The organism is Paenibacillus sp. J31P316 (genome assembly GCF_056269105.1).
Window position 1 is genome coordinate 862573 of sequence record NZ_JBWDNI010000002.1, and the last position, 57399, is coordinate 919971.

Below are 57399 nucleotides of genomic sequence, written 5' to 3' on the forward strand. Positions count from 1 at the left end.
TCGAGACTGGAATGGACCGGTAGTGAACCGCGCAAAAAAAGCGCTCCGCCGCCAGGACGGAACGCTTTTCTTCTATTAATTACGCATAATGGCAGGCTGCCCAGTGACTCGGCTCCACTTCTCGGAAAGCCGGCACTTCCGCTGCGCACTTCTCCGTCGCGAACGGACAGCGCGTGCGGAACGGACAACCGCTAGGCGGATTGATCGGACTTGGCAGATCGCCGGACAAGACGATTTTCTCTTTGGCGTCCACGACGTCGAGATCCGGAACCGGAATCGCCGACATCAACGCTTTCGTATACGGATGCTTCGGATTGGAATAGAGCTCTTCGCTTTCGGCAAGCTCCACCATTTTACCCAAATACATAACCGCAACGCGGTCCGAGATATGCTTAACCATCGCCAAATCATGCGCGATGAACAAATACGTCAGGCCAAAATCACGCTGCAAATCCTGCAGCAGGTTGACGACTTGCGCTTGAATCGATACGTCGAGCGCGGAGATCGGCTCATCGCAGACGATGAACTTCGGATTGACCGCGAGTGCACGCGCGATCCCGATCCGTTGACGCTGACCGCCGGAAAACTCATGCGGATAGCGGGAAGCATGCTCCGAACGAAGACCTACGCGATCGAGCAGGCGCTCTACCTGCAGCTTGCGGTCCTTGCTTCCGTTTGCCAATCCATGAATATCGAGCGGCTCGGCAATCAGATTCTCGACCGTCCAGCGCGGATTCAGCGATGCATAGGGATCTTGGAAGACCATTTGCATTTCGCGGCGCAGCGCCTTCAGTTTCGAGCCTTTCGCCTTCATAATGTTCGTGCCTTGGAAATTCACGGCTCCTGCCGTCGGCTCATACAGGCGAAGAATCGTACGTCCCGCCGTAGACTTCCCGCAGCCGGACTCGCCGACCATGCCGAGCGTCTCGCCTTGGCGAATGCCGAAGCTGATGTCGTTGACGGCTTTCAGCGTTTGATTGCCGCCGACCTGGAAATATTTCTTGAGGTGATCGACTTCGATCAACACATCGTTGTTGTTTTTGCTAATCATGCGCTAGCACCCTCCTTCTTGCAGGCCGGGTCGTGGAGCCAGCATCTAGCTGCTTGCGTCTCGCTGATCGTATAATCCACGGGATCGTTGTCCACGCATACGCGCATCGCTTCGTCGCAGCGTGCGCAGAAGGCACAACCCTTCGGCGGAGCGGACATATCCGGCGGCGTGCCGACGATCGGAATAAGCGGCTCGCTCTTGCTGTGATCCAGCCGCGGCAAGGAACGCAGCAAGCCACGGGTATATGGATGCTGCGGGTTTTTGAAAATTTCGCGTTTCGTACCGGTTTCCACCACTTTACCGGCGTACATAACGACGACGCGGTCGCACATCTCGGCTACGATACCGAGATCATGCGTGATCAGAATGATGGACGTGCCCGTTTTCTCTTGCAGTTCTTTCATCAGCTGCATGATTTGCGCCTGAATCGTAACGTCGAGCGCTGTCGTCGGCTCATCCGCGATAAGCAGTGCCGGGTTACATGCCAGCGCGATCGCGATCATGACCCGTTGGCGCATGCCGCCGGAGAATTGATGCGGATATTGCTTGACGCGGTCCTTCGCGTTCGGGATGCCGACAAGCGTCAGCAGCTCCGCCGCGCGGTCCGTTGCCTTCGATTTCGTCAGGTTCTGATGCTTGATCAGCACCTCGGAGATTTGGCGGCCGACCGTCAGCGTCGGGTTAAGCGACGTCATCGGATCTTGGAAAATCATGCCGATCTCGTGACCGCGGATGGCTTCCATTTCCTTCTCGGACTTCGAAAGCAAATCCTGGCCCATGAATTCGATGGAGCCTTGCTTATATTCGCCCGGAGGGGTAGGAATCAAGCGAAGAATCGACTGCGCGGTAACGCTCTTGCCGCTGCCGGATTCGCCGACGATTGCTACGGATTCACCGCGCTTCACTTCGAGGTTAACGCCGCGAACAGCCTGTACTTCTCCACCGCGCACATGAAACGAGATATGCAAATCGTTGATGCGTAAAATCGGATCGTTCATAGAGCTCACTCCCAGCGCTGTTATTTTTTCATTTTCGGATCGAATGCGTCCTGCAGACCGTCACCGAAAATATTAAAGGCAAGCATCGTGATACTGAGCAGCGAGGCCGGAATAAACATCATCCACGGATAGATCGTCCACGAAGACAATGCTTCGCCGATCAACGTACCGAGGGAGGATGCCGGCGACTGCACGCCAAGACCCAAGAAGCTGAGGAACGCTTCGGCGAAGATCGCCGACGGTACCGACAAGGTTACCGTTACGATAATCGGTCCGAGCGTATTCGGAATAAGATGCTTAAACAAAATGCGGGAGTTGCTTGCGCCCATCGACTGAGCGGCCAACACGTACTCCTGGTTTTTCAATTGAAGAATCTGCCCCCGTACGATCCACGACATCGTAATCCAACCGGTGATCGACAAGGCGATAATGATGGTCGTCAGTGACGAGCCCATAACGACGCTCAACAGAATAACGACAAGCAGATGCGGAATCGCGTACAGCATCTCGGCGATTTTGTTCATGGCGCCGCCCAGGCGTTTGCCCGCATAGCCCATGATACCGCCGTAAATAATGCCGATGATTAAATCGAACAATGCGGCTGCGAGACCGACCGTCAAGGAAATGCGGACGCCAAGCCATGTTCGAGTAAATAAATCACGGCCCAAGTTATCTGTTCCGAACCAGTGCTTGGCCGAAGGCGCCGCGTACGTATTGTCCAAATTGTTGGTATATGACGTATAAGGCGATAACATCGGGCAAACGATGGAAAGCACGGCAATGACAATCAAAATATACAAACCGGTCATAGCCCAGCGGTTGCTGCGAAGCTGTGCCCAAGTAATTTGCCAAGTTGATCGGCTCTCGGTTGCGATAACCTCGGCCTCTTGATGCTTGTGTTCCAAACGTTCAAACGGAGACGGAGCAGTTTGACTCATGATTTAACTACACCTCCGCTCAATTTGATACGCGGATCAACGAAAATGTACAAGACATCCGTAACGAATCGCGCTGCCATCAGAATGACGGCGTAGAAAATCGTAATGCCCATGATAAGCGTGTAATCTCGGTTCGTGACGCTCTCGACGAAATAAGCACCCAATCCTGGAAGTCCGAAAATTTGTTCCACGACAACGGAACCGGTAATAATGTTCGCCGTCATCGGCCCCAAATAGGTAACGACCGGTAAAATACCGTTACGCAAACCGTGCTGCCACAGAATCGCTCTCGGCGTCAAGCCTTTTGCTTTTGCGGTACGAATATAATCGGAAGTCAATACTTCCAACATGGTAGAACGGGTAAGACGTGCGATAAATGCAATGGGAAGCGTAGACAGTGCAATCGTCGGGAGCACGTAGTCCATCGGGCTTTCCAGTCCTGCAACGTGAAAAATAGGAAATTTAACGGCCAAAAAATATTGGATCATCGATCCAATAACAAAGTTAGGTACCGATATGCCAATAACCGCTAGGAACATGGCCCCATTATCAATAAACTTGCGATGCCGAAGCGCAGCCATCATGCCCAGGTAAATCCCGATGATGACGGATACAACTACTGCCATCGCCCCTACTTTTGCCGACGTGCCGAACGAGCTCGTGATGATGCTGGTTACGGTGCGGTCCGAGCTTTTCATCGAAATACCCAAGTCGAACTGAAACAATTTCTTCATGTAAACCAAATATTGTTCGCCAATCGGTTTATCCAAACCGTAATGCGCCATAATTTGAGCTTTAATTTCCGGTGGAATAGCCTTCTCTTGGGTGAAAGGGTCCCCAGGGACTGCTTTCATTAAGAAGAAGGTTGCGGTGGCTAGAATTAGAAGGGAAAACACGATGTTGATAAGTTTACCACCCAAGTACCGAACCATCCTAAGCACTCTCCAATCATAGAGAAGGGATATATATGGGTGTGCCACATATATCCCGATGTCCCCTGTATTCTTACTGCATATTATTTTTCAATCGTGATGTGCGAGTAATCGATGTTGCCGCTGTAATCAACGACGTAGTTTTTCACGTACGGTTTGATCAGCTGCGTCGACGAGTAGTAGTAAAGCGGCATGATCGCGTTGTTGTCGCCGATCAGGATTTTCTCTGCTTTAGCCATTGCGTCTACGCGTTTTTGTTGATCGTTCGTGCTGTAAGCTTCTTTAACCAGCGCGTCGTACTCTGGGTTTTTGAAGCCGATATCGTTGTTGCCGCCTTTGGACGTGAACATGTCGATGAACGTCATCGGATCATTGTAGTCGGCGCCCCAGCCTGCGCGGGCAACATCGTAGTTCAAGCTTTGACGGTTCTTCAGGAAGACTTTCCATTCTTGAAGCTCCAGCTTCGCGTCGATGCCGAGGTTTTCTTTCCACATGTTCGCGATTGCTTCCGCAACCGTTTTGTGGAGACCTTCGTTGAAGGAGAGCGAGAACTCAGGCATCTTGGTCATGCCTTCTTCGGCAAGGCCTTCGGCAAGCAATTTCTTCGCTTCCGTTACGTCCTCTTTGAAGTAGTCGTCTTTCACTTCGTCGCGGTAATCGCCGTTCACGCCGTGGATACCCGTCGATACGAAACCGAATGCAGGAACTTGTCCGGCTTTCGTTACTTTGTCCACGATGTCTTGACGGTTGATCGCCATCGAAAGCGCCTTGCGGACTTTCGCGTTGTCAAACGGCTTCTTCGTGTTGTTGAAGTTGTAGTAGTACGTGCTTGCAATCCCTTTAATGGAAAGCTCCGTGCTCTTGTCTGCTTTATACTTGTCCAACTGCGCCGGCGGGATGCTGCCCGTAGGAGCGCCTGCCCAGTCAAGTTGGCCGGTTTTGTACATGTTGAACTCGGTGTTCGGATCTTTGATCATCAGGAATTTAACGTCAGTCAATTTGATTGCGTCTTTATCCCAGTAGTTTTCGTTCGGAACGAGCTCGATGGAATCGCCGTGTTTCCACGATTTCATCTTGAACGGACCGTTACCGGTGTAGTCTTTCGCTTCAGCGAATTGCGTATCCTTCAGAACCGGGTAAGCCGTGAAGAAGGCCGCGATGTTCAGGAAGTAAGGCGTTGGGTTTTCAAGTTGAACTTCCAACGTTTTGTCATCGATCGCTTTTACGCCGACTTGGCTAGGATCCGAGATATGATCCGGGTTGTCCGCTTCGATGTTATAGTTTTGAGCATTTTTAATGTAATAGAGCTGGTAAGCGTAAGGCGCCGGAGGATTCAGTTTCGGATCCAACGTGCGTTTCCAAGAATACTCGAAATCTCCTGCTTTGACTGGCTGGCCATTCGACCATTTGGCATTGTCGCGCAGATGGAACGTGTACGTTTTGCCATCTTCCGAAATGTCCCATTTCTCTGCAACCCCTGGAACGATGTTACCTTTGTCGTCCATGCGAGTCAGACCTTCGAACAGGCCGTTAAGTACCGTGAAGGATACTTGGTCTTGCGCCTGTGCAACGTCTAGACTAGGCGGTTCGGATGTAAGGTTCATCCGGAACGTTTGATCATCGCCCGATCCGCTCTTCCCGCAGGCAGATAATACCCCCGTGAGGACCAACATGAGTGAAGCCATTAACAGCATTTTCTTTTTCATTCTTCAGAGCCCGCCTCCTTGTTGCAAATGTATAAATTTTTAAACCTGTAGCCAATCATACAACGACTTTTACAATTTGTAAAACATATTTTGCACACTTGTAAAGATTTTCTATCCCCTTATGTTATATTAGCTTACATTTATGTAACTGAGGGACGTCATCAAGCCTTTGCCTTCTTAATTACCTTATTCAGTATATCCACGAAACAAAAAAACACCGCCGTCCAATTTATGGACAACGGTGTTTCGTTTACTCGTATAACTCGTCTCTTATTGACCGGTTGCAGCGTTGTTGGCTGCACCCGTATTTGTCGGAGCCGGGTCGGCAGCAGGCTCGCCTGCAGCGGCATCATCCGCAAGGGAGTTCGTGATTTTCGCTTTCGACTTCAGATCTTCCAGCCATGCGGTCGATAGATCGGAAACTTTGGTTTGCACCAGTTGATCTTTGATTTCGTCTTTCTTCTCGGCCAGCGTAGCTTGCTTCGCTGCTTGGTGGTCGGTCAATTTGATGATGTGGTAGCCGAATGAGGATTTGACCGGCGCCGTCGTCGTTTCGCCGACTTTAAGGGCCAATGTCGCTTTCTCGAATTCAGGATCCATGGCGCCTTTGCCAAAGAAGCCGAGATCGCCGCCATTGTCTTTGCTGCCCGTATCCGTGGATTTCTCTTTCGCCAACGTCGCGAAGTCCGCTCCGTCTTTGAGCTGTTTCAGAATCGCGTCCGCTTCCTCTTTGGTTGCGACGAGAATATGCGATGCTTTCCATTGCTCAGGCGTATCGTATTGCGCTTTGTTCGTATTGTAATAATCTTCAACGTCCTTGTCCGTGACTTTCGCCTGCGGCTCAAGGATTTTGCGGATTTGCAGCTGCATCGGCGTTTGTGCTTTCAGATCGTCAAGCGTCATGCCGCTTTGCGTAAGCGCATTGTCGAAGTCCGCTTCCGTTGGGAACTGCTTCTTGATTCTTGCGATTTCAGCGTCGACATCGGCATCGGTGACAACGATCTTCGCTTTATCGGCTTCTTGCTTGATCAGTTCTTCTTGGATCAGGTTGTCCATCGTTTGGGCGCCGCCCAGCTTCACCATTTGGTCATACAGCTGTTCTTTGGTGATGGAAACGCCGTTAACGGAACCGATCGCCGTCTTGTCCGAACCGCCGCCGAACGGAGGCTTGATCAGTACGACAATCAGAATAAGCGCCAAGCCAAGCGAAATGTACATCCATGCTTTACCGCCACTTCGAACTGGCTGAGCAGCCGGAGCAACACCAGCAGGTGCAAGCGTTTCTTGGTTCCGCTCACGCTCTTCTTCTTCAATGGCTTGCTCGGAAGCATCCGTATCTTCGAATTCACGATCGATGTCTTCACGGTCTTGCTCAAGCGCCCGGTTCGTTTCTTCTGTATCGGCACCCGCTTGGTCGTCTTGCGTGAGCGATTGCTCGTTGTCAGGCTTCAAATCTTTCTCTTTCTCGTTCAACTTGAAATCTCCCTTCCGGCTTTGGCAGTCATCTTTACTCTTCTGTGTCACTATATCAGATATAGTTTCGCCAAACCTTAAGAAAAGATAAAAGATGAAAAATAAAATAATTTGTCGTTATAACAGCCACGCATGGACGGGAAGCAGCAAAATCGGAGTGAAAACGGCGCTCGCCGCCATCGAAAACCCGCTTAACCCGCCCTGCTCCTCCGAATCCGACATCAGCCGCGCCGACCCTATGCCGTGCGCCGCAGCGCCGATCGCAATCGAAGACGCGGCAATGTCCGTTACGCCGCAAATACGCAGCAGCCATGGCCCCGTTACGCTTCCGAACAGGCCGGTCAAAACGGTCAACGCCGCCGTCAAGCCGGGAGATCCGCCAAGCCAGCCGGACAAGTCGACGGCTACGGCTGCGGTTACCGATTTCGGCAATGCCGAACGAAGGAACTCGCTCGTACCGCCAAAAAACAGTACGCATGCAGCGTTGACAAGCAGACCCGAGGTGCTTCCGACAAGCGCCCCCAGGAGCAAGGAAGGAAGCATGCGCCTTAGGCGCATGGCATGTTTGTACAACGGTACGGCCATTGCGACCGTTGCGGGACCTAGAAAGAAAGAAACCATATCCCCGCCGATCTGATACGTCTCAAACGAGATCGAGCTTAGCCGAAGGCAGAGATAGACAAGCAGCGGCGCGCTGATGAGCGGATGCAGCCAAGAGAGTTTACGATAGATCAGCATGCCGGCCGCATAAGCGGCCAGCGTCAGCGTCGTTCCGAGAAGCGGGTCCGCAAGCAGACTATCCTTCATTGGCCGTTCTCTCCTTCCGCTTGTGAAGCAGCCAGCGGGTCGCGAGTCCCGTCGTCAGCATGATGATCGCCGTTCCCAAGGTGAGACTGGCAGCCGCAGCAAGCCAAGAATCGCCGAGCGCAGGCAGAAACCCGGCAGCTCCCGCAAGCAGGGGAATGAAAAACAGCATCATATGCTTCGTTAGAAATGCGGCGCTTGCCTCCACCCACTCCAGCTTGACGATGCGCAGGAACAAGGCAGCCGTCAGCAGAAGCAGCCCCAATACATGTGACGGAAGCGGCACGCCGGCCATGCTGTGCAGCAGGAAGCCCGCACCGTCGAAACCCATGATGATGCAAAACCCGCGCATCGGCTCAATTCACCTGATTGACGGCATCGCCTTGCAAGAAGGCTCGCAGGTTACCGGCGGCAATTCCCATCAACCGTCCTCTGGCTTCGACCGTCGCCCAGCCGATGTGCGGCGTAATCATGCAATTCGCCGCCGACAACAACGGATTATCCGCAGAAGGCGGCTCGATGCCCAAGACGTCCAAGCCTGCGGCAGCGATCGTCCCCGCTTGCAGCGCGTCGGCCAAATCCTGCTCGACGACATGACCGCCGCGGGCGGTATTGATCAGCATGGCATCCTTCTTCATCATCCCAAGCGTATGTACATTAATGAGGCCTTGCGTATCCGGCGTCAACGGACAATGCAGGGACACGGCATCCGCTTCCCGGAATAGCTCTTCCATCGTAACGAATCGCACCGCTTCCAGCCCAGGAATCGTCTTCACCGTTCTCGAATGGACGATGACCCGCATGCCAAATGCCAATGCGATGCGGGCAACTTGCTGACCAATGCTGCCGAATCCTACTAGGCCAAGCGTCTGGCCGGACAGCTCGCGCAGCGGATGCAGCGAGAACGTAAAATCCGGACCTGCCGCCCAGCGGCCGCCGCGCGCGGCTTCACTATGCGCGCTGACCTGCGAAGCTTGCGCCAACAGAAACGCGAATACGAGCTGCGCAACGGAGGCGTTACTGTAATTAGGCACGTTCGTCACGACGATATCCCGCTTCGCCGCGGCTTCGATGTCGACGATATTATAGCCGGTTGCCAGAACGCCGATATATCGGAGCTCCGGAAGCTCGGCGATCGTCGCTGCCGTGAGCGGCGTCTTGTTCGTCAATACGATTTCGGCGCTGCGCGCGCGGCTAACGATGTACTCTTGGGGAGTCCGGTCATATACCGTCAGTTCCCCCAGCTTTCCGACTTCATCCCAGCTCATGTCGCCGGGGTTCAACGTGTACCCATCCAAAACTACGATTTTCATGCTGTCATTCTGCTCCTCTCGCTCCCAGGTATGGATTCCCAATAAGTCGATCATACACCAAGGCCGCGGCGATCGTAACAAATTCGGAAGAAATTTGCTCCCGAGGTATAGAACACCGCAATGTGGGCATTCTTAAGATATCGGCGTCGCGAGATGCCGTAGACAACCGCGGAGAAGACTTACGTTTCCCCATAAGCTCTTCGTCCGGTTTCTCCTCTCCCATGAAAGGGGCCCATCGAAAGATGGGCCCCGGATTTTTTTGTACCCCTATTTATTAGAGACCAAACGGAATATATCCGATCACACCAAAACAACCTTCATTTCGGAGGTTGTTTTTTTATCGGCGATTTTCAGCGTACGGGCCATTCATGCGATCGGGATTACGCCGCCCAAGAAGATTACATCTTAATCAGCGGGGTAATAAAGGTGGACGAACCACGATTATTGACCGTCCGGGAGGTGCGCCATGAAGATTTTGCCTTACTTCATACGAGTGTTATCCATTCTTGAGGCACTCGCTTTTTTGTTGATGCTGCCGGTCGCTTTCGCCTTTAACGATACTGGCGAACCGACAGTGACGATCCTCGCGATTTACGGCGGGTATGCGCTGATCGGCGTCAGCGTCTTCGTTGCGAATGAGATCATGATTCGGAGGCAGGCGTTCAAGCGACGTTCATTCCGGATCGGGTACAATCTCTTCTGGGCTTGCGCCGGACTGGCGGCAGCAGGCGCGTGGACGATGATTGCAAATTCCTGAACGATTTGCTTCAGATGCCCGGGGCCAATAGGCTCCGGGCTCTTTATTTGTCACGCATAGCCCATCCCCGTTCCGCTAAGCCTAATCGTAGGCCGAAGCTCTAAGTTTGGTCAGAAGCCAAAACGGAGGTTATAAAGTCATGCAGCGAAAATGGACCATGCTCGCGGCTGGTACGCTACTCACGACGATGCTGGCGGGTTGTATGGATAACGCGAACGAACCGGACCATTCGAATGAAATGCAGAGCAAAAACATTACGAGCACGACGAAGAACGGGACCGGCGCGTTATTGAATGTTCGCAGCGATCGCGGTACCTTGCGCAAGCTCGGCAGCAAAGGGCCCAACGTTCACGCGATGAGCAGCGATATCGCCGACCGCATCTCGACGATCGACGGCATGGATCGCGCTTATGTCATGCTGGTCGGGGACAAAGCTTACGTGGCCGTTGTTCGCAAACCCGATCAATCAAACAGAAACAGGAATACAGACAACTTGCTGACAGCTCCGAATAATCAGCGGCCGCAAGCAAACGGGTCGACTTCCGGCTCCGGCAATCGTTCCCCAGGCTCGACGGCCGCCCATCTCGCCAAGACCAAGAATACGTACGGGATGAACGGGCAGCTAGGTACGAGCGGCAACTACGGCATGACCGGCATGTACGGTACCGATGGACCGACCATGTACGGAACCAAGGCATCCAACATCAGGAGCGGCTCGAACAGCTCCGTGCGCGGGATCGACAGTTTGGCGTTGAGTCATCCGTTCGGCATCACCCGGTCATCCAAGAACGTCGGCAAGGCGCTGACGCAATTCTCGAGTCAGATGTTCTCGCCCGCGGACAAGAACGGCACGCATGCCATCCACCCGCTGTCAGTCGCCAGCCCCGTGAAGGGCGATTTGAAAAGTCGAATCGAGCACGAAGTCAAGTCGATGTCTTCCGGGGTCAAAACCGTCTATATTTCGGATGATCCCGCGTTCGCCGACCGCATGAAGGTATATGCCGGTTATATGAAAATCGATCCACGTCTCCATGCTGAATTCAAACGCACTGAATAATTCCCTTCTCAAAACGATGACCTTATTGAATACATCCTTGCACGACCAATAAGAGCCTGGCGATTGCGCCAGGCTCTTATTGGTGTCGGAAATCGAATCGGTCTGCGCATCACCTAACGATTCATGTCCGTGAGTCCTGGACTATGCTCGTTCGGCATATCCGGAAGCTGCGGCACCGGAAAACCAAGCGGTGGCGGCGCGACGGACAACTCGCCGCCGTTGCGGCTGGGCGACTTGCCTTGATAGATCTCGCCGATCCGGGTCTGATCCAATCTGAAGTTGAACTGGATGTTATGGTAGCCCATATCGACGAATTTACGGCATTCCGGATACTTGTTGATATCGTAATTCGGAACGGGAAACAGCTTTCCCCATTCGACGCCGAGCGTCTCCAGCGCTTTCGCAAACGCGTTCTGATGCGCATTGTCGCGGACGATGAGGAAGCCGAGCGTCTCGCGAAGCGCTTTGTTCGCGCTCATCTCGTATATTCTCGTCTTCTGCAGAACGCCGGTGGATTCGAGCACCACGTTGTTGAGCAGATCCGCAATCAGATTGCCGTGGCTGTATACGTAGGATCCGCTCCACGGATTCCCTCCCGCATCGACGGGCAGGGAGCTCTTGGCCCCCATAATGAAATGATGCGGATTGGCATGCTTGATCGCTTCGTCCAGAGGCGCGGCATCGATGCCTGCATTGCCCGGCATCGAATCTCCCGCTTCATTAAGCAGCTGGTTAATGGTGCTTTGGACCAGCTCCACGTGCGCGATTTCTTCCAGAAAGACGCCGCGCAGCAAATCCCGATACTGCTTGGCTTTGCCCCTGAAGTTGGCGCTTTGGAAAGAATATTGCATCATCGTGCGCATCTCGCCGAATTGTCCGCCAAGCGCCTCCTGCAGCACTCTTGCCGCGCCTGGATCCGGCCGATCGACTTCGATTTTATTAATCAATTCTTCTTTGTAGTAGTACAAGCGGGTCCCTCCTCGTAAGCTAAGCTGGTTAACCTCCTTTATCTTTCCTGCCCCGCTAGCTGCTATTCCAAGCAAAATTAGGCAGTCCGGATACCGCTTCTGCCATTCGTCGTCATGGATAAACGTCTCTCCGGCGAGAGACATTAACCTCATTCTGTAGTATTGGACGAGAACCAACCAAAGCTTATGAAGGGGCGCTTCCAGTATGAGTCCGAAGGCAGACAGACTATCGATCGCCGCTCTCGGCGGCGTGCACGAAATCGGCAAAAATATGTATATCGTTCAATATAACGACGACATCATTGTCGTCGATTGCGGTTCCAAGTTTCCGGACGAAAGCTTACCGGGCATAGACGTGATCATCCCGGACATCACGTATCTGCTGGAGAATCAGAAACAGGTCAAGGGACTTATCGTCACGCACGGCCATGAAGACCATATCGGCGCAATCCCTTACGTCATCAAACAATTGAACATGCCGGTCTACGCGACGCGTCTCACGCTTGGACTGATCAGAGGGAAGCTCAAGGAGCATGGGCTGCTCGGCAGCACCAAATTGCACGAGATCGATTCCAATACGACGCTTGCGCTCGGCGCCATTCCGGTTCGCTTCTTCAGTACGAACCACAGTATCCCCGACTGTCTCGGCGTCGCGTTCCATACGCCGCAGGGCGTTGTCGTGCATACGGGCGATTTCAAGTTCGACTTGACGCCGGTGAATGCCCAGTATGCCGATATTCATAAAATGGCCGAGATCGGGCAGAATGGCGTATTGGCGCTGCTCTCGGAGAGCACCAACGCGGAACGTCCGGGCTTCACGCCTTCGGAAAGAAGCGTCGGGGAGCATATCCTTGAAGCTTTCCAGAAAGCGGATAAGAAAATCTTTCTTGCGACGTTCGCATCTAACGTTCACCGCGTCCAGCAGGTCATCGATGCCACGGAGCAAACCGACCGCAAACTCGTTCTGCTTGGGCGAAGCATGGTCAACGTGGTCGATATCGCCTCCTCGCTCGGATACTTGAGACTTCCCGAGGGGATGCTGGTGGAGCCTTCGGATTGCAACCGCTATGCCCCCAGTGAACTTGTTATCCTGTGCACGGGAAGTCAAGGCGAGCCGATGGCCGCGCTTGCCAGGCTGGCAAGCGGCAATCACAGGCAAATTCGCGTCGACGCGGGCGATACGGTCATTCTAGCGGCGTCCCCGATTCCCGGGAACGAGCGCAACGTCGGCCAGATCGTGAACAATTTGTTCGAGCGGCGGGCCAAGGTCATTTACGGCTCGGGGAACGTGACGGGCATGCATGTCTCCGGGCACGCCAGTCAAGAAGAGCTGAAGCTTATGCTGACCTTAATGAAGCCCAAATACTTCATACCGATACATGGCGAATACCGCATGCTTCATCAGCATCGTCTGCTTGCGGAAGCGGTAGGCGTTGAGCCCGACAAGATCTTCCTCGTTAATAACGGGGATGTCGTGGACTTCACAGGCTCCGCCGCGCGCCAAGATCGCAAAATCCCAAGCGGAAACACCCTTGTCGACGGCCTGGGCATCGGGGATGTCGGGCAAATCGTTCTGCGCGACCGCAAAGTGCTGTCCGAGGACGGGATCGTCATCCTTGTCGTCTCGATCGCCAAGTCCGATGCGAAGATCGTATCCGGGCCGGACGTCATCTCCCGCGGCTTCGTCTATGTGAGGGAATCCGAAGGCCTCATGGAGGAAGTCCAACGCATAGCGCTGTCCACCATTGCGAAGCTGCAAGAAGCTAACATCAATCAGTGGGGCGAATATAAACAAGCACTTCGGGATGCGCTAGGTAAATTTCTGTTCACACATACGAAGAGAAGACCCATGATTATTCCGATCATCATTCAAGTTTAACGAACGAACGCGAATGGCTTGGGCTTCCAGCGGGATCATGGAAGGAGAACTTACTAAACGGTGAAAGCGAAGAAAAAGTTGGATTTGGCAGCGTTATCCTCCATTCCGCTCATCATGACGCTCGCGAATTCCATGCTGATCCCGATTCTCCCCTTAATGCAGCGGGAGCTGAAGATATCCGAGATGCAAACGAGCTTAATCATTACGGTGTATGCTGCGGTATCCATCGTATGCATCCCCATTGCCGGTTATCTATCGGATCGATTCGGCCGCAAGCGCGTCATCGTCATCGGTCTTTCCATTGTTGCAGTCGGCGGAGTCGTGTCGGGATTGGCTGCCTGGCTAATGAACTCGCATGGCTATGGCGTTATATTACTGGGCCGGTTTATTCAAGGCATCGGAGCGGCCGGCGCATTCCCGGTCGTACTTCCGCTAGTCGGGGACATGTTCGACAGCAAGGAAGAAGTCAGCAGCGGCCTCGGCATGATCGAGACCTCCAATACGTTCGGCAAGGTGCTAAGTCCCGTATTAGGTTCGGCGCTGGCCTTGGTCGTGTGGTTTTTGCCGCTCGCCGTCATCCCAATCATCTCAGCCGTATCCATCGTTGCGGTCCTCATCTTCGTGAAGGTCCCCCCCGCCCAAAGCTCGGACAAATCCGGGGACACGAAAGGCTTTCGCGCTTTCGTTCACGAGGTGGCTACTTTACTGACGGAGAAAGGAAGATGGCTGTACGCCATCTTCGCGATCGGCTGCCTGGCCATGTTTATCATGTTCGGGTTTCTGTACGACCTGTCATCCGTTCTGGAGGATCGGTACCATATACATGGCATCAATAAGGGCCTTCTGTTGGCCATACCGCTGAGCGCCATTTGTTTATCTTCCTATATCGCAGGCAAGATCGTCGGGGAGAATAAGCGAAGAATGAAAATGTTCAGCGTCGTCGGTTTGTTCCTGCTAACCGCCGCCATGCTGACTTGCGGGTTGGTCGATTCCAATCGCCTCTGGTTCCTGATCACGTTCATGTTCGTCAGCGGGGTGGGAATCGGCGCAGTACTCCCCAGCTTGGACGCCTTGATTACGGAAGGCATCGATAAGAAAGAACGGGGAACGATTACCGCTTTGTACAGCAGCGCACGGTTTATCGGCGTCGCGCTTGGGCCGCTGATCGCTTCGGTCATGATGAAGCATGAATCGGGATTGTTTTATCTGTTCGCGGGGTGTGCGCTGCTTTGTTCCTTGCTTGCGCTTCTTGCAATCAAGCCTAGCAAAGAACCAGCACAAGACAATAAAAAAATGCCGGCGGCAAAATAACTTTACAACTACACGCCAATCACCGAGATCATCCGGTGAGTGGCGTGTTTTGTTAGTTAACCTTTTGTGTTGTCACGTCTTTCTTGCCGGCTCTCGCAGTCGATCCGTCACCTTAGACAGGAATAGGCCCGCTTCCCGCAGAATAGGTAAACATTTCCTAGAGGAGTGGTGCGAATGATCGTCGTTGTCAGGCACGGACAAACGGATTGGAACAAGGAAGGAAGGCTGCAAGGTCGTAACGGACTTCCTTTGAATGCCGAAGGATTAGCACAGGCGGAGAATCTACGCGACCAACTCGGCTCCATCGCGTTCCACGCTGTCTATTCCTCGCCGCAGGAGCGCGCTTTCCAAACGGCAGCTATCGTTACCGGCACTGCGCCCGTCATCGATCGCAGACTCGATGTGTTTGATCTGGGCGAAGCGGACGGATTACGCCGGGAAGAAGCCGCTTTGCTGGGAGCGATTCCGGATCCCGGCGTGTATGCAGGGGTCGAGGACGGCCGCGCGTTCATCGGGAGGGTATTCGCATTCATGCGCGAGCTCGAGGAGAAGCACGGCGGCGCTGAGGTCAATATCCTGCTGTCCGGGCATCGATGCACCACGGGATGCATCGGGGCTTATTTCGAAGGCATTCCGGAGGACGGTAATCCGTTGCGTTATTCCTCTGGGAACGGCCAATTCAAGATCTACCGATTCGATGAGAAGCCGTAGACGCAAACAGGCTGCCAGGGTAAAATCCCATGTTGCCTGTCCTTGTATCTCACCTGCACCTACGAATTACACATCGGTACCGTGCCGCTATCCAATCAGCTTCGCGCGGTACAGCACGGATAGAAGACGGTAAAAGTCGTAGCTCCCGCCGTTCGGCGTATCGATAAGATGCTTCTTTACGGCAGCGGCCACGGCCTCCTTCGCCCAAGCTGGAATCTCCTTCACTTCATGCAGCGCCTCCAGCCGCGCTGACTGCGCTTGCAGCGCCTGCATGGCTGCGTTTTGGCTGACCAGCTCGGCCTTGAGCGTCTCGTTATCGGTCGACAGTCGCGCCACAGCCGATTGAAGCGCGGCGAACGCTGCCTTTTCCTCTGCTGTCATGGGCTCCTCCTCCTCTTTCCACACATCGTAAACCGTTAAGTGATTCGTATTTATGATGCTAATGAGTTTGTTCGCATAATCCGGATCTGTCGCATAGCCGCTTGCCTGCAGCATGCGCGCTTGTTCGATCGGCGACAGCGCGCTCCTGACCGCCAGATAGCGGCTCCGCGCGTACAATAGATCCTGATCTTTATAGAAGTCATAGATGCTGTCGTATGCCCGGAAAGCCGCTACGACGCTAACGCGCATTCCGTTAATCACTTCCCAGGTCGTCTTGTTGACGACCGTCCCTTTCCAGAAACCGTTCGGCACCCCTCCGCTCGCCTTATAGCCGCCCAGGTTGTTCCACGCCGGAATATTCCCTCCGGTCTCCAGCCAGCTCTGCGCGAGCCGAACGGACGGATAGATCGGGGAGCCTTCGGCGTAGAGCTGTTGCGCGAGTTCACCGAGCAATGCGAAGAACGATTGTTTGTCCATCTTTTACACCTCCCTCGGCATGATTCGATTGAGAAGAACAAGCAGGACTTGTCACATCTATATGCTGGAACGGGCGAGACGGAAACCGCAGACGCCCTGGTCCTCCCAAGTCAGGACGAACGCCTATTCCGGATGCTGCATACCATGTAGCATCACATTGGAGTGTGTTTCCGAAGGGGAGGATTTCGAGTGGAATTACAGTTGGTTCCGCTGCATTGGGTATACCTCGCTTTTATCGTGCTTATTCTTGGCGTGCTGATTAAAAGGCGGGATACGACGCTCGTCTGCGTCGTCGGTATCTTCGCTCTCGGCTTAATCGCGACCGACAGCCTAAGCGGCTCGGTCAGCGGGATATTCAACAGCTTTATCTATGCGACGCAGGAACTCATCGGCACGATCTTCATCATTTCCATCATCGTCGCGATGAGCCGCATTCTCATTCGCACGGGCATCAACGAAATCATGGTCGAGCCGCTGACGCGGTTCATGCGCACGCCGGCCCTCGCTTTCTGGGGCATTGGCCTGATCATGATGGTGACTTCGTGGTTCTTCTGGCCGTCGCCTGGCGTCGCCCTCATCGGCGCCGTCCTGCTGCCCGTGGCTGTCCGCGTCGGACTACCTGCGTTGGGAGCGGCGATGGCGATGAATTTATTCGGCCATGGCATCGCTTTGTCCGGCGATTATATCATTCAAGGCGCTCCCAAGCTGACCGCCGACGCCGCCGGACTGCCGGTAGCCAGCGTCATGGAGGCCAGCATCCCGCTCGTCATCGTGATGGGCCTTGTCACGACCGTTACCGCTTTCTGGATGATGCGCAGCGATATCAAGAAAGGAACATGGCGCGACGGCCTCGTTGCCGGACCGGCCCTTGCCGCTTCTTCCGAGGAGGACCGGATCGCTCTCCCGCTCCGCTGGAAGCAAACGCTCGCCGTGCTCATCCCGCTTCTCTTCATCGTCGATGTCATCGGCATGTTCGTGCTGGACTTGCAAGGAGGCGATGCCACGGCGCTTGTCGGCGGCACGGCCATCTTCATTCTCCTGCTCGTGACGATGCTCGCGCATCGCGGCAAAGGTCTGGAACAGACGACGGAATATTTAATCGAAGGCTTTCAATTCGGTTTCAAAGTATTCGGTCCCGTCATCCCGATCGCCGCTTTCTTCTACTTGGGCGATTCCGCGTTCACGACGTTGTTCGGCAATACGCTGCCGGAAGGCTCGCAAGGGATCGTCAACGATCTCGGGGTTGCGCTTGCCAATCATGTTCCGCTTAACCAAGCGGTCGCCTCGGTCACCTTGACCGTAACTGGCGCGATCACCGGTCTTGACGGATCCGGTTTTTCGGGTATCTCGCTCGCCGGTTCCATCGCCCACCTCTTCGCCACTGCAATCGGGAGCGGCGCAGCGACGCTTACCGCTCTGGGCCAAGTCGCTGCGATTTGGGTCGGCGGCGGCACGCTGATCCCGTGGGCGCTCATCCCCGCAGCCGCGATCTGCGGCGTCAGCCCCTTCGAGCTAGCGCGCCGCAACTTAAAGCCCGTAATGATTGGGCTTGCGGCTACAACGATCGTTGCGATGTTTCTTGTGTAGCAGGATGTAGGCAGCATATAAGCTGCATTTGGCAGCATCCCTAGAGCAACAGCAAAACCCGGGAAGCATCGCGCTGAACCCGGGTTTTGTTTTGCCATCGAAAACTATGCTTCTTCTCCATGCATGCATCTAAAACAGTTTCGCGAAAATCAACATTATACATTGACAAATAGTTATTTTTGTGATATAATATTTAAATTTTTATTTGACTGCTTATTTTCTCTTCGTTTATGATAGGTGCGAATCTAAATTGCGGAGGGATATCATGATCATCGCTGCTGGCCTCGTTATGCTCGAAATCCATGCTGTCATCATGGGAAACCCGAATGTCATTCACCCGACCCTGTCGTGGAATGAGAATCGCGTCGTGCTTGTTGATACGGGCTACCCGGGACAGCTTCCACTCATTCAAGCGGCCATGAGCGCCGCCGGTCAACCACTCGAATCGATCACCGATGTCATCATCACCCACCAGGATATCGACCATATTGGCAGTCTTCCCGTGTTGCTGGATCAAGTGCACCCACGCCCTGCCGTATGGTCATCGGAGCTCGAACAGCCTTATATTCAGGGAGATCGGCTGCTCATCAAAGTAACCCCGGAAGGCGTCGACCGCGCCTTGGCTTCGCTGCCTTCACAAGTATCCGAGGACATGCGGCGCGCATTCCGGCATACGCTGCTGAACCCGCCTCACGCTCCGGTCGACCGATTGATCGGTTTTGGACAAGCCGGAACACCGATCGACGGCCTAACCATACTGGATACGCCAGGTCACACGCCAGGGCATATCAGCCTCTATCATCAAGCGAGCAAAACATTGATTGCCGGCGATGCGCTGCTCGTGCAGGATGGCCGTCTCCAACTGGCGAACGAAAGCAACAACTACGACCATGCGCAAGCGCGTCAGTCGCTGCGGGCGTTTAGCGAGTTAGACATCAGCGGTATCATCTGCTATCACGGCGGCTATTATCAAGGTAATGTACGAGCCCGCATTCTTGAGTTGTTGGAGGAAGCCGAATAGCTGTCGGACGAGTCCCGTTTGCGAAGCGGCAAGCGCGAAGTGGAACGTTGAAAATTAAAACGTGTTGAAATGAACAAAAGGCGCCGTTAGCTGGCGCCCTTGCATTTATTCGCTATAACGGTCCATCCAGGCCTTTTGCCATTCTTGGTAAGCCATCGATTGAAGCTCTTCTAACGTTTTTCCCTCCAGGGACCAATAGCCGCCATCCGACGTATCGCCATGCGGAAATGAAGTCCCCCCGATAGGTTTACGATCGACGACGTAGACATACACGTCCACTTTCCCTTTCGCTAGCGGATGGTGCTCGACGATGAACTTTTCGACGTCGACGGTTTTCCCCAGATAGTCGCCAGGATCGACCGGCTGCAAGCCCCAATGGATCATATAAGGCAGCGCGATTAATTTCTGCTTCGTCAACTCGTAACGTTCAGCGCGCCCTTCATACGATATGACGTGGTACCCCTTATTCTCGAGAAAACGTTTATTGGCGACTTGGTCTTGTGCTATAGCACTGCTTTTCGCGCAGCCGACTACGAAAGCCAGCAGCAGAATCGCCGTCAAAATCTTCATGCCCATCCCCCCGGACGAATCGTTTTCCTTTTCGACGATTGCCGGTCGGAATATGTTTCAGCATACATAGAGGCGTAAGTCGCCATATGCTTGCATTCCTGATTATTCCACGCAAATAGCGCCACTGCGGATTCATCAAATGAATCCGCAGTGGCGTTTTGTCGGTTCCTATCGATAGCGATGCATTATTCCTTCTGACAAGCCTCGCAAACGCCGAACACTTCAAACCGGTGATTCATGATTTTGAAATTCCCCGGCAGATCGAGCTTCTGCTCCATCGGACAATATTCGAACGTCAGCGTCTTCTCGCAATTGACGCAAATCAAATGGTGATGGTGATGGTCGAGGCAGCTGGCGCGGAATTTCAATCCGCCCTCCATGAAATAAAACTGCTCCAATGCTCCCATCTCGCTTAGCAGCCGAAGGTTCCTGTATACCGTATCGAAGCTCACGCCAGGATAGGCGACCGCCATTTGATCGTAGACATCCTTAGGAGATAAGTAGCCTTCCGACTTGGAAAAGATCTCGGCCATCTCCCTGCGCTGCTCGGTGATCCGCCAACCGTTGGCAGTCATGACACCGATCATTTGCTTCACCGAATCATGACCATGTGAATCAGCCATCTCACTCGCCCTTCCCGTAGACATTATCGTTTGAACGGCACAGCCGTTGATTATCAATCCATACGTTCACTTCATACGTTCGAGCAAGCACGCAGCGTCTATCGACTGAATGTCAGCTCCAGAAAAGTTAAGCCTATCTTCTCTAGTTTAGCATATTTCGGCGAAGATTCATCATGAATGAAGCAAAACTTCCATAAGATGAATCAAGAAACCTTTCAAGAAACGAGTAAATCTCCCTAAGTTGTCCTTATTCAGCCGACGATTTCATCGAAGTTGACGACAAGCTTCAACAATTAAAATTTGCCATTGACAAGGATGTCCTCCAACGTTTCGCCTCCACCCGAGAGGTTTTTTTTGTTGTCCTACCTTAGGCTTCTATTGAAAGGTGCGGTGAAGCGCTTGAAAAGTAAAGCTTCGATACGGCTTTGCCGTACCTGCCGACATATACCCGCTAAATGCTGCTGCAATCCTAATACAAAGAAGCCTCTTCGCAACCATCGGCCTAAGCCGAAACCGGCGCCACCGATTATTGGAGTGACGGGCCCGACAGGTCCAACTGGCGCAATCGGACCTGTTGGGCTGACAGGAAGTCCAGGGATTCTGGGCCTCCGAGGATCCCCCGGTATCCAAGGCGTGCCTGGCATGCGCGGACCTGATGGCTCGACTGGCGCAACCGGAGCAACCGGACCTCAAGGCGTGCCTGGACCTATGGGAGCTGCGGGGGTTACGGGAATCGGCGTTACTGGTGCCACCGGGGCTACGGGCGCTGTTGGAACGACAGGCCCAACTGGACCTGGTTTAGGGATAACAGGAGCGACTGGAATTACGGGCGAAATAGGAAGAACCGGGGTTACAGGCGCTACTGGCGTTACCGGTACTACCGGCATTACCGGAGTCACCGGTATTACTGGATCTACTGGTGCTTCAGGAGCTACGGGAGCTACCGGTAATACTGGTGCTATTGGGGCAATTGGCATTACGGGCTTTACAGGTGCCACTGGAGTTACTGGAGCTACGGGGGCTACCGGGAGTACCGGGACTACTGGGGCTACTGGCGTCACCGGAGCTACTGGACTAACAGGCACTACTGGAGCCACTGGTTCGATTGGCGCTATCGGAGCCACCGGCGTTACTGGCCCGACTGGGGCTACTGGGGCTACTGGAGCCACTGGAATTACCGGAGCTACTGGAGCTACTAGCGTCACTGGCCCGACTGGCGCTACTGGCGTTACCGGCGTTACTGGGCCGACTGGGGCTACCGGAGCCACTGGATCTACAGGTACTACAGGTAACACTGGCGATACAGGCGCTACCGGCCCCAGCGTGCTGGCCGATGGATTTTCCGCAACAAGAGCACCGACCACGACAGCTGCCGGCACGCAGCTGGCCAACTGGACCGTAACCGATCCGTATTACACCGGTACGGGATTTAACGCGACCACCGGGACATACACCATTCCGGTCACCGGACGATATGCGATTAAAGCGACGCTCACGTACACGACGACTGCCTCGCTCAGCGTTCAAATCGGAGGAGGAGTGAATCCAAGCTTTGTCATACGGAGAACAAGCGCCCCCATTACAGACCTGGTATCCGGACTTTTTCCGATCCTGGACGTGAACATCCTGCTTCTTTTGACTCTGCGCGTCATTCTCGGAAGCGCCACCGTCACATTGGCCGGGGATGTCTTGCTGAACGCAGGCGACACCATCGCCATTTTCTACGTCAACAACGGCTTGACCGTGAACATCAACCTCGGCGGAGCCGCTGCATCCGCAACGGTATGGTCGATGCATCGGCTGACCTGAGCAGCGTTGAGCATCGTTAACGAAACCAAAAAGGATAGCGTTCCTTGTCAACATCCATCGACAGGAACGCTATCCTTTTATCCTGGCACGCATTTCTGCATGCTCGAGCTGTAACTGTCTTGCATGCCTAACCGCTAGTCCAAACCATAAAAACGTCTCGCATTGCCCAGCAGCTGTTCTTCCGCAGCCTGAAGCTGGAGCCCTTTTAACGCCGCAATCTCCTCGGCGACCTGGCGCACCATACCCGGAGCAGTCGGCATGCCCGCGAACGGTCCTTCGAACAACCAAGGTCCGTCGGTTTCGGTCATCATCAGCTCGATGGGATACTGCCTTACAAGCGCCCGAATCTCCTCTTCATAGCACACGTCCGGCGTGACGGAGATCCGGTACCCGTTCGCCGCCATTCGCCGAATCGTCTCCTCCGAGCCCTTGAACCAATGAAAATGAGCCCGCTTGATGCCATAGCGTTCTAACAAGTCACAGGCTTTGTCACCGTCCTCGTATACCGCATGCAGCACGATCGGCGCATCCAATTTGGACGCCAGCTTCACGAACCGTTCAAGCAATTCCATGTAAGGCGCTTCGTCAAAAGGTTTGCCAGCCGCCTCCGCTTCCGACCTCGTATAGTAGGGAAGCCCGACCTCCCCGATCGCAAAAGCCTCCCCTGCGGCAGCCCGCTCCTCGATCCAATGCAGCAGCGCATCCAATTCGGCTTCGGATGGAATCTCCTGCTCGGGATGAAAACCATAGGCAGGATGGACGCGGCCCGGAAAGCGCCGAGCCAGCTCCCGATTCGCGCGAGAAGACTTCGAATGCATCGAAACGGCAATGACCGCAGCCAGACCATCTTGTTCCAAAGCCGCCACGAGAAGCGCGTCCCGCTCCTGTTCGTCGTACAAATCCAAATGAATATGCGCATCGATCCATCGTCCGCGCGCCGCGTCCTTCATCTCTCCAGCTCCTTCACGGTCAAGCGACCCTGCGTCGCTCATGACGATCACAACGTTGAGGCAGGCCGCAGCATCTCATACAGCTCCTGCTTGAGATGAATAAAGGCGGGGTCCCCCCAAAGCGTCTCCGATCGGGGTCTTGCAAAAGGAACTCGCATCTCGCGTACGATAGCCGCCGGAGCGGACGAGAGAACGAGTATCCGGTCCGACAGCAGCAGCGCTTCTTCGATACTGTGCGTGACGAACAGAACGGATCGGCGGTTGCTTTCCCACAAGGAGAGCAGCCAGGCTTGCATATGCTGCCGCGTCAACGCATCCAGCGCGCTGAACGGCTCGTCGAGGCACATCAGCTTCTGCGGAGAAAGCAGCGCTCGCAGGAAGGAAACTCGCTGCTGCATGCCTCCCGAGAGCACATCCGGATAGCTGTCCGCGACCCCGTCCAGTCCGACGCGGGCAAGCCATTCGCGGGCAAGCTCGCGCGCTTCCTTTTGCCCGATGCCTGCAATCGTCAGCGACAACACGATATTGCCTTCGATCGTCAACCAGGGCATTAATGACGCCTGCTGCGGCATATAGGCAATATGTCCGCGGGATCCGACCGTGCTGATGCCATGAATCGCAATATCCCCCGAGGTCGGCAATTCAAGACCGCCGATTAAGTGAAACAGCGTCGTCTTGCCGCTGCCTGACGGGCCGATCAACGTCACGAATTCGCCTTCGTCGACATGGAACGAGATATCGTCAAGCACTCTTTTCTCAGGCGATTTACGGTCAACCTTGAAAATCTTCGTCAAATGGGTAACTTCCAATACGGCACTCATGAATGCTTTCCATCCCTTCTTGCAGACGCCGATCCACGCACGAGCATCCGCTCCGCCAGCGCGATGACGCCGAACAATGCCAAGCTGAGCAGCACGATGACCGAAATCGCCGCAAACACCTTCGTGGTCTCGAAGCCATGCTGGGCGAGCAGGATGAAGTAGCCGAGACCGCTGTCCGAGCCGATCGATTCCGCGTAGATCGCACTGATGACGCTATAGGAAGCCGCGATTTTCAGACCGGAGAACAGATGAGGCATCGAGCCGGGAAGCTCCATTCGCCAAAACAGCTGGCTCTGCGAGGCGCCGATCATACGCATGTAACTGTACAGACCGCCGTCGCTCTTCGAAAGTCCCGTCATCATGGCGACAGCTACGGGGAAGAACGTCACGAGCGTAATCAGGATGACGCGCGGCAGCATGCCAAAGCCGAACCAGAGGACGAGCAGCGGACCGAGCGCCATGATCGGGACGTTCTGGCTCAGCACGAGCAGCGGGTAAAACCCCGATTTCACCCACGGAATAATGTGAAGCAGAGCCGCAATCAAGAACCCGAGAGCTGCGCCGACGCCAAAGCCGATCAGCGTCATGGCAAGCGTGGAGCGCATATGATGCGCAAGCTGCGGCGCCGAATCGTACGCTTGCTTCGCGATGGCTGACGGAGAAGGCAAGATATACGAATCGGTATGCAAGAGCCACACCGCCGCCTGCCATAGCAGCAGGAAAGCTGCCAATACGATGACCGGCGGAAGCAGGCGCGTTCGTTTACTGCCCATCCGGATATTTCTCGAGCAGAACGTCCATCGACGCCGTACCTGCCGGAACATAGTAGACTTTGATTTGCGAGATGATCGACGGACAGCCCATTTCGGCCATCGCCGTATTCATGTCCTGAACGACGCCGAGCAGCAGGTTGAGATCCCCCTCCATCGTCGTTTCCAACGGAGCCACGCGATAAGGGACGCCGGCCGCCTTAATGATTTCGATAGCCCGGTCGACATAAGGAATCACGCTCTCCCCGTTCGGCGTACGAGGAATGATTTGAATGCTTACGAGTGCGTTTGCCATCCTGATCAGTTCTCCTTCTTCGGTAAAAAGTCGTTGGTAAACGCTTTGTCCGCGTCCAGCTGCTTATCGAGCAGCTTATGATCGAACATCCAGCCGGCGTAGTCGGTCCATACCGAGAGCTTTTGCTCGCCCCATCGCGGCGCGTCGTCCTGATAACGCGGGCTGAGCCATTTTTGGCTGGCGCGGACGAGGTCGGCGTTCAAGTCGGGGACGGCTTTGATCAAAATTTCGGCCGCTTCGTCCGGATGGTCGATCGCGAATTGATACCCCTCGGATGCCGCAGCCATGAACGCTTCTACCGTATCTTTGTGCTCGGCGATCATTTTTTCGTTCGTCGCCAATACCGGCGTGTAATAATCGAGTTTCTTGCTGTAATCGGTCAAGTAGACCATATTGATTTTTTGCCCTTTCAGCTCCGCCTCGACCCCCGTCCATCCGTAGAAAATCCACGCGAAGTCGATGCTTTTCTTCGTAGCGGTGAAGAAATCGGCATCGCCGATGTTGACGATTTTGACCTTCTTGGCATCGCCTTTATCTTCCTGCATGAGCGAATCAATGACCGCAGGCTCGGCAGGCGAGCCCCAACCGCCGTAAGTTTTGCCTTCGAAAGCTTTAGGCGACGTAATATTCTTCTCCGCCGGCGAAGCGAAGCCGGACGTGTTATGCTGGATGACCGCCGCGAGCGAGACGAGCGGTACGCCTTGAATTCTCGCCTGCGTCACTCCTTCTTGGTAGCTGACGCCAAAGTCGGCCGCGCCCGATGCGATCATCGTATCCGCTCCCGCTTCACCTGGCTGGATGATGTCGACTTTAAGGCCATGCTTCTCAAAATACCCGTTGTCGCGCGCGACGTACAAACCCGTATGGTTCGTATTCGGCGTCCAGTCCAGCACGACCTTGATTTCCTTCAGCTTATCGCCCGCAGCCGTGCCGTCCGTATCCGCTGCCGAGTTAGAAGCAGCATTTCCGTTCTCGTTATCGTTCTTCGAGCCGCAGCCGGTCAATGCCAGCACTAGAACCAGCAGTACCGCCATGGCAGCCTTCAATCCCAATCGGTGTTTCAATCCGTTCATCCTTGTTTCTCCCCTCGTGCTCCTGATCGAAAACGTATTGTTTGCGAGCCATATCGGCTTGAATCCTGTTGACACGTAGGTTTCCCCGCAGACCACACTTTAACAGCTCGGTCAAACCGTCCGCGCGGTATAACTTCCGCTTTACGAACAAAAAGACACCCTCCTGTCGGAAGATGCCTCTATCAGCTACAACGGCTTGCGAACGCACCTTAAAAAAGGCGCATGCATAGCGGTTACGCGACTCCTACGCTGGCATTATCCAGATCAGGTCAAGGTCGAGATCATAAGGGATCTCCTCTCAGCCGGCCAAGTCCAGCTCCCCGTCAACTATTCAATTCAATCGCAACGTTGTTAATTATAGCAGACATTCCGTGGAATGACAGCCTTTTTAATAAAAAGCCGCACTCCCGGCGATTGGGGAATGCGGGGTTCGCGAGGTGAAATAACAGCAGAATCTGCAGGTTGCCATGAGGCGCAGAGGTCATGATTAGTTGGCAACCGCAATGAAAAGCATGAGTGGCTTATACCTGCCAGCTAATCCTGGCCGGCCAAGAGGCGCCTGGATTAAGGCTTGCGCGGTCGCCGCGAAGCGTGCAAGAACGGCTTGCACCTGCCCGCAAGCTCCGGCCGCTCAAGAAGCGCCTGGATAGAGACTCATGCAGTCGCCGCGAAGAAGCAAGGACGGCTTGCACCTGCCCGCAAGCTCTGCCGCTCAAGAAGCGCCTGGATAGAGACTCGTGCAGTCGCCGCGAAGAAGCAAAGGACGGCTTGCATCGGCCAGTTAATCCTCGCCGGCCAGGAGGCGCTCATAGCCGGCGATTTGCGCGGCCACCGCCTCGCGCAGCGGCAGGCCTTTCATCCAGGCCGCGTACCACTCCGCGGCCCATTGGACCGCCTGGCGCACCTCCAGGCGGGGATGCCAGCCAAGCCGCGCCGCGGCCTTGGCTGTATCGAGCAAGGGCGCCGCAGCCTGCCGGCGCCCCTGCTCGCTCTCGCCGGCGCTGCCGCCCGCCGGCGCGGCCCAAGGGCTGCCGAGGCTAGCGCACAGCGCCTCGGCCAGCCATGCCGACGTCCGCGCATCGGCAGCGCGCGGACCCAGGTTCCACGCCTCGGCGTAGGCTTCGCCGCCGGGCGGGAACAGGCGCTGCGCGAGCGCGAGGCAGCCCGCGAGCGCTTCAAGCACGTGCAGCCATGGCCGCGCCTCGTCCGGCCGGGCTGGCAGCTGCGCGGCGCGCCCCTGCGCTGCGGCGCGCACGCAGTCCGCCGCGAGGCGGCCGGCGCCGAAATCGCCGCCGCCGATCAATCCGCCCGCGCGGACGGTGGCTACCGCGGGGCCCGCGCCGCCGGCGAAATACGCCTGCCGGAACGCGGCCGCAGCCAGCTCCGTGCAGGCCTTGCTCGCGGCGGCAGGCGATTCGCCGCCAAGCGGATCGCTCTCGCGCAAGCCGATGCCCCAAGGACGCGGGGCATAACAGTCGTCCGAGGTCAACGCGACGACGGCGCGAATCGGGCATTCGCGGCTCACGAGCCGCACCGCATCCAGCAGCGCCGCCGTGCCGACGACTTCAACATCGAACAAACGAGCGAGCGACTGCTCCTCCTCCGAGTCACTTGCACTTGCACTTGCACTTGCACTTGCACTTGCACTTGCACTTGCACTTGCACTTGCATTTGCACTTGCATTTGCACTTGCACTTGCACTTGCTCTCGCATCTACACCTACACTCGCCCCTGCACCCGTCAAATGAAACACCATCTCTGGCTTCACCTGCTGCAAAGCGGCCATCAAGCTCCTGCTGTCGCGGATATCCCCGCGAATCCAAGGCACATGGGCTTCGAGCCCGCAAAGCCTATACATCGACAACGCTGTCGGCAATCCGTCGCTATAGCCTGTCACGACGGCGCCAAGCCGCTCCAGCCATAGAGTAAGCCAGCTGCCGACAAAGCCGGTATGTCCCGTTATTAATACCCGCCTTCCCCGCCAAAACATGCCGTCCACCATTGCGGTCGACTTCATCCTCTCCTGTTGGAATGCGAAGCAGTCAGAACTATTGCCTACAACGTATGCGGGAAACTCCCATCCTGTCAGTGCCCTGCAGCGAACTAGGCGCGGGAATTCGTCCAAACTAAACCCCCAGCCATTCTGCTATCTCTTTACGACCGCCTCAATCAGCCCGATGAGCGCAACCTTCCCATCCATAAACAAATAAAAAAACCGGGGGCATTCACCCCCGGCCGTTCCTGAATTTCTGCGTATGAGCTTTCGCCTCGTCGGTGTTCGTGACGCGATTCCGGCTCCATTCGATCAAGATTCGGTCGATATACCGGAAATGCAGCTTCCCGGCGAATACCGACTCCTTCAGCGCGAAGCGGATCAGCTCGTCCGGATAGCGGTCCTGATCGACCCAGGCGCTGATCGTCTCGCATTCCATCGGCGAGAGCGGCCGCCCGAATTCCTGCTCGAACGACGTGAACAGGTCCGACGGACGCGTCCAATCCCCTCCGCCCTGCGCGGGGACCGGAGGCCGCTCCGTCTGAGCCTGCGCCTCCCGTTCGAGCTCCATGGAACGCTTCGCTTCCTCCGCCAGCCATTCGGCGCTGCGAATCATGAAGCCCGTCCAATTGTAGCGCTCGATGCCGATGCCGCTGATCGGATCGACCTCTTCGTCGATGGCGAGCAGCCCTTCCTTCATCAAGCGGCCGAGCAGGCCATGCGCCGCCTTCGGCAGAATGCCGAGCCGGTCCGCCAGCTGCTCCGGCGTCGGAAAATCCACTCCCTCGACCTGACGGTACTGCATCAGCTGGAGCATCAGCATCATTTCCGTATCGGACAGGCCGATGCTGCGATAAGCACGAAGCAGACCGGCGGGGACAGCGACGCTGCCGCCGTTCATTGCAGCCGCCATCCCGCGCGCATACGCCTTCCACATTTCATTTTTCACCGGTCAACCCTCCCATTGCCTTGCCAATCAACCGTTCACCATAACGGTTACGGATACAGCCGGTACAGCATCCGCGGGAACGGAATCGTCTCGCGCACATGATCCAAACCGCAGATCCATGCCACCGTGCGCTCCAATCCCAGCCCGAAGCCGGAATGCGGAACCGTGCCGTATTTGCGCAGATCGAGGTACCACTGGTAGGCTTCCGTCGACAGCTCATGCTCGGAGAAACGTTCCGCGAGCAGCTCCGGATCGTCGATCCGCTGCGAACCGCCGATGATCTCCCCGTAGCCTTCCGGCGCGATCATATCGGCGCACAGCACGACTTCCGGACGGTTCGGATCCGGCTTCATATAGAATGCTTTGAACGACGTCGGGTAATGCGTAATGAACACCGGACGGTCGTATTTCTCGGCGATGGCCGTTTCATGCGGCGCGCCGAAGTCCTCGCCCCATTGAATCTCGTGCCCGTTCTCCTGCAAGAATGCGATCGCCTCGTCGTAGGTAATCCGCGGGAACGACCCTTGGATCGCCTCCAGCTTCGAAATATCGCGGCCGATCGTCTCCAGCTCCTTGCGGCAGTTCTTCAGCACGTTTTGCACGACGAACGATACGAATTGCTCTTGCACGCGCAAATTTTCTTCGTGATCGACGAACGCCATCTCCGGCTCGATCATCCAGAATTCGATCAGATGCCGGCGCGTCTTCGACTTCTCCGCCCGGAACGTCGGCCCGAACGAATACACCTTGCCGAGCGCCATCGCGGCCGCTTCCATGTAGAGCTGCCCGCTTTGGGTGAGATAGGCATCCTCGTCGAAATATTTGGTGTGGAACAGGTTCGTCGTCCCTTCGCACGAGGACGGCGTCAGAATCGGCGGATCCACGAGCGTGAAGTTCCGATCGTCGAAGAACTGCTGAATCGAGCGGATGATTTCCGCCCGGACCACCAGAACGGCCCGCTGCTTCGGCGCGCGCAGCCATAGATGGCGGCGGTCCATCAGGAAGTCGACGCCGTGTTCCTTCGGCGTGATCGGATATTCCTGCGTGATTTGAATAATCTCGACTTCTTCCACCGTCAGCTCGAAGCCGGACTGGCTGCGCGGCTCTTCGCGCACGATGCCCTTCACGTAGAGCGAGCTTTCCTGGGTCAGTTCTTTGGCCGCGTCCCATACGGTTACGGCGACCTCGCTCTTTACGACTACGCCCTGCACGTAGCCCGTGCCGTCGCGCAGCTGCAGGAACTGAATTTTACCGCTGGAGCGCTTGCCGTTCAACCAGCAGCCGATCCATACGGACTGCCCGACGGATGCTTTCAATTGTCCGATCGTCGTTAATGTTCTCATCTTCGATCATCCTCCGTTCATTATGAAGCTTTATTCTATACCTTGCACCAGCCGATTCGTATCGCGGGCGATCAGCAGCTCTTCGTTCGTCGGAACGACCAGCACCTTGACGCGGGAGGCGTCGGTCGTAATCGGCCTCGGCTCCTTGGATCGGATTTCGTTACGCGCGTCATCCAGCTCGATGCCGAGGAAAGACAGATTCTCGCACACCGCCTTGCGCACCGCGACGGAATTCTCGCCTACGCCTGCCGTGAAGACGACGGCGTCCAGTCCGTTCATCCCTGCCGCATAAGCGCCGATGTATTTGCGCAGCCGATACGTATACATATCGAATGCCAGCTTCGCCTGCTTATCTCCCGCATCCATCGCTTCGACGATCTCGCGCATGTCGCTGCCAATGCCGCTGATGGCCAACAGTCCGCTGTGCTTGTTCAGCATGGAGTTGACTTCGTTCAGCGTCAGCTCTTCCTTGTTCATGGTGAACGGCACGATTGCCGGATCCAAGTCTCCGCTTCGCGTGCCCATCATCAAGCCTTCCAGCGGCGTCAGGCCCATGCTGGTATCGAACGATCGGCCGTTCATGATCGCCGTGCAGCTGGCACCGTTGCCGATATGGCAGGTAACCAATTTAAGCGACTCCAGCGGTTTTCCGAGCGTCTTCGCCGCCAGCTTGCTCACGTAATCATGCGACGTGCCGTGAAAACCGTAGCGTCTGATTTTGTGACGGCGGTACAGCACCATCGGAATGGGATACAGGAACGTCTCCTGCGGCATCGATTGATGGAATGCCGTATCGAATACGACGACCTGCGGCACCTCGGGCAAATTGTATTCGACGGCCGTGATGCCCATCATCGCCGGCGGATTATGAAGCGGCGCCAGATCGAACAGCCGGCGGATTTCCTTCTTCACGTCGTCGGTGACGATCGTCGACTGCTTGAAGCTCTCGCCTCCGTGCACGACCCGATGGCCGACGGCGTGAATTTCCTTCATGGATTCCAACACGCCATGCTCCTTGTGCGTGATCATATCGATCAGCTTGCGGACAGCCGTATTATGGTCCAAAATCTCGCTGACCTCGTTCACTTCAGCCTTCCCTGCCGGCTCGTGCACCAGAATCGAAGCATCCATCCCGATCCGCTCCACGCGGCCCTGCGCGAGAACGGACTCGTCTTCCATGTTGTACAGCTGGTATTTCAACGAGGAGCTGCCGGCGTTCATGACGAGAATAATCATACCCGGCCACCGTCCTTATCATACTCGAAGAAGCCGCGGCCGCTCTTGACGCCCAACTGGCCGCCGCGCACCATCTTCTTCAATATGAACGAAGGTCGATACTTCAGCTCCCCGTAATCGCGGAACATGCGCTCGAGCGCAGCCAATACGGAATCGAGTCCGAAGCGGTCCGCCATCTCGAACGGCCCATGCTGAAACGCATAACCGATGCGCATCGCGCTGTCGATGTCGTCCGCCGAAGCAACCCCTTCCTCCAAGACATGAAGCGCCTCGTTAATGAATAAGCAGATCAGCCTCGTCGTCACGAATCCCGGAGATTCGAACACCATGACGCCTTTTTTATGTATCGTCGTCTCCACGAATCGCTTCGTCCGCTCGAAGACCTCGTCGCTCGTCTTCAGTCCCCGGACAATCTCGACGAGATCCGCCTTGTTCACCGGGTAGACGAAGTGCATGCCGATCACGCGCTCGGGATTTGCCGTCACGCTGGCTAACTCCGTCAAGCTGAGTGTCGATGTATTGCTGGCCAGAATCACGTCGGGCGGGCAAATGGCATCCAGCTCTTTGAAAATCGCCAGTTTGTTGTCCAAGTTCTCCGTTATCGTTTCAATGACGAGCTCGCAGTCATGCAGCTCGCTTAAGGTTGCTTTGGGATGGATCCGGTTCATGACAAGCTTCTTCTCCGCCGCCGTGACGGCCCACCGTTCCATTTGTTTATCCAAGCTCTGTTCAATCATGCTGATCGCATGGGAGAGGCGCTCTTCGCTTTGCTCGGCCATATATACATCCAGCCCGCTAGCGGCAAGCATTTCGCATATGCCCTGCCCCATCGTTCCGGCGCCAACAACGCCGACTTTACGCACTGCCGTCAACTTCCACACCTCCAAATTTCATCTTTTATTATACCGTTTTTCCGCACAAATAAGAAGGCGGACCGATCGTCCGCCTTCTTATTGCATGCTATTGCGCGATGGCTTCGTGCCGACCCGCCGTCAACTCCTGCAGCAGCGAACGGAACCTGTCGCCGCTCAGCGTTTCTTCCTGGATCAAGACGTCCAGCGCGGATAAGAATACGCTGCGATTCTCCTCCAGCATCGCCTTGGTATGATGCATCAGCTCGTTCAAAATGCTGCCATTAACTTCCGCCCACTTGTCCGGCGTCATCATGGAGCCGTCGATAATGCCAAGCTCCGTCAAGCCGGACTCGACCATGGAGCGGACGATGTTCATCGCTTGCTCGAAGTCGCCTCGGGATCCGGTGCTGCGCTCGCCGTAGAACATTTCCTCGGCCGCGGCACCGCCTAGCGCGATCATGATTTGGCTATCAAGAAACGGCTTCGTATACAAATATTTATCTTGCTGTGGATTATGTCTTACATAACCTAATGCCCCGCCGCGCGGCAGCAAGGCTACCTGCGATACGCTGCCCGGACGAACAAGCTCTGCCGCGATGGCATGGCCAAGCTCATGCAGCGCGACGCGCTCGCGTTCTTCATGCGTCGCTTCGCGGTCCGTGCGTTCGCCCATCATGACTTTGTCGATCGCCATCGACAGATGACGCTGGCTGATCGATTCGCCTTCCTCGCGCATCGCGTATATGGCCGCTTCGTTCATGACGCTCTCCAGCTGCGCGCCGGAGAAGCCGAACGACTCTTCCGCGATCTTCTCCAGACTGACATCGTCTGCGTCGATCGGTTTGTTGCGCGCGTGGAGACTTAGAATATGCTCGCGGCCCTTCTTATCCGGCAGGTCCACGGAAATATGACGGTCGAACCGGCCCGGTCGCAGCAGAGCGCCGTCGAGCATTTCCTTCCGGTTCGTCGCGCCGATCAGCAGGATGCGGGGCGAATCCGTCGTGTGAATACCGTCCAGTTCCGTAAGCAGCTGATTCAACGTTTGATCGTACTCTCGCTGCTGCCCGCCGTCGCGTTTGCCGCCGATGACGTCAATCTCGTCGATGAAGATGACCGCGCTGTTCTTGCCTTGCTTAGCCGCCTTCTGCCGCGCATCCTTGAACAGCTCCCGGATGCGGCTCGCGCCGACGCCGACGTACATCTCGACGAATTCCGAACCGGAGGCGCCAAGGTAGATCGAATCGGTATAATTGGCCGCCGCTTTTGCCAGCAGCGTCTTCCCTGTTCCCGGAGGTCCCGTCAGCAGAATCCCTTTCAACGGGCGAATGCCGAACTTGGAGATTTGTTCGACATGCACGAGAAAATCAAGCGCTTCGATCAATTCCCGCTTCGCTCGGTCCTGCCCGCCGATCTCCTCGAACGACAATGGCTGCAGCGGACGCGGCTTGCCTTTGCGCTCGCCGCCTACCGTAGCCAAATGCCCGCGGGACTTGGCCATATAGATCAGGCCGCCAACGATGACGGCCAACAGCACGAACGGAATCACATTGATGCCGAGCGCAATCTGCAGAAACAAAATCAAGACCGACAAGAAGCCGATCAGTATTTCTTTCCCGTATCTAAGCATTCGGCCACACCCCAATCGTATTGGACGAGCGAGGCAGCACCACGTATTTAACCGCCTTGTCGTCCTTCAACGTAATGTAGACGTTCGTCTCATCCATCTCCGAGGACGCTTGAATGCCCGAGTATTTGCTCTGCGCATCCTGCATGGCTTTCGGAATATCCGCGTAGCTGCGGTGATCCATCGCCTGAGCAACCTCAAAGAGCATCGATGCCCATACATCCTCCAGCTTGCCGGAGGCTTCGGATTTCACGATATTCAGCTTCAGCTCTTTGGAACCGATGATGTCATCGCCTTTCGTAGCGATCGTATCGTATATATTCCGGAGATTCGCATCCCGGTTAAGCGTCAAATCCAGCGTGACGGAGCTACGGCCGATAACAGGCTTGGCGTCAATAACGCCCGGCGTGCTCGTCGCGATGCGGTCCAAGGGCTTCAGGTCGGCTTCGTTGCGATACATGAACCAGCCGCCAACCAGCAAAGCTGCTGTAACGACGGCGGTCAGCACGATCGGCAAAGGTCGTATTTTCATAGCAAAAAGCTCCCTTCATCCACGGAATATGCTGCACTTTCGTCTATCAACTGCGCTATACGAAAGTATATCATAGACCATGGCTTCCAGGAGCCTGTAATTACAGGGAACAATGGTTGAACCTGCTTGACTTGCTATACGAATCTCCTTGCCGCGGCAGATCTCTCTTATTGGGACGGCAGCTTGTACATGACGATTAGCGAACCGTCGCGGAAGCGGTAGAAGTCATAGAAATGATTCGTCTGCCCCTCTTGCTTGCGGGAATAGAAGATCTCCCAGACCGGTTCTCCTCCGAACAAGCCGAGACGGATATGCGCGATGTCCGCATCAGGCTTCTCCTGCAACAACCGGGCTTTCGCTGCATCCTTGGTCAGACCTTCGCTCGCTTTGATCGTGATGGACGAATCCTTCTTCAACCATACGTATGTATCGGCGCCGTTCTCGTCTTTCCCGCTCACGACCCATACCGGCTCATCCCAGGTGTAGGCATACGAATCATCGACTTCCTTCAAGCCGCTGCGCTGCTTGGCCTCCGACTCGGCAGCCTTCTGATCGCTCCAGACCGGCGATTGCACGTAACGGTAATACATGTTAAAAGAAACCAACAGCAGCGCGACGATGACGATGCCGAGCAGGATCCAACGTCCCGGCGACATCACCGGATCTCTCTTGAATCGATTGACGCGCATCAGCTGGATAACAGCCTTTCAAAGCAGCGCTGCGCCTCCGCCCGGATCTGCGCATCGTCAAGGAATACGCAGGCGCCGTCCTCAACGACCTGTATTCCGTCGACCCATACATGCCGGACATCCCGGCCTGAGCCGGAGTATACGAGATGGGAGACGATCTCTGTCCGCGGATAGAAGTGCGGCTGCTCGGCGTCGATCGCGATGAAGTCGGCCTTCATGCCTTCCTTCAGCTTGCCGATCCGGTCTTCCTGCCAGATGGCGCGCGCGCCATGGACAGTTCCGAGCTTGAGCGCTTCCCATGCCGGGACCGCCGTCGGATCGCCGGAGATGCCTTTATGAATGAGAGCCGCCAGGCGGATCTCGTCGAATAGATCCAGGTTATTGTTGCTTGCCGCGCTGTCGGTTCCGAGCGATACGGTGACGCCCGCTTCAAGCATTGCGGGTACGCGAGCGATACCGCTCGCCAGCTTCAAGTTGCTCGCCGGGTTATGCGACACGCTGACGCCGCGTTCGGCAAGCAGCGCGATCTCCTCGTCCGTCAAATGCACGGCGTGAGCGACCAGCGCAGGGCGCGAGAAGAAACCGAGCTTATCCAGGTGCTCTACGGGCCGGCAGCCGTAATCGCCCACGTTCTGCTGCACTTCCGCCGCCGATTCGGACATATGCGTATGCAGCGGTACGTCCAGCTCATGGGCAGCTTCCACGATGCGCGCGATATAATCAGGCGGGCATGTGTACGGAGCATGCGGGGACAGCATCGTCCGAATGCGTCCGTTGGCACGGCCGTTCCAATCCCGAGCGAACTGTTTCGCTTCCTCTAGCTTGGCTGTTTGAACATCCGGCGGGCACAGGCCGATAACGCCTCGCGTCAATAGACCCCGCATGCCCGATTGTTCGACCACTTCCGCTACGATGTGCATCCGATCGTACATGTCGACGAAGGTCGTCGTGCCGGAACGGAGCATTTCGCTGACGGCCAGCGCCGTTCCCCAGCGCGCGTCTTCGTCCGTGTACTTGCCTTCCATCGGCCACATCTTCTGCTCCAGCCAGACTTGGAGCGCTTCATCGTCGGAATAGCCGCGAAGCAGCGACATCGCCGCATGTCCGTGCGTATTGATGAGTCCGGGCATAAACACAAGACCTTGCCCGTCGATGATGCGCGCGCCTTCCGGAGCCGGTTCCGGCAAGTCTTCGCTCAAATACAGAATGGTATCGCCCTCGACGACCATATGCCCCTTCAATACGGGACGATCATCATCCATGGTGACGAAGGTGCCGCCTTTAATCCAAATCCGATTCATTGTCGCTCTCTTCTCCTTCTTCGTCCAAATAATATGCCAAGCTCATCAGCTGGGACGTGAAATTCGCATAGTGGATGCGCACTTGATCCTGAACGCGCAGAATCGTCGGTGCGAAATTCAAAATGCCGTCGATGCCCGCTTCGACGAATTGGTCCGCTACATGCTGCGCTTCGGTCGCAGGTACGGTGATGATGCCGATGCGGATATGCCGCTCGAGAATCGTTTCCTTCAGCTTATCCATCGGCATCACGGTCAAACCGTTTATGGTCGTGCCGATCATCGAAGGATGAACGTCGAAGACGGCGGTGATTTTCATATTGTCTTTCAAGTACATATTGTAGTTGCACAGAGCGCGGCCCAAATTCCCCGCTCCGACCAGGGCAACGTTAAGCGGCTGGTCGAGCTTGAGGATTTGCCTGATTTTCTCGATCAAATACGTGACGTCGTACCCGATGCCTTTCCGGCCGAAATCCCCGAAATACGCAAGGTCCTTACGAATTTGAGCGGGATTCAGGTCCAGCCTGTTGCCAAGCTCCTGCGATGAAACCGTCTGCACATCCCGCATGCTCAAGTCGTTCAAGACTTGCAAGTACACGGGAAGCCTGCGAACGACCGCTTCGGATATTTTCATCGGTTTCATGCTTCTACTCCTCCTTCGCTTGGTGACAGCCATTCATGCATGCGCGGTACGATTTGGTCCAAATGCATCGTTTCGATCTTAGGCCCCGGCAGGGAGTACAGAAAATATTTGCCATAATACGTTTCGATAACACGAGTATCGTAAATAAGGACGATTCCGCGGTCTTTCCCTGTTCGTACAAGTCTTCCGAAGCCTTGCTTGAATCGAATTACAGCCTGCGGCACGGACAGCTTCATGAATGGATTCTGCTTCTGCTCCTGCAGCAATTCCGATTTCGCCTCGACGAGCGGATGATTCGGCGGCTGGAATGGCAGACGTACGATGGCGAGGCAGGTCAACGCGTCTCCCGGTATATCCACGCCTTCCCAAAAGCTGCTCGTTCCGAGAAGCACGGAAGCCGTCTGCTGTTGGAATCTGCGAGTAAGCTTGCTGCGGTTGCTGCTGTCGATCCCTTGCCCGAGCACGGTAATGGCATGCTGCGCTAATGCTTCTTTGAGTGGATCATATACTTGTTTCAGCATCCTGTATGAGGTGAACAGCACAAGCATTCGGCCTTTGGTTTCGATGGCCGCTTCCGTCAGCGACTTGACGAGCATTTCATTGAATAGCGGATCGCCGGCTGCACCCTTGAGCACCGGGATATTGCGCGGAATGATGACGAGCGCCTGATCGCGATAGTTGAACGGCGAGGGCAGCTGAACCGTCTTCAGCCTTCCGGCTTCCTCTTCGCCAGCCAAGCCGAGCTGCTCGCAGGCATACTGGAAGGACTTCTGTACCGACAACGTCGCGGACGTCATGATGACGCTTCGCTTCGTTTCGAAGAAATACGTTCGCAGCTGATTGCTGACGTCCGCGGGTACCGCGTACAGCTGCACCGATTTGGAACGGGAATTGCTATTGGCTTCAAGCCAATAAACCGTATCGGTCCGATCCGCCTTGATAAACTGACGCAGGTCATCCCTGGCCCGCGCCAGATCCTTGACCGTACCGCTCAAATCGGTGACGAGCGCGGCAATGGCCGGATCGTCGATCTCTTCTTTCACCGCGGCGAACACTTTGTCGAGCGGACGGATGATTTGACTCAAATAGCCGTGAACCGCTTCTTCGATCAATTGCGCTTCCTTCCACAGCTCCGGAAGCTTGCCGCCGCGCAGGCGCAGCACGTATTGTCCCGATTCGCCGCCTTGACTGTCCGCGGAGGCCGCAGCGTTTCGGAACGTGCCGTTACCGCTGCCGCTGGTCGCGAATCCGTATAACAGTTCGAACAACCGCTCCCATTCATCCCGAAGCTCGCCGAAGACCGGAACGACCTCGTCGATCTCTTCGCGCCATTTCTGCGTCTTCTCCAGATTCTCGTGAGCCAATCTGCTGTTCAGCGCAATCAATTGGCCGTTACGGGCATCCTTGCACAATCGGAAGACGGGCTGCTGAATGGAATAATACGACAGCTGCGTTCCCAGATGCTTGCCCGCGACTTCCTCTAGATGATGCGCTTCATCCAAGATTAGATGCTCATAGCCCGGCAGCAGACGATGATCGGCGCGTATATCGGTGAACAGCATGGAGTGATTCGTGATCACGACGTCTGCGATGTTCGCTTCCTGCTTCGCGCGGTGATAGTAGCAGCGTTTAAACCACGGACAGCTGCGATTCAAGCAAGAGTCGGCGTCGCTTGAGACCGCGCTCCAGAAGTCTGAGCCCCGGTTGCCGAAGTTAAGCTCCTCTTGGTCGCCATGCTCCGTCTCGCTAAGCCATACGACCATCTGCGACGCCGTGATCCGATCCTCGGCCGGCGCTTGAAAATCCCTCGTATTCACTTTGCCTTCGAATTTGCGCAGGCACAAATAATTGCCGCGTCCCTTGAAGATCGCGGCTTTGAACGGATAAGGCATGACGGCGAGCAGCAAAGGCAAATCCCTTGAACGGAGCTGCTCCTGCAAATTGATCGTATGCGTGCTTACGACTATCTTCTTATTATGCTGGACACCATAGAAGAGAGCCGGAATGAGATAGCCGAGCGATTTTCCCGTGCCGGTACCGGCTTCGATCAATAGATGCCGCTCTTCGTCGAAGGCGTCGATGACTTCCTGAAACATCATATTCTGCGGTTCCCGCTCTTCGTAGCCGGATACGACGGCAGCGATTTCGGATTTAATATGAGCAAGGAACGACGGGAATGTCCAATCGGACACCGAAGAGGCTTGCTCTTCTTCGCTGCGCGGATGCTGTTCCTCCGTCCAATCGCCTGCTTTCATGGCAAATTGACGGAAATACGTATAGGCATCGACATCAATCGAAGTTTGCATTTCCTTCTTCAGCGCGAATTCGGACATGAACCAGCCCAAATCATCGATATCGTCGCCGAGCAATTGCATCAACCGCTGCAACGTCAGAAGCGGAAGACTCTCCAGCTTGCGGCAGCACGCGGTGAACAGCTCCGCCGTTGCAAGGGCGTCGCTGTCCGCGCGATGATGCTGATCGTGCTCGATGCCGAACAGTTCCGTTACGGCGCCGAGCTGATAGGTCGTCAGTGTCGGATATAAGATGCGCAGCAGATCGATCGTATCCAAACGTCGGCCATCGAAGGCCATATAGCCGCAGCGGTCAAGCGCCGCATTCAGGAAGCCGGCGTCGAAGGCGACGTTATGGGCAACGAGTACGGAATCGCTTAACAACGGTACGATCTCGAGCAGCACTTCTTCCAGCTCCGGCGCGTTCACCACCATCGATTCATCGATGCCGGTCAGCCCCGTAATGAAAGCCGGGATCGGAATGCTCGGCTTCACGAACGAGCTGTATATCCGCGCAACCTTCAGTTCCTCATCCAGAAGGACAAGACCAACCTGTATAATTTCATCGCCGGCACCGTGGCCGGTCGTCTCCAAATCCAGTACGGCATAGTTCATCCGGTACTTATCCTCCCCAATAATGAAGAAACGGCTGCCGCTAGTATACCATGCGGCAACACGTTTCTCCCCGTCTTGCACGTCGATTCGGAAACGAACGATTCGGGAAGACCGCCAGATCCTCCCTATTCGTCCCTAACCGCAGCGCAGGGCGGTGCTCCCATTGCCCGCTACAGCTGCCCGCTCCCAAAATACAGCGATAATTGACCCGCATGCTGCTCGCATGATTTCATATTCGCCAGCGGGTCTGTAAAATTCGGATCGGCCTCATGCGCCCTGGCGAAATACGTCGCCGCTTGCTCCAGGTTCATGCGGACCGCTTGAATGCAGCCTAGCGCGTTCAGTCCGAGCGCTCTCCACTTCGGATGCTCCGTCACTTCCACCAACAGTTGAAAATGCCGCTGCGCCTCTTGCCACTCCTGCAGATGCATGAAGGTCATGCCCAGAAATAATCGTGCCTGGTTATCGTCAGGTGATAGAGAAACGGCGGTTTGGAAATGTTTGGCCGCATCGCGGAACATGAACAACTTGAAATATCCCTGCCCCTTCGACATCGACCGGCACAGATCTTCGGCCGTTTCCCATTCTTCCTTCTCTTCACTTATCGCAGGCGCAGCGTCAACCGGTTTTGCCTGCGGCGCTTTAGGAACCGCTGAAATGATCTTCGGATATCCCACGGCGGCTTGCGCTTGCGAATGCGGCAGAGCTCCGTTCGAAATCCCGGATTTGGGTTTGAAGCTCTGCTGCTGCAAGTCACGGAAATCGGCCATCTGTTCTTCGAATTGCAGCCATTCCTCAATAAATTGATCGCTGAAATGCTTCAATTTGGCTAGCTGCTCGTCGAGTCGTTTGCGTTCGGTGTCGTTGGCATGCGGATAATGAATCATAATGTCATGAAGAATATCTTGCATCGTTGCAAATACATGCTTAAACATGGTGCGCACCCGCCTTCACGCCGTAGTCGTAGAGAATGAAGCGATTTGTTATGCTCATTCTTTGCCCGGGCATCGCTTTTCATACTCCATCCCAACCGTTTCACAGCGCTGGTATTACGGTATGACGGGGCGTTTTACATAATTGTTGCATGCACTTCTTCGTTCATGATCTGAACCGGTTTGTTGGCGGCATCCAAAATAACGACTTTCGGCTTGTAGGTACGCGCTTCCTCCTCGGTCATGACGCCGTAAGCGATAATAATGACGTTATCCCCGGGCTGCACCAGTCTTGCGGCCGCGCCGTTCAAGCAAATGACGCCGGTGCCGCGCGGTCCCGTGATGACGTAAGTTTCCAGCCGCGCGCCGTTATGGTTGTTGACGATTTGGACTTTCTCATTCGGCCAAATATCCGCCATTTCCATCAAATCCTCATCGATGGTAATGCTGCCGACGTAATTCAAGTTCGCTTCAGTGACTGTAGCTCGGTGAAGCTTGGATTTCATCATGGTTCTGAACATTCGAGTCACCTCCGGTCGGTTGAAATAATCGGTTGTCGATCAAGCGCGTGCTGCCGAATTTGACGGCAAGCGCGAGTATAAGCTGGTCACCGCGTTCTGCCAACTTCATGTCAGGGTCCAACGGCTGCAAGGATGGGTAATGCAGCAGTTCCACATAGTCGATATCGGCGAGCGGCGCGGTAAGAATATTGGCGGACGCCGAGGCAATCAGCTTTCCTGCCGTCATCTCCGGCGCTTGAATCAGCTCTCCTGCGTGCTGAAGCGTCTCGGACAGGATAAGTGCCTGCTTGCGCTGCTCCGGGTTCAGATAGACGTTTCGGGAGCTCATCGCAAGACCGTCCGGCTCGCGTACGGTCTCGCAAGGAATAATGTCCACCGGTATGTTAAGGTCATTCACCATTTGCTGAATTACGGCCACTTGCTGCGCGTCTTTCATGCCGAAGTAAGCACGATCAGGTTGAATCAAATTGAAGAGCTTGCTGACCACCGTTCCGACACCGTCAAAATGCCCGGGTCTGGAAGCGCCGCATAGCGATTCCGTCACTTCGCTGATCAGTACTCTCGTCAGCGGTTTGGTCGGGTACATTTCCTTGACGGACGGTGCGAATAGCACAGCAACGCCGTTCTTCTCCGCTAGCGCGGCATCGCGCTCCAGATCGCGCGGATACCGGTCGAAATCCTCGTTCGGTCCGAATTGAAGCGGATTAACGAAGACGGATACGACGGTGAATTCGCACTCGCTGCCTGCACGCCGCATCAAGCTCGCATGCCCTTCATGCAGATAACCCATGGTCGGCACTAAGCCGATGAAACCATTCGGCGATTTGCTTCGCTGACGTGCAAGCGCGGCTTTCAGCTCGCTTATTGTCGTACAAATCATCATGATGAACTGCCTCCTTTGACGTGAGCCGGAGACGTAGAGCCATTCTCTTGCTGCTTCTGTTTCTGCTTCTGGGAAGCGGTTGAAGCATCGGCTTCCTGTCCGCCCCCGTACAGCTTCCGCAATACTTCCTGTTCCATCGGAAACGCATGGGACTGCGATGGAAACGCGCGGGTTTTCACGTCGCTGACGTAAGCGCCGATGGCCGTGCGAATCGTCGTTGCCAAATCCGCATACGTCTTGACGAAGCGCTTCTCATAATACGGCGATGCGTATTGCAATATATCATGATAGACAAGCACTTGACCGTCGCAGCCGCGGCCCGCCCCAATCCCGATCGTCGGGATGCTCAAGGCCGAAGTAATGGCTTCCGCGAGCGGCTCGGTTACAAGCTCCAGCACGATGGCGAACGCACCTGCCGCTTCGAGCGCCTTCGCGTCGTCGATGAGCTGCTGCGCTTCCTTCTCCAGCTTGCCCTGTACCTTATATCCGCCGAGCTGATGCACCGATTGCGGCGTCAGCCCGATATGTCCCATTACGGGTATGCCGGCCCGGACCAACGCAGATACTTCATCCGCGATGTCCGCTCCGCCTTCTAGCTTAACGGCATGCGCGTAGCCTTCCTGCAGCAGTCTCGCCGCATTCCGCAGCGTCGTTTCTTTGCCGAGACGGTACGTCATGAATGGCAAATCAGCGACGATGAACGTGTTTCCGGCTCCGCGGGCGACCGATCTTGTGTGGTAAACCATATCGTCTAACGTAACGGGAATCGTCGTATCGTAGCCTAATACGACATTGCCGAGCGAATCCCCGACGAGAATGATGTCGATTTCAGCTTCCTCCGCCAATTTGGCGGATGGATAATCATAGGCGGTAAGCATCGAGATGGGCTCGCCGTTCTGCTTCATTTTTTTGAGCTTCGTAATGGTCAGCGCTTGTTTCATGGGTTTCGTCCTCCTGACATGGGATGGGCGTCCGCGAGGTTCGTCATGCCTAGTTTAAGCTTTCACGATCGGCGTTCGTCCTATGTGATCAACACAAAAAAACCTTCTAGCCGCCGCTAAAAAGGTTCCGATCAAGGTGAAACGACGCTGCCCACCGGCTGGCGGCGCACGCAGTTTCATTCCGATGAAATACAAGCAAGTATAAAATAAATTATACATTCTCATATTTCCACAAAGGAACATCCTGGCCAAGGTGAACCGGCTGTCGCCTTAATCGCAGCGAAGCGGCTGGTATCACTCCGGAGAAATACAAGATCCGTACGATTACTTATACGTCCTTGTATCATAAAGCGGGCTTCCTTCTGTCTCGGTCCCTGACGGCTCAGAGCAGAATGCGCACTGCCTTTCAAACGACGGTCATCGCCATACCCGTAATCGAGGGTGCGGTTCGCGGACGCGATACCGCCCCGCTAACGAGCATGGTTATTAAGGCGAGTATATCAAAAAAACGGTCTTTCGTCTATGAACGCTTACCCAGGCGGGGGCACCTGATCCGCGGAAAACAATGGAACGACCGTGCCGTCGTCCTTCCTGACGAGCAGCGCTCCCTGTTCATTGAGCCCGATCGGCATTGCTATCGTCTCGGCTCCGCCGATGATGAGACGGGTCGGCTTGTGGAGCGTTACGGACAATGCTTCCCACAACGTTTGGATAGGCGCGAAGCCTTCCCGTTGATAGATCGCGTACAATTGCTGATATTGCGAGAAGAAGCCGGCGATGACTTCGCTTCTGTCCAGCGGCTTGCCCAGCTCGATTTGAAGCGAGGTGGCGATATCAAGCAGCTCCGGCGGATAATCCTCCGCCGTCAGGTTCACGCTGATGCCGACGCCGGCGATCACGTAACGCAGCCGTTCTTCTTCAGCCGTCGATTCCAGCAGGATGCCGCTGATTTTCTTGCCTGCGATCAAGAGATCGTTCGGCCATTTGATCCCGATATCAAGCGGCGCCGCGATCGCGCGAAGCGCACGGCATAAGGCAACGGCCGTCAATAACGTCAGCTGAGGGGCAAAATGAATCGGCATGCCCGGACGAAGCACGAAGCTCATCCAGATGCCCTTGCCGGACGGCGACACCCATTTGCGCCCCATTCGACCGCGGCCGTTCGTTTGCAGCTCCGCAATGACCAGCGTCCCATCGGGAGCGCCGTCTTCTGCCAGGCGCTGCGCAATGTTCTGCGTCGAGTCCACCTCGTCGAAGAGCCGAAGGCCGCTGATCATCGTGACGTTCTTCTCCTGCAGCTTCAATCCGAGCTCCTGCGCTGTCAGCTTGGAAGGACGGCCGACTAATCGGTACCCGAGCCTCCGTGACGCTTCAATGCGATAACCCGCAGCTTCCAGCTTCTTGATCTGCTTCCATACCGCCGTTCGGCTGATTTGCAGCTCTTGGCTAAGCAGCTCGCCAGATAGGTACTCTTCGCTGCCCTGCTGCTCCAGCAGCTCAAGAATGCGCTGATTATTCATGGCCTATACACCTCGATTCGTACGGCTAAACTTCGTTCATCTCCAATAAAACGGCCGCTTTGGCCATGAGCGGACCCTTCTCGTTCGTTACCTGGCCTATTGCAACCGCTTCAAGCAGCTGCTGAAGCAGCTGACCAAGCCATGGTCCCGGCTGCAAATCCGCCATCTTCAACAGTTCTTTGCCTTTGACGGCCAAATCCTTGATTGATCCGGCGGGCATCGATTGTAGCGCATTATATAGGAGCTCTATGTAAGCGTCGACCTTCACAGGCTGTTCATTAGCTTTCGCGCGATCGGTTAGCAAGGAAGGTACCGCAATCGCAATATCGCACCAGCTCTTCGCGGCAGGTTGACCGAACCGTAAAACGGTCAATATCCAGTGGCGATGCTCTTCTGCCGTCAATTCTGGAAAGGAGGGAATCTCACTCTCCCGCATATTCATAAAACGCGGAGCCATCGCCTCATGAACGCCGAGTACGGCTGTCAGACGCTCGCTTCTAGCGGTCGCATATTTGAGCAAGCCGAACAGTTCGACGGCTTGTCCGGCTTGAAGTCCTAGTGCTACGCATGCAGCGGCCCAGCGATCCTCGTTGTCGGACAACCTATTCAGCTGTTGTATCGAATTCGCGAGCTTCTGCTGCAGATGCTCTAACTTATCGCTTGCCTTCTCCAACCGGACTGAATCCGCATAAAGCGTTGCAGCTTCGATCAGTTCAGCAGGCAGCCGATCCTTCGTGCAAGACAGCAACCCGCCTCTGGCTAGCAGCGCAGCAGCCTGATGCGGCCGGCTTCCGCCAATCATTTTGTCGCACTCGAGACCGACCCGCTCCATCGCGATATGAGCCAGCAGGTGCCGATGACGCAAAACGGCGCGCCATGTGGTCGGTACGATACGCAGCTCGTAGGCAGCCGCGAACCGCACAGCCCTTAAGATCCGCAGCGCGTCTTCCCGCAGCCTGTCATCGGCTTCGCCAACGCAGCGAAGCAGTCCGCGCCGCAGATCGTCCTGTCCGCCGAACGGATCGACCAGCGTGCCGTCCGCGCGCATGGCTATGCTATTCATCGTAAAGTCCCTGCGCCGCAAATCTTCCTTCAGGCTGGTCACGAACCGTACCTGCGAAGGCCGCCTGAACTTCTCGTATTCCGATTCCGTTCGGAACGTCGTCACTTCATAGGTTTCCCCTTCGTGCACGACCGTGACCGTCCCATGCTGCAAGCCTGTGGGCACGGTACGCGGGAAGGCCGCGATCACCTGCTCCGGAGTCGCGGCCGTAGCGATATCGACATCCTTAAGCGTCTTCCCGAGCAGCGTATCGCGCACGCAGCCGCCGACGAAGACCGTCTCGAAACCGAGTTCTTCGAGCTTTCGCAACAAAGGGAGCGCCTTTGTCAGCGCTTCGCTCATCGACATCGGCCCTCCCCCCCTATCTATGGCTTTATTCACATACCGGCTCGGGAATATCTGCTTCGATGCCGAGCGTCTTATAATAAATCCGTTCGTATTCGGCCGTGATGAGATCGTTGCAGAACTGGCGCCGTGCCCGATTTAAGCATGCTTCGCGCACTTGCCGGTAGAGAGCCTTATTGCTAAGCAGCTTAATGGCATTATAGGCCATATCGTCCGTATCGCCGATCGTCGACAGGTATCCCGTCTCTCCGTGAGTCACCAGCTCAGGAATTCCTCCTGCCCTAGAGCCGATCGTCGGCACGCCGCAAGCCATCGCTTCGAGCGCGACCAAGCCGAAGCTCTCCTTCTCCGAAGGAAGCAGCATCACGTCCGCGATGGATATCACCTGCGCGACATCGTCCTGCTTGCCTAGGAAATGAACGCGGTCCTGCAGCCCCAGCTGTCGAATGCGCGCCTGCACTTTCGGCAAATCCGGCCCTTCTCCGACGAGCAGCAGCTTGCTCGGTACTTCTTTCGCTACTTTGGCGAAGACGTCGACGACATCCTGAAGCCGTTTCACAGGTCTGAAGTTAGAGATATGCATCAGGATCTTCTCGTCGTTCGTTGCAAAATCGCTGCGAAGCGAGCTGCACTCCCGCGGGAAGTAAACCCGTTTGTCGACGAAGTTATACGTCAGTTCGATCGGCTTCTCGATATCGAGCAGCTCTCTCGTTTCCCGGATCAGATCCTTGGACACCGCCGTTACGGCGTCGCTCTTGTTGATGCCCATCCGAATGAGATCCTTGATCGACTCGTCCTGCGCCAACACCGTGATGTCGGTACCGTGCAGCGTCGTCACCGTGCGAAGATTGCCGCCGACCATCTCCTTGGCCAAGAAAGCGCAGACGGCATGCGGAACCGCGTAATGGACATGGAGGATGTCGAGATTCTGCATCTTGACGACCTGCGCCATCTTGCTGGCTAGCGATAAATCATACGGCGGGTATTTGAACACGTAATAATCGTTGACTTCGACTTCATGATAAAAAATGTTTTTTTGGAATTGACCCAGCCTGAAAGGAACGCTGTGCGTAATAAAATGAATCTCATGCCCTTTCTCCGCAAGAAGCTTGCCGAGTTCCGTAGCTACGACGCCGGAGCCTCCAAGCGTGGGATAGCACGTGATTCCGATTTTCAGTCGTCTAGTCATGCGTTACACCTCCAGTTCGTTCACTACCTATGTCTATGCGGCGATCAGCTGACTCTACGACGCCTCCCGTTTTCGGGCAGCCTTTAAAACAACGTTACCGCATGCGGGCGCCGAATTGCAAATCCTTCCGCGTACGCCCAGCCGCGCGATTGGCCCAGCAGCATGTCCCGTGCCTCGACCCGTTGAACGTAACGGTCCGTAAGCGGCGTTTGCACGCGGTCTTCGCCAGGAGAAGGCGGCGCGAATTGCGATCGGTAAGCTTGCAGCGCCGCAAGCTTCGTCTCGATCTGCTCGCTGATATCCGTAATCAGGCTTACCTCGCCGCTGTCATTGATAAAGTAATAGTAGAGCTGCTCGACCTGTACAGGCGGAATACCCGGCATATAGTTGCGCAGCTTTGCATTGAATACCGCTTCCTCGATCAGCCTGCTGCAAGCAACATGATCCGGGTGGCGATCGTTCCAATACGGCGCGAAGACGATCCGCGGCCGCAAACGGCGAATTTCGCTAACGATCGCCTCCAGCTGATCCTCGGCGCCCGTCAGCCCTCTGTCCGGCAGACGCAGGACGGAGCGGTGGGATAGACCAAGCACCGCGGAAGCTTCGGCGGCTTCCTGCCGCCTCGTTTCCACGGTGCCATTCGAGGACATCTCGGCTTCGGTCAAATCACAGATTGCGATGCGATAGCCTTGCGCCGCATGCTTGGCGATCGTTCCGCCCATGCCGATCTCTACATCGTCGGGATGGGCGCCGAAAGCAAGAAAATCAACGGACTCCGTCATTACACTTCACCCGGTTTATATTTATGTACAAGCTCCCGCCAAGCAAAATCGCCGCGCTGGAGCGCTCTGACGAGCAGCTCGCCCGTCGCCACGTTCGTCGCCACGGGGATACCCTGAACGTCGCACAAACGAAGCAGCGCGATGATATCCGGTTCATGCGGCTGCGCCATTAGCGGATCACGCAGGAAGATGATCAAATCCATTTCATTTTGCGCCACGAGCGCTCCGATCTGCTGATCGCCCCCGAGCGGTCCGGACATGAAACGGTGAATATTCAACTTTGTCTGCTCCATGATCCGGAGCCCGGTTGTGCCCGTGGAGTATAACTGATGACCTTCAAAAACACTTTCATATGCCGTAACAAAATTTACCATTTCGTCTTTTTTTCGATCATGTGCAATAAACGCGATGTTCAACCTCGCCGCACTCCTCTCTTGATCGTCCGCAAGCTCTCTCGATTGGCAGGCTGTTCGGACAGCTAGTCCATCAAATGTTCAAAACCGTAAATAAGTCCGGTATAGGTCATCACTTTCTTGCAGGCCACGCTGACGCCAGGCATATAGCCCGCGCGTTCATAGGAATCATGGCGAATTTTCAAGGTTTGTCCGTACCCGCCAAACACGACCTCCTGCTGGGCGAATACACCCGGCAGCCTTACGCTATGTATACGGAATCCGTTATAATAACCCCCGCGGGCGCCTTCGATGATCTCTTTCTCGTTCGGATTTCCCTGACGCAGCTCTTGACGGGCTTCGGAGATCAGCTCGGCTGTCTTGATCGATGTACCCGACGGCGCATCCAGCTTCTGATCGCCATGATATTCGATGATTTCCACATGCGGCATGTATTTGGCAGCCTGCGCGGCGAATTTCATCATAAGAATAGCCCCGATCGAGAAATTCGGCGCCACCAGGCATCCGATGCCTTTCTGCTTGCACAGCTCGTCCAGCTCGGACATCTGCTCCGGCGTTAAGCCGGTCGTTCCGATAATGGGACGCACGCCATAAGCAATGGAGAGGCTCGTATTGTCGTACGCGGTATGCGGAACGGTAAAGTCGACCAGCACATCCGCGTTCGCTTCCTTCAATGCGGTTTCAAGATCGGCTTGTACCGTTACGCCGCATGGCGCAAGACCGACGAGCGTTCCCGCATCGACCGGTCCTGCGGAAGGGCTGATTGCTGCAGCGAGCGCAAGGCCTTCATCTTGAAGGACCATTTTAACGACCTCTCGGCCCATACGCCCGCTGGCTCCTGTCACTGCAACTCGAATTTGTTCTCCCGCCATCGTTGTCACCTGTTCCTTTTCCGTTTACTGCGCTGGCCGTACGCGCGGAGCGCTCTGCTCTTGCGTTTCAGCTCCATATACAAGCTGCGCGCCGCGGCATGCTCAGGCTCAAGCCTGACGGCTTCCCGCGCATAGGCAGCGCCCTCATCATATCTTCGCAGCGATGCGTAGATCGTGCCCAGCAGCAGCAGTGCCTCCATGTTCAGCGGATCCATACGAGACGCCTCGATTAATATCGATAGCGCTTGATCCGTTTTGAGGGGCGACGACTGCGACAACAGCTGCTCCGCTTCGCTGACCATCGCTTTCGCTCTGACCGTTTGGAGATGATAGTCGTATTCCTCATGTCCCGAGTCCAGCAGCACGGCCTGTTCCGCATAGTGGAGCGCCTTTTGCCATTTTCCACTGCGCGCACAGGTTATCGAGCATTTATAATAGACCGCTCCATTGTCCGGTTCCAGCTCGATTGCTTCCTCGAACCGTTGGATTGCCAGTTCATAATCGCCGCTCAGGATGGCTTCGTAAGCTTTTTTGATACTGCTCTCTATTTCCATCCGCCCATCCTCCTTGTACACAGGTTGATGGTACAGCATATGTAGAAACTCGGCTTACGGTTCGACGTTTTTTCTCGTCCAACGGTTCGCATCCCGGGTATTGAATTTATTCATGACCTGATCATGCGCTTCAGTCAAGTCAATCCCCAAAGAATTGGCGAAACAAATGACGATAAACAGAATATCGCCCAATTCCATCTCGATGGAGTTATCCGCCTCGTCCGTCTTTTTCGGCTTCTCGCCGTAGTGATGATTCACTTCGCGTGCAAGTTCCCCGACCTCTTCGCTCATGCGCGCCAGCATGGAGAGCGGGCTGAAATAGCCTTCTTTGAATTGCGATATGTATGCGTCAACCTCTTTTTGTATGTCCGCGAGCGACTTTTGCGACAAGGTTCCAGCTCCTCTCTGTGCATGAGGTTTCCCTACATATGTTATATCAAACCGTATCTGAAAACAATGCTTTTGACTTTCCGGTTAAAGAGACATACTATGTTGTAGCTCTCATTTACTCCAGCTGCATACGAAAGGAGCTTATCCCGTGAAAATCATTACCCTGCAAACGCTGCGCAATTTAATTCCCGTCATGCTCGGAACCGCGATTTACGCTTTTGGCCTCCACTATTTCCTGCTCCCCAATCAATTAATGGAGGGCGGCGTCACGGGAATCGCCATTCTGCTCAATTACTCCCTTGGCTGGCCGTTGTCGATATCGACGCTCGTGCTGAACCTTCCGCTGTTCTTCATCGGATATCGCATACTCGGCAAATCCCATACGGGCTATACGGTATTCGGCGCAATATCATTGTCGGTCTTCCTCGCCTTGATGGAGAAGCTGATCGCGATCGGCTGGGTCGTACCGTTCCGAACCTCCAATGATTACATATTGGCCGTTCTCTATGCCGGGGTTACGCTGGGTATCGGACTCGGGATCGTATTTCGCTTCGGCGGCACGACCGGCGGGGTCGATATCATCGCGCGCATCGCCTCCAAGCTCAAGGGCTGGAGCATCGGACAAGTCATCCTGACGCTTGATATCGCCATCATCGGCTTGTCGCTGCTCTACATTCCGAAGGAGAAAGTACTCTATACGCTCGTTGCAGTCTTCATCGCCTCGAAGCTGATCGACTTTATCCAAGAAGGCGCGTATGCGGCGAAGGAATTCTCGATCATCACGGAATTCGGCGATGAGATGGGGCTGAAGATTACGAAGGAGATGGACCGAGGGGTAACGATCTTTCCGGCGAAAGGCGCCTTCTCAGGCAAACCCAAACAGGTTGTCTACTGCGTTGTCGCGCGTCAAGAGATCCGAATGCTGAAATTCATCGTACGCAGCATCGATCCCCGTGCATTCGTCATCATCAATGACGTGCATGAGGTGCTAGGAGAAGGCTTTAAAGAAGAATAACCGGCCCGTGGGCCGGTTATTTCTTTTCTAGCATAATTTTTCTCGTTGCCTTAATTTCTGTCATCCATTGAATTTATTCCGGGAGATCGGAATGCCTTTCTCCTGGCCGCCACGGTATTTGCGCCATCCGGCGAATCCGAGAACGCCCATCACGAACGCCGCTATGAACATCTCCGCCAGCTGCATGGTACCTTCCCGTCGTTGCCCGACCGTCATTCCAGGCGGCATCGCTTCCGCAACGGCCGCTTCCCCTTCTTCGCCCGGATCTCTGAACAATGCATTAGCCGATGCATTGACGCTCTCCAGAGCGGCATTTACGGTTTCGTGGCGCAGTTGGCCTGAGCCCGCAGCCTTCACGACTTCGCTCATGTAGGCGAGCCGATCTCTCACGGCCTCCAGCTCACCGGCATCCCGCTGCATTAACGCGGCGACTTCGAGGCGGTCAAGATGCTCGCCATATATTCCGATCGCCGCTTCAGCCGCCATTGCGCTGTCTTCGATCTGCGACTGCCAAACGGTTAGAATCCGCTGCGAATCATCTCGAAGCACGCCTTCGTACTGCAGCCATAACGGGGCTTCAGGCCGATTCACGGCATCGCTCGCAAGCTTCAGCCTGGCCGCTTCCGTATACCAAAGCGTGGTTGTCCCTTTCTCAGGCATCGCTTTCTTAGCGGCTAGCAAGCTGAGATCGAAAGCATGCCATCCCGCAGGCGTCCCCGTCCTGCGAACGGCATCGGTCGACGCCAATTCCTCTATACGCTGCAACAGCAAATAGGCTTCCTGGCGATTGGATTGATTCGCGGCTGCATACAAGGCATCCGACCAGCTGCTCAGCTGTTCCAGTGCGGCGGACTCCGTTGATTCTGCCGCTGCCCCGATTGCCGGCTTCATGATCTTAAAATTCGGCTTGTCGTTCAAGCTGCAGCTTGAAACGAGTACAAGGATTACGACGACGCAGGCCAGCGCGAAAATTGATGATGCCTTCATGCAACATCCCTCCCCTAACATCGTATGGAGGGATGTCCCAACTTAGACCTTGCGCAAGGAGATAAACAGCCAGGTCAGAAGCAGGCTAAGCACGGACAGCCCCATGGTAAAGGACTGTATCGCGGACAAATCGTTCTCGAGCACGTCCGGAAGCCAAGGAAACACGAAGTATGTATAGTCGATCGTATCGTTCACTAACAGCCAGCAAAAAGCGATGAAGGCCATGAATCGACCGAATACCATATACCGCACGAAAAGTACGGCTTCGACGGCCATGCCAAGATGGGAAACCATCAGCATATAATGCTCCCATTGCAAGTGGTCCCCCTGCGCGGCGCCGGCTGTAATCATCGTTACCGCCCAAATACCGTACTTAATTGAAGTAACGACCCCAAGCGCTTCGATAATAGAGCGGATGCCGATACCGAAAAGATTGGGCTTGACGAGGCGGGGAAACAGCAGGAACAGCAATGACAACGTAAAAAACAAACTTGCCGTCGGGCTGTCGGGCACAAAAATAACCTGCCAGGCAGATTGCGTCTCCACGGTATATTCCATCTGCGATCCATACCAGATGTAACCGTATACAGTGCCCAGCGTGTTAATGATGAACAAAAGCCAAATAATCGAACGGTTAGCTAACAAATCACGGTGCCAGGGTAAAGCGGCTGCTTTCAACGATAACCCTCCTTAGGCAGAACCCGATGTACAAAAAACCTGATCGTCTGTTGCGATCAGGTTTTTGTCGTGTGCTGCTATGCTTATTTGGCAGGAGCTTTTTGCTTCGCGAGCCAAGTCGTCAATTGATCGATTTCTTCGGCGGACAACGTATCCTTAAAGGAAGGCATATTGTCTTTGCCGTTCGTTACGATATCGACAAGCTCTTCTTTGCTGAATTTGTCCCCAATGCCGTGGAACGACGGAATGCCTGCTGCCTCGTTGCCTTTGAGATCAGTGCCGTGACATTGAACGCACTTTGCTTTCTCGATAACAGCCGTAGCAGTTGGATCCTTCGCTTCAACAAGCGGAATTTCCGGTGGTGGCGATCCGGCAGGCAAGCCGGCTTTCGCTGCCTCTTCTGCTGCTTCGCGCGCTTTCTCTTCCCGGGTAATATGCTCCGGAACCGAGTTCGTGATTTCCAGCTCGTGCTCGTAATGATCCCACGACTGCTTCGTCAGGTAAAACACGGAGATCAGCGACATGAACATCAGGAGCGTAGCGATCGGACGTCTGTAGAAACGACGTTCTTTGCCCGTATCCAAGAAAGGGGCAAGCAGGAGCGCGCCGAACGCAACGCCTGGGATGCCGACCGTACCGAGTACGACGTAATCCTTGGACACGTATTGCAGTTTAAGGAATTGATACAGGAACAGGAAGTACCAGTCCGGCATCGGAATAAATGACGCATTCGTAGGGTCGGCCGGATACCCGAGCGGAGCCGCTTCGGAAATCGTCAGTACGAGGAACCCGACGAGAACGACGACGCCAACCATCCATTCTTTAAGCAGGAAGTTCGGAATGAATGCTTCCGATTTGCCTGGATATGCAGAATAGTCTGGTGGGGTCACAGGACCTGTAGACGCTTTTTTACGAACCCGGGAGTCACCGACGAATACGACTTTCTCGTTCGTTTTGTGGCCGTGTGCCATTCGCAAAATGCCTCCTTTCCGCTTATAGTGGGCCCGAAATACCTTGTTTCCGGATCATAAAGAAGTGAGCCGCCAGCAGCGCAAGAAGCGCGCCCGGGAGGAAGAAGACGTGAATTGCGAAGAAACGAGTCAACGTCTCCGCGCCTACGATCTCGCCGCCTTGCATCAATTCTTTGATGTATGTACCGATATACGGCACTGATTCAGCGATTTGAATACCGACCTTCGTCGCGAAGTAGGCTTTGTTATCCCACGGAAGCAGGTAGCCCGTGAAGCCGAGACCCAGCATGATGAAGAAGATCAGCATGCCGACAACCCAGTTCATTTCGCGAGGCGCCTTGTAGGAACCCGTGAAGAAAACGCGAAGGGTGTGAAGAAACATCATCACGATAACGAGACTCGCGCCCCAGTGATGCATGCCGCGGACGATGCCGCCGAACGCGACTTTATGCTGAAGAAAGTCAACGCTTTTGTAGGCATTGATGATATCCGGCACAAAGTACATCGTCAGGAACATACCCGACAGGATTTGAATAACTGTGATGAAAAACGTCAATCCGCCGAAGCAGTACACGAATGCGGAGAAGTGATGAGCAGGGTTAACGTGCTCAGGCACCTCGTGATCCGCCACGTCCCTCCACATCGGCGTAATGTCAAGACGTTCGTCAATCCAGTTGTATACACCTTTAAACATCTGATCTACGCCTCCTTATACCCGTGTGTTTGCTTTAATCGGACCGAGGTATACCCAATTATTCTCGATCTTCAAGTCATACTCGTCCAATGGTTTAGGTGCCACGACCAAGTTCTTGCCGTCCTTGGTGTAATGTGCGCCGTGACATGGGCAAACGTATTCCTCGTTTTTCTCCGTGTTCCAGCCGATCGTACAGCCGAGATGTTTGCAAACCGGAGAGAGCGCAAACGCTTTACCCTGGTCGTCCTTGGAGATCCAAGCCGTCAATTCAGGGTCGCTCACGTACCACCCATCCACCTGGTGGATTTTGAATTTGAATTCTTGCGGTTCATTGGTAAGTTTCGATTCCTCGACGACTTTAATCCATGTCCCGGCTGCTTTTTTCTGCAAAATCGGATCAACCGCGAACCGAATCATCGGAAGTGACATGCCCGCTGCCATGAAAGCGCCAGCGCCTCCGAGCGTATACGACAAAAATTGACGCCGGGACATACCGTTCCGTTTCACAGGACCGTGCGTGTTTTCGTGTTGTTCATGGTTACTCATCTTCTGTTCTACCCCCTTTGCTGAGCCATATCTTGTGTTCTGCCGGAGAAGGCAAAACATACGATGAACTAGGACATTACTTATAATAGCCTAGGTGATTTGGAGCGTCAAGAATATGGCAATCAATTTGCTCGACTGTTCAAAATGGGAGATCACATTTGTTATCATTTTGTCACAATTGACCTTGCCTGGGATTTGTTTTTCCCCATCCGCTGTCACCTTATGCAAATCCATGCCAGCTCATTAAGGTGACTGTCACGCTCGGCCGAGCCAAAGCTTGCGCACGGCTTCATTTACGGTTCCCGCTTCGGGCAGCTGGTTGTCCGCATCCGGGCAAACGACAAGATCCGCTCCTGTCTCCTCGGAGGTCGGCAGCGGAACCGCTGAAGCGAGGAATATGTACTTAAACCCCGTCGACCTGAGATTACGGCTCAATTGCTGCACCTGCTGGGCGAATGCATCCGACCATTCTCCGTACTGCAGGGCTGGATAAGTAACGACGCGTCCTTTGAAAGGCACCTCGATCGTAGCCAGAACATCACGCAGCCGCTCCAGCTGTCGTGTCGCTTCATGCGGCATTTCCGCTCCCGTTAATCCCGTCACGGGGAGAATCGCCGTATCGAGATAAGGCTGAAGCTCGGCCCATTGCTCCGCGCTAAGTTCGCTGAATTTCATTCTTCTCTCTTCTCCTCCAACCATTAGCATGTGTATATGTACCCGAATCCATTCTATTAATATACCACAATCGCTGACGCTTATTGAATGAAAAATCGACACACAAAAAGACCAAGACGATCGGGAATGAATCCCGTCGTCCTGGCAGCTGAATCGTCTGTCAGTATGTCGTGCTGCAGTAGCTGCGGTCACGAAACGTGCAGCGACTTCAATTCGTCGGTTAAGCGTTGAAATGTATCCTTGTCGCCTGTGGCCAGCGCCATATCGATCGCGGCGTACAGCTTATCCGTCCGAAACTTTAATACGGCTTCATCAAGCAGCATCTCCGCGGCAAGTCCGAGCATCACTTCATAAGATACTTTCATTTTATCCATAGGATACACCTCCAACTGAGCGTTTCAGAGATCCTATATTCCTTTCCTTACGCCACTTGCTTCCTGATCGTCTTCGTTTCTCCATGCCAATCGTCTTATGTCCATGTCGACGACTCCCGCTGGCGAATAAGTGAAAGCATATAGGTGGGATCTAGGTACGTGTTCTGTTCAACCCGAGATGGAGTGAACTGGTTCTACTAAATTATATTCATCCGTTTACAAGAAGCGCAGTACGTTGGCCCGCATCGAGCGCTGAATGTGCGCTTGCCCAAGCTTGCAGCGCGATCAGCTGTTCAGCACGATCGCTTCGTCGTCCAAGCTGAGCCCGGCTACGATCGTTCGGCCGAGCGGCGTCATCCGGATCACTTGACCATGCTCGGCATGCTCCCCGATTCGAAGCATTCCCAGATGCATCATCATACCGATCAGGCGCTGCTCGAGTATCGTCTCCGATTGGTCGTAGAAGAATGGCTTTACGTAAGGGGTAAGCGTCCCCATGACTGTTTCCGCCTTGACCCATTTAGTCCCCAGCTTATCGATCCAATACACCAGCGAGCGAATATTCGGAATCGGCCCTTTGTAGAGACGAAGCCAAAATTGATACAGCTTGTCCGGCGCCTCCGCCGTTCTTAGCGCTTGACGCTCTTTGCCCGAGGCGGTCAATTCAAGAAGCTCGTTATGCTCGACGATCCAGCCTTTGTAATAACAATAG

The 57399-nt window shown here is 55.0% G+C and carries 58 protein-coding genes (1 of these 58 only partly in view); 9 read left to right on the forward strand and 49 right to left on the reverse strand.

Going from position 1 to position 57399, the window contains the following annotated elements:
- Positions 1 to 79: 79 nt before the first annotated feature.
- The 9 genes from AC0YNU_RS09295 to AC0YNU_RS09335 all read right to left on the reverse strand — a co-directional run bounded on the left by AC0YNU_RS09295 (position 80) and on the right by AC0YNU_RS09335 (position 9215).
- Entirely contained in the window at positions 80 to 1051 is a 972-nt protein-coding gene (locus AC0YNU_RS09295; RefSeq protein WP_475755511.1) for an ABC transporter ATP-binding protein, read from the reverse strand.
- Positions 1048 to 2049: an ABC transporter ATP-binding protein gene (locus tag AC0YNU_RS09300; RefSeq protein ID WP_475755513.1), complete on the reverse strand. Its 1002-nt coding sequence runs from the start codon at positions 2047 to 2049 to the stop codon at positions 1048 to 1050. Before AC0YNU_RS09300 ends, AC0YNU_RS09295 begins: the two co-directional genes overlap by 4 nt.
- A gap of 20 nt (positions 2050 to 2069) precedes the next feature.
- Entirely contained in the window at positions 2070 to 2987 is a 918-nt protein-coding gene (locus tag AC0YNU_RS09305; RefSeq protein WP_475755515.1) for an ABC transporter permease, read from the reverse strand.
- Complete coding sequence (locus AC0YNU_RS09310) at positions 2984 to 3919, reverse strand: ABC transporter permease (protein ID WP_475755517.1); 936 nt, start codon at positions 3917 to 3919, stop codon at positions 2984 to 2986. The genes AC0YNU_RS09305 and AC0YNU_RS09310 overlap by 4 nt, the downstream gene beginning before the upstream one ends.
- An 83-nt stretch (positions 3920 to 4002) precedes the next feature.
- Entirely contained in the window at positions 4003 to 5625 is a 1623-nt protein-coding gene (locus AC0YNU_RS09315) for a peptide ABC transporter substrate-binding protein (protein ID WP_475755519.1), read from the reverse strand.
- Between the two features lie 270 nt (positions 5626 to 5895).
- On the reverse strand, positions 5896 to 7098 hold the full coding sequence (locus AC0YNU_RS09320) for a peptidylprolyl isomerase (RefSeq protein WP_475755521.1): 1203 nt from the start codon (positions 7096 to 7098) through the stop codon (positions 5896 to 5898).
- A 117-nt stretch (positions 7099 to 7215) separates the two neighbouring features.
- Entirely contained in the window at positions 7216 to 7905 is a 690-nt protein-coding gene (locus AC0YNU_RS09325) for an LrgB family protein (RefSeq protein ID WP_475755523.1), read from the reverse strand.
- The gene (locus AC0YNU_RS09330) at positions 7895 to 8254 is read right to left on the reverse strand and encodes a CidA/LrgA family protein (RefSeq protein ID WP_475755525.1); all 360 of its coding nucleotides are present in this window, start codon (positions 8252 to 8254) and stop codon (positions 7895 to 7897) included. The genes AC0YNU_RS09325 and AC0YNU_RS09330 overlap by 11 nt, the downstream gene beginning before the upstream one ends.
- A 4-nt stretch (positions 8255 to 8258) precedes the next feature.
- On the reverse strand, positions 8259 to 9215 hold the full coding sequence (locus tag AC0YNU_RS09335) for a D-2-hydroxyacid dehydrogenase (RefSeq protein WP_475755527.1): 957 nt from the start codon (positions 9213 to 9215) through the stop codon (positions 8259 to 8261).
- Positions 9216 to 9681: 466 nt separating this feature from the next.
- Here AC0YNU_RS09335 and AC0YNU_RS09340 point away from each other — a divergent pair, with 466 nt between their 5' ends.
- Both AC0YNU_RS09340 and AC0YNU_RS09345 read left to right on the forward strand, forming a co-directional pair.
- Positions 9682 to 9972 (forward strand): hypothetical protein, encoded by a 291-nt coding sequence (locus AC0YNU_RS09340; protein WP_475755529.1) that lies wholly within the window; start codon positions 9682 to 9684, stop codon positions 9970 to 9972.
- 139 nt (positions 9973 to 10111) lie between these two features.
- Positions 10112 to 11029 carry a hypothetical protein gene (locus AC0YNU_RS09345; protein ID WP_475755531.1) on the forward strand — a complete coding sequence of 306 codons (918 nt, stop codon included), beginning with the start codon at positions 10112 to 10114 and terminating at the stop codon, positions 11027 to 11029.
- A 113-nt stretch (positions 11030 to 11142) separates the two neighbouring features.
- On the opposite strand, the gene AC0YNU_RS09350 is transcribed toward AC0YNU_RS09345, so the two are convergent.
- Positions 11143 to 11997: a manganese catalase family protein gene (locus AC0YNU_RS09350; RefSeq protein ID WP_475755533.1), complete on the reverse strand. Its 855-nt coding sequence runs from the start codon at positions 11995 to 11997 to the stop codon at positions 11143 to 11145.
- Positions 11998 to 12202: 205 nt separating this feature from the next.
- Here AC0YNU_RS09350 and AC0YNU_RS09355 point away from each other — a divergent pair, with 205 nt between their 5' ends.
- The 3 genes from AC0YNU_RS09355 (at position 12203) to AC0YNU_RS09365 (ending at position 15898) form a co-directional block, all read left to right on the forward strand.
- Complete coding sequence (locus AC0YNU_RS09355; protein WP_475755535.1) at positions 12203 to 13876, forward strand: ribonuclease J; 1674 nt, start codon at positions 12203 to 12205, stop codon at positions 13874 to 13876.
- Between the two features lie 60 nt (positions 13877 to 13936).
- Positions 13937 to 15187, forward strand: a complete 1251-nt coding sequence (locus AC0YNU_RS09360) for an MFS transporter (RefSeq protein ID WP_475755537.1) — start codon at positions 13937 to 13939, stop codon at positions 15185 to 15187.
- Positions 15188 to 15361: 174 nt separating this feature from the next.
- Positions 15362 to 15898 (forward strand): histidine phosphatase family protein, encoded by a 537-nt coding sequence (locus AC0YNU_RS09365; protein WP_475755539.1) that lies wholly within the window; start codon positions 15362 to 15364, stop codon positions 15896 to 15898.
- 87 nt (positions 15899 to 15985) lie between these two features.
- On the opposite strand, the gene AC0YNU_RS09370 is transcribed toward AC0YNU_RS09365, so the two are convergent.
- Positions 15986 to 16756 carry a glycoside hydrolase family 73 protein gene (locus AC0YNU_RS09370; RefSeq protein WP_475755541.1) on the reverse strand — a complete coding sequence of 257 codons (771 nt, stop codon included), beginning with the start codon at positions 16754 to 16756 and terminating at the stop codon, positions 15986 to 15988.
- Between the two features lie 189 nt (positions 16757 to 16945).
- Here AC0YNU_RS09370 and AC0YNU_RS09375 point away from each other — a divergent pair, with 189 nt between their 5' ends.
- Both AC0YNU_RS09375 and AC0YNU_RS09380 read left to right on the forward strand, forming a co-directional pair.
- Positions 16946 to 18343 carry a hypothetical protein gene (locus AC0YNU_RS09375; RefSeq protein ID WP_475755543.1) on the forward strand — a complete coding sequence of 466 codons (1398 nt, stop codon included), beginning with the start codon at positions 16946 to 16948 and terminating at the stop codon, positions 18341 to 18343.
- Positions 18344 to 18608: 265 nt separating this feature from the next.
- Positions 18609 to 19364: an MBL fold metallo-hydrolase gene (locus tag AC0YNU_RS09380; RefSeq protein WP_475755545.1), complete on the forward strand. Its 756-nt coding sequence runs from the start codon at positions 18609 to 18611 to the stop codon at positions 19362 to 19364.
- Between the two features lie 105 nt (positions 19365 to 19469).
- Here AC0YNU_RS09380 and AC0YNU_RS09385 read toward each other — a convergent pair whose 3' ends face one another.
- Positions 19470 to 19934 (reverse strand): hypothetical protein, encoded by a 465-nt coding sequence (locus AC0YNU_RS09385; protein ID WP_475755547.1) that lies wholly within the window; start codon positions 19932 to 19934, stop codon positions 19470 to 19472.
- 185 nt (positions 19935 to 20119) lie between these two features.
- A complete protein-coding gene (locus AC0YNU_RS09390; RefSeq protein ID WP_475755549.1) occupies positions 20120 to 20557 on the reverse strand; it encodes a Fur family transcriptional regulator in 438 nt (145 codons plus the stop codon).
- 1323 nt (positions 20558 to 21880) lie between these two features.
- Here AC0YNU_RS09390 and AC0YNU_RS09395 point away from each other — a divergent pair.
- Complete coding sequence (locus tag AC0YNU_RS09395) at positions 21881 to 22366, forward strand: hypothetical protein (RefSeq protein ID WP_475755551.1); 486 nt, start codon at positions 21881 to 21883, stop codon at positions 22364 to 22366.
- Positions 22367 to 22500: 134 nt separating this feature from the next.
- Here the strand turns inward: AC0YNU_RS09395 and AC0YNU_RS09400 are convergent, their stop codons facing one another.
- The 28 genes from AC0YNU_RS09400 to AC0YNU_RS09535 all read right to left on the reverse strand — a co-directional run bounded on the left by AC0YNU_RS09400 (position 22501) and on the right by AC0YNU_RS09535 (position 50747).
- Positions 22501 to 23316, reverse strand: coding sequence for a TatD family hydrolase (locus tag AC0YNU_RS09400; protein ID WP_475755553.1), 816 nt, complete (start codon positions 23314 to 23316; stop codon positions 22501 to 22503).
- A gap of 47 nt (positions 23317 to 23363) precedes the next feature.
- Positions 23364 to 24137, reverse strand: a complete 774-nt coding sequence (locus AC0YNU_RS09405) for an ABC transporter ATP-binding protein (protein ID WP_475755555.1) — start codon at positions 24135 to 24137, stop codon at positions 23364 to 23366.
- Entirely contained in the window at positions 24134 to 24910 is a 777-nt protein-coding gene (locus tag AC0YNU_RS09410; protein WP_475755557.1) for an ABC transporter permease, read from the reverse strand. The genes AC0YNU_RS09405 and AC0YNU_RS09410 overlap by 4 nt, the downstream gene beginning before the upstream one ends.
- Complete coding sequence (locus tag AC0YNU_RS09415; RefSeq protein ID WP_475755559.1) at positions 24900 to 25202, reverse strand: thiamine-binding protein; 303 nt, start codon at positions 25200 to 25202, stop codon at positions 24900 to 24902. Before AC0YNU_RS09415 ends, AC0YNU_RS09410 begins: the two co-directional genes overlap by 11 nt.
- Positions 25203 to 25207: 5 nt before the next feature.
- A complete protein-coding gene (locus AC0YNU_RS09420; protein ID WP_475755561.1) occupies positions 25208 to 26275 on the reverse strand; it encodes an ABC transporter substrate-binding protein in 1068 nt (355 codons plus the stop codon).
- Between the two features lie 781 nt (positions 26276 to 27056).
- Positions 27057 to 28292 carry an NAD-dependent epimerase/dehydratase family protein gene (locus tag AC0YNU_RS09425; RefSeq protein ID WP_475755563.1) on the reverse strand — a complete coding sequence of 412 codons (1236 nt, stop codon included), beginning with the start codon at positions 28290 to 28292 and terminating at the stop codon, positions 27057 to 27059.
- Between the two features lie 208 nt (positions 28293 to 28500).
- Positions 28501 to 29217: a DnaD domain-containing protein gene (locus AC0YNU_RS09430; RefSeq protein WP_475755565.1), complete on the reverse strand. Its 717-nt coding sequence runs from the start codon at positions 29215 to 29217 to the stop codon at positions 28501 to 28503.
- A gap of 47 nt (positions 29218 to 29264) precedes the next feature.
- Positions 29265 to 30560 carry an asparagine--tRNA ligase gene (asnS, locus tag AC0YNU_RS09435; RefSeq protein ID WP_475755567.1) on the reverse strand — a complete coding sequence of 432 codons (1296 nt, stop codon included), beginning with the start codon at positions 30558 to 30560 and terminating at the stop codon, positions 29265 to 29267.
- A gap of 30 nt (positions 30561 to 30590) precedes the next feature.
- Entirely contained in the window at positions 30591 to 31796 is a 1206-nt protein-coding gene (locus AC0YNU_RS09440) for an acetate/propionate family kinase (protein ID WP_475755569.1), read from the reverse strand.
- Entirely contained in the window at positions 31793 to 32668 is an 876-nt protein-coding gene (locus tag AC0YNU_RS09445) for a 3-hydroxyacyl-CoA dehydrogenase family protein (protein WP_475755571.1), read from the reverse strand. The genes AC0YNU_RS09440 and AC0YNU_RS09445 overlap by 4 nt, the downstream gene beginning before the upstream one ends.
- Before the next feature lie 88 nt (positions 32669 to 32756).
- Positions 32757 to 34277 carry an AAA family ATPase gene (locus AC0YNU_RS09450; RefSeq protein ID WP_475755573.1) on the reverse strand — a complete coding sequence of 507 codons (1521 nt, stop codon included), beginning with the start codon at positions 34275 to 34277 and terminating at the stop codon, positions 32757 to 32759.
- The gene (locus tag AC0YNU_RS09455) at positions 34270 to 34806 is read right to left on the reverse strand and encodes a hypothetical protein (protein ID WP_475755575.1); all 537 of its coding nucleotides are present in this window, start codon (positions 34804 to 34806) and stop codon (positions 34270 to 34272) included. Before AC0YNU_RS09455 ends, AC0YNU_RS09450 begins: the two co-directional genes overlap by 8 nt.
- A 167-nt stretch (positions 34807 to 34973) precedes the next feature.
- The gene (locus AC0YNU_RS09460) at positions 34974 to 35495 is read right to left on the reverse strand and encodes a cell wall elongation regulator TseB-like domain-containing protein (protein WP_475755577.1); all 522 of its coding nucleotides are present in this window, start codon (positions 35493 to 35495) and stop codon (positions 34974 to 34976) included.
- Positions 35495 to 36796 carry an amidohydrolase gene (locus tag AC0YNU_RS09465; protein WP_475755579.1) on the reverse strand — a complete coding sequence of 434 codons (1302 nt, stop codon included), beginning with the start codon at positions 36794 to 36796 and terminating at the stop codon, positions 35495 to 35497. The genes AC0YNU_RS09460 and AC0YNU_RS09465 overlap by 1 nt, the downstream gene beginning before the upstream one ends.
- Positions 36777 to 37436, reverse strand: a complete 660-nt coding sequence (locus AC0YNU_RS09470) for a redox-sensing transcriptional repressor Rex (RefSeq protein ID WP_475755581.1) — start codon at positions 37434 to 37436, stop codon at positions 36777 to 36779. The genes AC0YNU_RS09465 and AC0YNU_RS09470 overlap by 20 nt, the downstream gene beginning before the upstream one ends.
- Complete coding sequence (dinG, locus tag AC0YNU_RS09475) at positions 37433 to 40342, reverse strand: ATP-dependent DNA helicase DinG (protein WP_475755583.1); 2910 nt, start codon at positions 40340 to 40342, stop codon at positions 37433 to 37435. The genes AC0YNU_RS09470 and dinG overlap by 4 nt, the downstream gene beginning before the upstream one ends.
- Positions 40343 to 40512: 170 nt before the next feature.
- Positions 40513 to 41277: a hypothetical protein gene (locus AC0YNU_RS09480; protein WP_475755585.1), complete on the reverse strand. Its 765-nt coding sequence runs from the start codon at positions 41275 to 41277 to the stop codon at positions 40513 to 40515.
- Positions 41278 to 41411: 134 nt separating this feature from the next.
- Positions 41412 to 41795, reverse strand: a complete 384-nt coding sequence (gene panD, locus AC0YNU_RS09485) for an aspartate 1-decarboxylase (protein ID WP_475755587.1) — start codon at positions 41793 to 41795, stop codon at positions 41412 to 41414.
- Entirely contained in the window at positions 41746 to 42678 is a 933-nt protein-coding gene (gene panC, locus AC0YNU_RS09490; protein ID WP_475755589.1) for a pantoate--beta-alanine ligase, read from the reverse strand. Before panC ends, panD begins: the two co-directional genes overlap by 50 nt.
- Entirely contained in the window at positions 42675 to 43619 is a 945-nt protein-coding gene (gene panB, locus AC0YNU_RS09495) for a 3-methyl-2-oxobutanoate hydroxymethyltransferase (protein WP_475755591.1), read from the reverse strand. Before panB ends, panC begins: the two co-directional genes overlap by 4 nt.
- A 530-nt stretch (positions 43620 to 44149) precedes the next feature.
- Entirely contained in the window at positions 44150 to 45139 is a 990-nt protein-coding gene (locus tag AC0YNU_RS09500) for a biotin--[acetyl-CoA-carboxylase] ligase (RefSeq protein ID WP_475755593.1), read from the reverse strand.
- A 25-nt stretch (positions 45140 to 45164) separates the two neighbouring features.
- A complete protein-coding gene (locus AC0YNU_RS09505; RefSeq protein WP_475755595.1) occupies positions 45165 to 46550 on the reverse strand; it encodes a CCA tRNA nucleotidyltransferase in 1386 nt (461 codons plus the stop codon).
- A 25-nt stretch (positions 46551 to 46575) separates the two neighbouring features.
- The gene (gene bshA, locus AC0YNU_RS09510) at positions 46576 to 47736 is read right to left on the reverse strand and encodes an N-acetyl-alpha-D-glucosaminyl L-malate synthase BshA (protein WP_475755597.1); all 1161 of its coding nucleotides are present in this window, start codon (positions 47734 to 47736) and stop codon (positions 46576 to 46578) included.
- An 83-nt stretch (positions 47737 to 47819) separates the two neighbouring features.
- Complete coding sequence (gene bshB1 / locus AC0YNU_RS09515; protein ID WP_475755599.1) at positions 47820 to 48518, reverse strand: bacillithiol biosynthesis deacetylase BshB1; 699 nt, start codon at positions 48516 to 48518, stop codon at positions 47820 to 47822.
- Positions 48518 to 48934 (reverse strand): methylglyoxal synthase, encoded by a 417-nt coding sequence (mgsA, locus tag AC0YNU_RS09520; RefSeq protein ID WP_475755601.1) that lies wholly within the window; start codon positions 48932 to 48934, stop codon positions 48518 to 48520. Before mgsA ends, bshB1 begins: the two co-directional genes overlap by 1 nt.
- A gap of 62 nt (positions 48935 to 48996) precedes the next feature.
- The gene (gene dapB / locus AC0YNU_RS09525; protein WP_475755603.1) at positions 48997 to 49803 is read right to left on the reverse strand and encodes a 4-hydroxy-tetrahydrodipicolinate reductase; all 807 of its coding nucleotides are present in this window, start codon (positions 49801 to 49803) and stop codon (positions 48997 to 48999) included.
- Between the two features lie 5 nt (positions 49804 to 49808).
- Complete coding sequence (locus AC0YNU_RS09530) at positions 49809 to 50357, reverse strand: tetratricopeptide repeat protein (RefSeq protein ID WP_475755605.1); 549 nt, start codon at positions 50355 to 50357, stop codon at positions 49809 to 49811.
- Between the two features lie 54 nt (positions 50358 to 50411).
- Positions 50412 to 50747: a nucleotide pyrophosphohydrolase gene (locus AC0YNU_RS09535; protein WP_239565731.1), complete on the reverse strand. Its 336-nt coding sequence runs from the start codon at positions 50745 to 50747 to the stop codon at positions 50412 to 50414.
- Between the two features lie 193 nt (positions 50748 to 50940).
- On the opposite strand from AC0YNU_RS09535, the gene AC0YNU_RS09540 reads away from it, so the two are divergent.
- Positions 50941 to 51762: a YitT family protein gene (locus AC0YNU_RS09540; protein ID WP_475756243.1), complete on the forward strand. Its 822-nt coding sequence runs from the start codon at positions 50941 to 50943 to the stop codon at positions 51760 to 51762.
- Positions 51763 to 51822: 60 nt separating this feature from the next.
- Here the strand turns inward: AC0YNU_RS09540 and AC0YNU_RS09545 are convergent, their stop codons facing one another.
- The 8 genes from AC0YNU_RS09545 to AC0YNU_RS09580 all read right to left on the reverse strand — a co-directional run.
- Positions 51823 to 52749: a sporulation protein YpjB gene (locus AC0YNU_RS09545; RefSeq protein ID WP_475755608.1), complete on the reverse strand. Its 927-nt coding sequence runs from the start codon at positions 52747 to 52749 to the stop codon at positions 51823 to 51825.
- 42 nt (positions 52750 to 52791) lie between these two features.
- Positions 52792 to 53427, reverse strand: a complete 636-nt coding sequence (locus AC0YNU_RS09550; protein WP_475755610.1) for a DUF1405 domain-containing protein — start codon at positions 53425 to 53427, stop codon at positions 52792 to 52794.
- 83 nt (positions 53428 to 53510) lie between these two features.
- Entirely contained in the window at positions 53511 to 54398 is an 888-nt protein-coding gene (locus AC0YNU_RS09555; RefSeq protein WP_475755612.1) for a c-type cytochrome, read from the reverse strand.
- Between the two features lie 22 nt (positions 54399 to 54420).
- Positions 54421 to 55092, reverse strand: a complete 672-nt coding sequence (gene qcrB, locus AC0YNU_RS09560) for a menaquinol-cytochrome c reductase cytochrome b subunit (RefSeq protein ID WP_161696556.1) — start codon at positions 55090 to 55092, stop codon at positions 54421 to 54423.
- 15 nt (positions 55093 to 55107) lie between these two features.
- Complete coding sequence (locus tag AC0YNU_RS09565) at positions 55108 to 55638, reverse strand: Rieske (2Fe-2S) protein (protein ID WP_161696554.1); 531 nt, start codon at positions 55636 to 55638, stop codon at positions 55108 to 55110.
- Positions 55639 to 55893: 255 nt separating this feature from the next.
- Complete coding sequence (locus AC0YNU_RS09570; protein WP_475755615.1) at positions 55894 to 56313, reverse strand: DUF2487 family protein; 420 nt, start codon at positions 56311 to 56313, stop codon at positions 55894 to 55896.
- A gap of 188 nt (positions 56314 to 56501) precedes the next feature.
- The gene (locus AC0YNU_RS09575; RefSeq protein ID WP_475755617.1) at positions 56502 to 56687 is read right to left on the reverse strand and encodes an IDEAL domain-containing protein; all 186 of its coding nucleotides are present in this window, start codon (positions 56685 to 56687) and stop codon (positions 56502 to 56504) included.
- A 285-nt stretch (positions 56688 to 56972) separates the two neighbouring features.
- On the reverse strand, positions 56973 to 57399 hold the final stretch of the coding sequence (locus tag AC0YNU_RS09580) for a hypothetical protein (protein WP_475755619.1). It continues 821 nt past the right edge of the window; the window shows 427 of its 1248 coding nt (coding positions 822-1248); its start codon lies off the right edge, out of view; it ends in the stop codon at positions 56973 to 56975.

Bases quoted from the DNA above. Each gene is read 5' to 3' on its own strand.
- AC0YNU_RS09415 (WP_475755559.1), bottom strand. From the start codon at position 25,202: ATGGCAAACGCACTCGTAAGCATTCAAATCATTCCTCGTACGCCGAAC.
- bshA (WP_475755597.1), bottom strand. From the start codon at position 47,736: ATGACTAGACGACTGAAAATCGGAATCACGTGCTATCCCACGCTTGGA.
- qcrB (WP_161696556.1), bottom strand. From the start codon at position 55,092: ATGTTTAAAGGTGTATACAACTGGATTGACGAACGTCTTGACATTACG.
- AC0YNU_RS09565 (WP_161696554.1), bottom strand. From the start codon at position 55,638: ATGAGTAACCATGAACAACACGAAAACACGCACGGTCCTGTGAAACGG.
- AC0YNU_RS09555 (WP_475755612.1), bottom strand. From the start codon at position 54,398: ATGGCACACGGCCACAAAACGAACGAGAAAGTCGTATTCGTCGGTGAC.
- panC (WP_475755589.1), bottom strand. From the start codon at position 42,678: ATGATGATTTGTACGACAATAAGCGAGCTGAAAGCCGCGCTTGCACGT.
- AC0YNU_RS09315 (WP_475755519.1), bottom strand. From the start codon at position 5,625: ATGAAAAAGAAAATGCTGTTAATGGCTTCACTCATGTTGGTCCTCACG.
- AC0YNU_RS09570 (WP_475755615.1), bottom strand. From the start codon at position 56,313: ATGAAATTCAGCGAACTTAGCGCGGAGCAATGGGCCGAGCTTCAGCCT.
- bshB1 (WP_475755599.1), bottom strand. From the start codon at position 48,518: ATGACGGAGTCCGTTGATTTTCTTGCTTTCGGCGCCCATCCCGACGAT.
- AC0YNU_RS09400 (WP_475755553.1), bottom strand. From the start codon at position 23,316: ATGAAGGACGCGGCGCGCGGACGATGGATCGATGCGCATATTCATTTG.
- asnS (WP_475755567.1), bottom strand. From the start codon at position 30,560: ATGAGAACATTAACGACGATCGGACAATTGAAAGCATCCGTCGGGCAG.
- panB (WP_475755591.1), bottom strand. From the start codon at position 43,619: ATGAAACAAGCGCTGACCATTACGAAGCTCAAAAAAATGAAGCAGAAC.
- AC0YNU_RS09455 (WP_475755575.1), bottom strand. From the start codon at position 34,806: ATGAAAATACGACCTTTGCCGATCGTGCTGACCGCCGTCGTTACAGCA.
- AC0YNU_RS09370 (WP_475755541.1), bottom strand. From the start codon at position 16,756: ATGGACAAACAATCGTTCTTCGCATTGCTCGGTGAACTCGCGCAACAG.
- AC0YNU_RS09330 (WP_475755525.1), bottom strand. From the start codon at position 8,254: ATGCGCGGGTTTTGCATCATCATGGGTTTCGACGGTGCGGGCTTCCTG.
- AC0YNU_RS09540 (WP_475756243.1), top strand. From the start codon at position 50,941: ATGCTCGGAACCGCGATTTACGCTTTTGGCCTCCACTATTTCCTGCTC.
- dapB (WP_475755603.1), bottom strand. From the start codon at position 49,803: ATGGCGGGAGAACAAATTCGAGTTGCAGTGACAGGAGCCAGCGGGCGT.
- AC0YNU_RS09365 (WP_475755539.1), top strand. From the start codon at position 15,362: ATGATCGTCGTTGTCAGGCACGGACAAACGGATTGGAACAAGGAAGGA.
- AC0YNU_RS09460 (WP_475755577.1), bottom strand. From the start codon at position 35,495: ATGCGCGTCAATCGATTCAAGAGAGATCCGGTGATGTCGCCGGGACGT.
- AC0YNU_RS09410 (WP_475755557.1), bottom strand. From the start codon at position 24,910: ATGGGCAGTAAACGAACGCGCCTGCTTCCGCCGGTCATCGTATTGGCA.
- AC0YNU_RS09345 (WP_475755531.1), top strand. From the start codon at position 10,112: ATGCAGCGAAAATGGACCATGCTCGCGGCTGGTACGCTACTCACGACG.
- AC0YNU_RS09420 (WP_475755561.1), bottom strand. From the start codon at position 26,275: ATGAACGGATTGAAACACCGATTGGGATTGAAGGCTGCCATGGCGGTA.
- AC0YNU_RS09380 (WP_475755545.1), top strand. From the start codon at position 18,609: ATGATCATCGCTGCTGGCCTCGTTATGCTCGAAATCCATGCTGTCATC.
- AC0YNU_RS09530 (WP_475755605.1), bottom strand. From the start codon at position 50,357: ATGGAAATAGAGAGCAGTATCAAAAAAGCTTACGAAGCCATCCTGAGC.
- dinG (WP_475755583.1), bottom strand. From the start codon at position 40,342: ATGAACTATGCCGTACTGGATTTGGAGACGACCGGCCACGGTGCCGGC.
- AC0YNU_RS09390 (WP_475755549.1), bottom strand. From the start codon at position 20,557: ATGGCTGATTCACATGGTCATGATTCGGTGAAGCAAATGATCGGTGTC.
- AC0YNU_RS09440 (WP_475755569.1), bottom strand. From the start codon at position 31,796: ATGATTATTCTCGTCATGAACGCCGGCAGCTCCTCGTTGAAATACCAG.
- AC0YNU_RS09335 (WP_475755527.1), bottom strand. From the start codon at position 9,215: ATGAAAATCGTAGTTTTGGATGGGTACACGTTGAACCCCGGCGACATG.
- AC0YNU_RS09300 (WP_475755513.1), bottom strand. From the start codon at position 2,049: ATGAACGATCCGATTTTACGCATCAACGATTTGCATATCTCGTTTCAT.
- AC0YNU_RS09405 (WP_475755555.1), bottom strand. From the start codon at position 24,137: ATGAGTGCCGTATTGGAAGTTACCCATTTGACGAAGATTTTCAAGGTT.
- AC0YNU_RS09505 (WP_475755595.1), bottom strand. From the start codon at position 46,550: ATGTCGATGAGCGAAGCGCTGACAAAGGCGCTCCCTTTGTTGCGAAAG.
- AC0YNU_RS09355 (WP_475755535.1), top strand. From the start codon at position 12,203: ATGAGTCCGAAGGCAGACAGACTATCGATCGCCGCTCTCGGCGGCGTG.
- AC0YNU_RS09385 (WP_475755547.1), bottom strand. From the start codon at position 19,934: ATGAAGATTTTGACGGCGATTCTGCTGCTGGCTTTCGTAGTCGGCTGC.
- AC0YNU_RS09340 (WP_475755529.1), top strand. From the start codon at position 9,682: ATGAAGATTTTGCCTTACTTCATACGAGTGTTATCCATTCTTGAGGCA.
- AC0YNU_RS09450 (WP_475755573.1), bottom strand. From the start codon at position 34,277: ATGCTTAGATACGGGAAAGAAATACTGATCGGCTTCTTGTCGGTCTTG.
- AC0YNU_RS09310 (WP_475755517.1), bottom strand. From the start codon at position 3,919: ATGGTTCGGTACTTGGGTGGTAAACTTATCAACATCGTGTTTTCCCTT.
- AC0YNU_RS09305 (WP_475755515.1), bottom strand. From the start codon at position 2,987: ATGAGTCAAACTGCTCCGTCTCCGTTTGAACGTTTGGAACACAAGCAT.
- AC0YNU_RS09500 (WP_475755593.1), bottom strand. From the start codon at position 45,139: ATGAATAATCAGCGCATTCTTGAGCTGCTGGAGCAGCAGGGCAGCGAA.
- AC0YNU_RS09545 (WP_475755608.1), bottom strand. From the start codon at position 52,749: ATGAAGGCATCATCAATTTTCGCGCTGGCCTGCGTCGTCGTAATCCTT.
- AC0YNU_RS09480 (WP_475755585.1), bottom strand. From the start codon at position 41,277: ATGTTTAAGCATGTATTTGCAACGATGCAAGATATTCTTCATGACATT.
- AC0YNU_RS09325 (WP_475755523.1), bottom strand. From the start codon at position 7,905: ATGAAGGATAGTCTGCTTGCGGACCCGCTTCTCGGAACGACGCTGACG.
- AC0YNU_RS09470 (WP_475755581.1), bottom strand. From the start codon at position 37,436: ATGAAACCGATGAAAATATCCGAAGCGGTCGTTCGCAGGCTTCCCGTG.
- AC0YNU_RS09465 (WP_475755579.1), bottom strand. From the start codon at position 36,796: ATGAATCGGATTTGGATTAAAGGCGGCACCTTCGTCACCATGGATGAT.
- panD (WP_475755587.1), bottom strand. From the start codon at position 41,795: ATGTTCAGAACCATGATGAAATCCAAGCTTCACCGAGCTACAGTCACT.
- AC0YNU_RS09295 (WP_475755511.1), bottom strand. From the start codon at position 1,051: ATGATTAGCAAAAACAACAACGATGTGTTGATCGAAGTCGATCACCTC.
- AC0YNU_RS09425 (WP_475755563.1), bottom strand. From the start codon at position 28,292: ATGAAGTCGACCGCAATGGTGGACGGCATGTTTTGGCGGGGAAGGCGG.
- AC0YNU_RS09575 (WP_475755617.1), bottom strand. From the start codon at position 56,687: ATGGATAAAATGAAAGTATCTTATGAAGTGATGCTCGGACTTGCCGCG.